The organism is Pontibacter roseus DSM 17521 (assembly GCF_000373265.1).
GTDB classification, from domain to species: domain Bacteria; phylum Bacteroidota; class Bacteroidia; order Cytophagales; family Hymenobacteraceae; genus Pontibacter; species Pontibacter roseus.
Genome location: NZ_KB890768.1, coordinates 171,803 through 229,473, shown reverse-complemented (window position 1 = coordinate 229,473; position 57,671 = coordinate 171,803). Strand labels below are relative to the sequence as shown.

Sequence of the window (57,671 nt, the reverse complement as noted above, 5' to 3'; positions counted from 1 at the left end):
TTTGGAGCTGCGGCGAGCTGCCATTTTGCCCGCTTTTCGCGCCTGTCGTTTCTCCTCTGCTATCTCCCTGGCTGATTTGTAGGTCTCCCCCCGCTTGCTAAAAGTCGGCTTGGAAGACTGGCAGGAAGCCATGATAAGGACCAGAAATATAAATAGGGCAGAAGTAGTATAAAGTGTTCTCAAAGCGTAAATTGGCAATAAGTGATACAAAAAAGAAGAGCTGGCTAAATTAAGCAGAAGCCGTCCTATTTAAAAATGGAATTTAATATACTTACCCCCGAACTCACCCGAGCCCTTGCCGCCATAATAGGCGAGGAGTACGCGGTGCTGCCCACTGACGCAGAGGGGATGCAACACTATACCCACGATGAGACCGAGGACCTGCGCTACATGCCGGAACTGGTACTCAAACCTAAGAACGCAGCGGAAATCAGTCGTATTATGCGGCTGTGCCACGAAAATATCATTCCGGTAACACCCCGTGGGGCAGGCACGGGCCTGAGCGGCGGTGCGCTGGCGGTGCATGGTGGCGTGGTGTTGTCTACGGAGCGGCTCAATGCCATCATCCAGATAGATGAGCAGAACCTGCAGGCGACCGTTGAGCCCGGTGTGATTACGCAGGTGTTCCAGGAAGCGGTGATAGCCCGTGGGTTGTATTACCCACCAGACCCTTCCAGCCGGGGCAGCTGCTTTCTGGGCGGCAACCTGAGCGAGTCATCGGGCGGACCACGGGCAGTGAAGTATGGCGTCACCAAGGACTATGTGCTCAACATGGAGGTGGTGCTGCCCACCGGAGAGATAACCTGGACAGGGGCCAACGTGCTCAAGAATGCCACCGGGTATAACCTGACGCAGCTGCTCATCGGGAGCGAGGGTACTTTGGGCGTCATCACTAAAATCGTATTTAGGCTCATACCTTACCCGCCACAGAACCTGGTCATGCTGGTGCCGTTCCGAAAAGAGGAGGAGGCATGCGCGGCTGTGTCTAGAATCTTTATGGCAGGTATAGTGCCGTCGGCGCTGGAGTTCATGGAGCGGGATGCCATTGAGTGGACAAGTCGCTACTTGGGTTTAGGTATGGTCATGGCCGAGGATGAACGCGCGCACCTGCTCATTGAACTGGACGGCAACGACATGGACCTGCTCTACAAAGACGCGGAGCGGGTGTACGAAGTGCTGGAGACCTTTGACGTGGGCGAGATACTGGTGGCCGATACAGAGAAACAGAAAGAAGACCTGTGGCGCCTGCGCCGGAACGTAGGGCATGCTGTGAAGAGCAATTCCATCTACAAAGAAGAGGACACGGTGGTGCCGCGCGCCCAGTTGCCGGTGCTGCTGCGCGGCGTGAAGGAGATAGGTGAGCGGTACGCTTTCAAGTCGGTCTGTTACGGCCACGCTGGCGATGGCAACCTCCACATCAACATCGTGAAAGGCGACATGTCCGACGATGACTGGGATAACAAGCTGCCCGAAGGTATAAAAGAGATATTCCGGCTGTGCGTGTCATTGGGCGGTACTATATCCGGGGAACACGGCATTGGGTTGGTACAACGTCCTTACATAGGTATAGCCTTAAACGAGGTACAGCTATACCTGATGCGGGGCATCAAGCAGCTCTTTGACCCGCGGGGGATTCTCAACCCGGGCAAGATTTTCTGAGAAAACAGCGGGGGCAGCCACTTGGTGGCTGCCCCCGCTGTTTTTTATATATGGTGTCTTCGGTTATTTATCTGTTAGTTGATTTGCCTTCCGCTGCATTAGGTTTCTTTGCGGCGTCTTCGGGCTTTTTCTCGGACAAGTCTGCGTCGAGTTCACGTAGGGTATGCCAGGACTCCAGCAGGTTTCGGGGCGACTCATGCAATTCAGCCTGTGGTGAGTTAGTCTGGATGTCATGACTCTTGCCAGCGGCATTGCCCAGGTTGTGGAGCTGGTGCTGCTCCTGGTTTGCTTTCTCGGTGGACTGATGGCTACGGAACAAGGCCTCCTGTGATGCTTTATCTGGTTTCATAGTGAATGTTCAGTTTATAGTTCATTAATGGTGTTCTGCCTTCTCTTTCTTCTTCTCCTCTTCCCGGATGAAATTGTGCACATAGTTGGCGACCTCCTCAGCGTTCTCCTCCATCAGGAAATGGCCGCTGTCCTCAAAATGCAGCACATAGCACTCGTGAAAGAACTGCTTCCAGCGCTGGAGCGCCTCTATCTTTACTAATTTGTCGCGCTCACCCCAGAGGATGAGCGTCGGGATGTCCTGTATTTTCTTGCGCTCCTTCCAGAGTTCGTCATACCATTTGCTCACGCCCACCAGTTCACGGGCGCAGGCAAGGGACTTGACCGGCTCATCGGGGTCGCCAAGGGCCTTGGTATACTGCTCCTGGATTTTCTCCGGCATCTTGCTCTCGTTCCCGAACAGCTCGTGCACCAGCGTGTTGGTGGTGACGTTCAGCTTGGAATGAAGGAACTTGCCCAGCGGGCCCACCAGGTATTTGCTCGCTTTTGAGAAAACCTGGTGGTTCGACAAAGACCAGGTCCAGGTGTTGAGCATGACGATGTTGGTCACATTCTCCGGGTACTTTATGGCGTAGGCCAGACCGATGGGAGCACCGAAGTCGTGCACCACCAGCGTGAACTCCTTCAGTTGCAGGTGCTCCATGAGCTGCTCAAAGTTGGCCGCATGGGCCCGTGGCTTGTAGCTCCAGTCCTTCGGCTTGTCCGAAAGGCCGAAGCCAATCAGGTCCAGGGCCACGCATCTGTGCGTCTTGCTCAACTTTTTTATGAGATTGCGGTACACGAACGACCAAGAGGGCGTGCCATGGATAAACACAATCGGGTGGCCCTCTCCCTCGTCAATGTAGTGCATCTTGCCAGCTTCTAACTCCAGGAACTTGGATTCGAAAGGATATTCTTTGGTGTCCAGCCAATCTGGTTTCATAAGTGCATCAGGGTGTTTACTATCATCTATACTTGAGATACCTGTGTGGGTTGTTCGTTCAGGTAAAAAAGCTGTTGGGCACAGGACTTTCGGGGGCGGGTGTATGAAAACATCCGAATGCCGTTATTTACGCTTAAATAAGGACCAGAATGGGGAGAATTTCAGGTATATATGCTTTCACAGCCGCAGGTGCCGAGGTGCTGCAGCGCATGCGCTCTGGCCAGCAGCAGAGAGCAAAAGCGGAAGAACTATACCTGCTGGAGGATAAGTTAGGGTTGTCTTTCAGGCGAACGGAGTCTCCATCTGACCCAGTGTGCATACAGGACCAAAACGGCCGCTATACCTTGTTATACAGTGGCGAAGTATACAACCAGCTAGAGCTCAAAAGTAAACTTCAAGCCGCCGGCTATACCTTCCGAACTGACAAAGAGGCCGAGGTGGTCCTGCAACTGTACCGGCGGGAGGGGCAGGAGTTCCTGAAGAAACTGCGTGGGCGATTTGTACTCGCCCTCTACGACCACCGCGAGGACTCCCTTTTCATTGCCCGCGACAGGTATGGCGAAAAGCCGCTCCTCTACTACAAAGACGGCGATAAACTGCTTTTCAGCTCCAGCATGGCAGATTTGCTGGCGCTTGGTGTTCCACGTGAATTGGACTATACCTCTCTCTTCCAATACCTGCAGTTGGGCTACGTGCCTGCCCCGGCCTCCATGCTGAAAGGTGTGAAGAAACTGCTTCCGGGCAACTTCCTATACCTTAAAGGCGGCAAATTGCACCAGAAGATGTGGCATCGCCTTCCTTTTGAACCCGAAAAGGCCGCCAGCAATACACTTCCCTACAAACAGCAGCAAGCAAAACTGGAGAGGCTCCTGGAGCAGGCCGTCAGCTCCCGCCTGCCAGCCCATGCGCCGGTTGGGGCTTTCCTAGATGGTGGCCTCAACACGTCTGTGGTCGTGGCCCTGGCGGCCGGGCACGTGCCACATCTGAAGACTTTCTCTCTGGCAGTAAAGAGCCAACCCAATGCCGAGATGGCTCGCTTGTCCAGCTTAGTTGCAGATAAGTACAAGACAGACCATACTGTATGCGAACTGGCAACACAGGACATGCAGGCACTCATGATGGAGATGTTGGAAGGTATGGACGAACCGCTCGCCGCCCCCTCTGCGCTTATGACTTTCATATGGGCCAAAGCCGCGGGTGGGCAGGTGCGGCATGTGCTGTCCGGGGATGGGGCTGATGAGCTGTTTGCAGGTATTGCAAGGCATCAGGCTGAGTACCAGTTGTTAGCAAAGGGTGCTGGGATGGGCAAGGCGAGAGGTATGGCTTTTCTTTGGAATTTATTATCCCCGACCCGCAACACTTTCGCCGCTAACAAAGTAAGACAACTGCAGCGATTCGCAGAAGGGGCCGGTATGTCCCCCAAGGAACGGTACTGGAATTGGGCCAGCAGGGCCTCAGAAAGCGAAGCAAAGGCGATGCTGCATCCAAGGTTGGCTGCCACTGTCAGTAACAGGCTCTATGAGGCACGCAAGCAACGGCTGTTGACTTGCCTGGACGAGGGTAAATACAGCCTGAACCACATGCTCTGTGCCGATTGGCAGCTGATTCTTTCCAACGAGGTGCTACAGAGCCATGGATTGGTAGAATCAGGAGGCGGTCCAGAGATACGGAGTCCGTTCTTAGACCAGAAAATCGTTAAATTTGCCTTTTCGCTGCCTATTGCCTCCAAACTGGATGCTGCCACGCAAAAGAAAATACTGCAGGACACGTTCAAAAACAGGTTGCCTAAGGAGCTATACAACCGGCACGAAAAGAGGGCAGAGTTACAAATGTATGATTTATTACGGGGAGCAGCGCTACCTTTAGTGCAGAGATATCTGTCAGACGAGTTTATCCGGCAGCAGGATATTTACGACCTGGAGCAAGTCGGGCGGCTTAGAACCGGGTTGACCCAAGCTACACAGGCACAGGTATGGAGCTTAGTTGTTTTTCAGCATTGGTGGTCAAAATGGATGACCTGACCGATTTGAACGCAAAGCTTTGACTGGAAAAGTGATACTCAAAGTGAAATAGTATTATAAAAACCTTAATTTTGTAGTTCAATCAAAGACATTTACCTATGAGAATAGCAGTAGTTGGCACGGGGTACGTGGGCCTGGTTACGGGCACGTGCTTCGCCGAGGTGGGCATCGACGTGACGTGTATCGACATCGACGAACGGAAGATAGAAAACCTCAAGCGGGGCGTGCTGCCCATCTACGAGCCGGGGCTGGAGGAGATGGTGACGCGTAACGCTCAGAAGGAGCGACTCTCGTTCTCCACCGACTTAGGAGCCAGCATCCAGGGCTGCCAAGTAGCCTTCATTGCCGTGGGCACGCCCCCAGGAGAGGACGGCTCGGCTGACCTGAAGTACGTGCTGGCCGTGGCCCGGGCCATCGGACAGCATATGAGCGACTACCTGGTGGTGGTGACCAAGAGCACCGTGCCTGTGGGAACGGCGGCCAAGGTGCGCCGCGCCATTGCCGAGGAACTGGAGGCACGCGGTGCCGACATAGCCTTCGACGTGGCCTCCAACCCCGAGTTCCTCAAGGAAGGGGCGGCCATCGACGACTTCCTCAAGCCTGACCGCATCGTGGTGGGCGTGGATTCTGAGCGGGCCGAGAAGGTGATGAGCAAGCTTTACAAGCCTTTCCTGATGAACGGTCACCCGCTCATCTTCATGGACATCCCTTCGGCTGAAATGACCAAATATGCGGCCAACGCCATGCTTGCTACTAAAATATCGTTCATGAACGACATCGCCAACCTTTGCGAGATTATGGGCGCCGACGTGAACATGGTGCGCAAGGGAATCGGCTCTGACGCCCGCATCGGCAACAAGTTCATCTACCCAGGTATCGGCTACGGCGGAAGCTGCTTCCCTAAGGATGTGAAGGCGCTGATTCGCACGGCGGCCGAGAACGGCTACCAGATGGAGGTGCTCAAGTCGGTGGAGACGGTCAACGAGCGCCAGAAGTCGGTGCTCTTCGACAAAATCAGCCGCCACTTCAACGGCGAGTTGGCCGGAAAGACCTTTGCCGTATGGGGCCTGGCCTTCAAGCCCAAGACCGACGACATGCGCGAGGCCCCCTCGCTGGTGATTATAGAGCGGCTGCTGGCAGAGGGTGCCAAGGTGAAGGCCTACGACCCGGTGGCCATGCAGGAAGCCGCACACACGCTCGGCGAGCGCATCGAGTACGGCAAGGATGAGTACGAGGCGCTCATCGACGCTGACGCCCTGCTGCTGGTGACCGAGTGGCCTGAGTTCCGCTCTCCCAACTTCGCCGTGGTGAGCAAGCTGCTCAAAGAGAAGGTGGTATTCGACGGGCGCAACATCTACGACGCCAAGGAGCTCGAGGAGAAGGGCTTCGCCTACTACGGCATTGGCGTTAAGGAGCGCGTTCCGCAACTCAACCAAACCGTATAACACCCCGACATGGAAAGAAAGAGAGTATTGGTCACAGGCGGAGCCGGGTTTCTTGGCTCCCACCTGTGCGATAGATTGATAAAAGAAGGCTACCATGTGATGGCGATGGACAATCTCATCACAGGAAACCTGGAGAACATAGAGCACCTCTTTAAGCTGGAGCAGTTCGAGTTCTACCACCACGACGTGTCAAAGTTCGTGCACGTGCCGGGCAAGCTGGATTACATCCTGCACTTTGCCTCGCCTGCCAGCCCAATAGACTACCTCAAAATCCCGATTCAGACGCTGAAGGTAGGCTCTTTGGGCACGCACAATCTGCTGGGCTTGGCCATGGCCAAGGGAGCGCGCATGCTTATCGCCTCCACCTCAGAAGTATACGGCGACCCGCTGGTGCATCCGCAGACAGAAGACTACTGGGGTAACGTGAACCCGGTGGGTCCGCGTGGCTGCTATGATGAGGCCAAGCGCTTCCAAGAAGCCATGACGATGGCGTATCACATGCACCACGGCCTGGAGACGCGCATTGTACGCATCTTCAATACCTATGGTCCGCGCATGCGCCTGGACGATGGCCGTGTGCTGCCTGCCTTCCTGAGCCAGGCGCTCCGTGGCGAGCCGCTAAGCATCTTCGGGGACGGCTCTCAGACGCGCTCGTTCTGTTATGTGGATGATTTGGTGGAAGGCATCTACCGCTTGCTACTGAGCGACTACCACCTACCGGTGAACATCGGCAACCCGTCCGAGATTACCATCAAGGAGTTTGCCGAGGAAATCTGTAAGCTGACTGGCGTGGAACTCAACATTGAGTACCAGCCGCTGCCGACCGACGACCCGCAGAAGCGCCAACCGGACATTTCCTTAGCCAGAGAGGTGTTGGGATGGGAGCCACAGGTGGACCGTGCCGAGGGACTCAGAAGGACGTTGGAATATTTCAAAGAGAAGGTACAGGTGCCTGCTGAAAAAGCGAATGCATAAAATAGCGCACTGCTATACCTTATAAACAGAAAAGGCCCCAATGTTGGGGCCTTTTCTGTTTATAAGGAGGTTTTCCTAGATTCTTTTATTCGCCTTGATAAATGCTTTGGCTTCCTTGTTGGCAGCTGATTTCTTCTCCGTGGTCTCCTCCACAATGGAGTAGTATCGTTTTGCCGCCTTCAGGTCCTTTTCCTGCTTGGCAATGCGGGCTAAATTCAGGTAGGAGTTAGCGAAGTAGCCAGAGTCGCGCTCATTGCTCATCTCGGCAAACATGATGGCGTTCTGGTAATAGGCTTTCGCCTTCTGGTAATCCCGGTACTTGTTCTGGTTGATATAGGCCAAGATGTAGGAAGCATAGCGCCCACTCACGGCTTCGTAGCCGGGCATCTGCTGGTCCAGTTTGTTGAGGATGTCCAGGCTAACACGCTCAGCCAGGGTGAAGTGACCTTGCACAAACAACGAACGGGCATAGAAACGCTGGAAATAGGCATTGTTGGGATATTTTATAGCCAAGTCCTTGGCCAGCTCAAGAGCAGCCTCCATGTTACCTTCCTCGTTGGCATATATCTTCATCAAGAAGAACTTGGCTTCTGTGCCGGTGTAGAAACCACTGTTGGCCACGTGGCGCAGCTGCTTAATACCAAGCCGCTTGTCACCGTTCGGAAAGAAGGCCAGCACGGGGCGCAGCATTTTGTAATTTTCGTGTATCCAGACGGAGTAGTAGTTGAAGAGGGCCTCTCCGAAAAGGAACTCAGGGCTCAGCCCGTTTCCGGCTTTGGCTGCCTCTAAGTACTCCAAGGCACGCTTGCTGGCCACGGTGGCTTTGCGCCAGTTGCTGCGCTCTGAGTGCAGCCGGGCCGCGAAACCGTTGGCGGCGGAAAGGAAAAAAGCCGCCTCAAAGTTTTTCTCGTCGGCATCATACAGCTTCTCCGCCTTTTGAATGGTGGTATCCATGTAGGCGAAGAACAGGTCATCGTACTTCAGGGTTTGGATGTTGGTGGGCACAATCTTCCACCATTGGCTGAGGCCCATCAGGAAGTAGGGCAGTGGGTGCTGGGGATAACGGCGGCGAAGTGACTTGAACTGCTTCTCGGCGAGCGCGTACTTGAAGTTGTACATGTTGTCCACGGCACCCTCCAGTTCGTACTGTATGTCCATGTCCATCAGGAGCATGCCCTTTACGTTGCCGGCACTCGGAATCACCTCCACAGACTGTATTGTCATCTCTCGCATCACCGTGGTGTCGGGCTTCACCCTGTTAGCCTGTGCCGAAGCCAAGGCAGGTATGAGAACACCGAGGAGAACAAAAACAATCTGCTTCATAAGCTCAAATAGGTTTCCGGGACGCAAAGGTACTGCACCTGTACAATTCAGATGGGTACTAAATGTACAACAATTATATTAAATTTGAATTGATACAAAAGAAATAATATATGAAACTCCTGAAGCAACTCTGCAGCATACACGCCCCATCCGGCAACGAAGAAAAACTATCCCAGTTTTTGCTTAACTACATCGAAGAACATAAAGTTCAGTGGAAGCGGCAGCCTGTCATACTTCATGGGGAAGGGTTTCAGGATTGTATTTTGCTCATATTCGGCAAGCCCCGGGCAACCATTTTCGCACACATCGATTCCATTGGGTTCACCGTCCGGTATGGAAACCAGTTGGTCAAGATAGGTGGCCCTGACTTGCAAACAGGCTATACCTTGGTAGGAGAGGACTCCCAGGGTAAGATTGAATGCACGCTGGAAGTTGACGAGGAGGAACACGAGATACGGTACAATTTCGAGCGGGAGATTGAGCGCGGCACCGAGCTGGTGTTCAAGTGTGACTTCCGGGAGACTGAGGAGACGGTGCAGTCCTGCTACCTGGACAACCGGTTGGGGGTGTGGAGCGCCCTGAAGGTGGCGGAGACGCTGGAAAACGGCATTATCGCCTTCAGCAGTTGGGAAGAGCATGGGGGCGGTTCCGTAGCATACCTGGCCAAGTACATATCCGAGCGCTATGGCGTACACCAGGCGCTGGTGTCGGACATCACGTGGGTGACGGAGGGCGTGGAGCCTGGCAAAGGCGTGGTCATCAGCATGCGGGACAGCCTGATTCCACGAAGGTCCTATGTGCAAAAGATAATAGGTATAGCCAGGGAATCAGGTATACCGTTTCAGCTGGAGGTGGAAGGCTCCGGGGGCAGCGATGCCAAGGAATTGCAGCACGGCCCTTATCCCTGGGACTGGTGCTTTGTGGGCGCGCCTGAGGACAATGTGCACACCCCGAATGAGATTGTGAACAAGAAAGACATCGACAGCATGGTGGCACTGTACCGGGAGTTGATGGAGAAGCTGTAAGACAGAATTTACCTGCTACAGAGCCGAAGGCCGACTCGTCAGAGTTGGCCTTTTCTGTGCTCCATAAGGCCGACTAAGCTGGTCTTGGGAGGCTTTATGGCAGGTATAGACGGTTCGTTGTGCAAACATCTAAGCTATAGGGGAATAGCGGACCAGGCGCGGGTGAAGCTTTAGTACGCGATATTTGGAAAAGTCAAACCAATAGCTTTTCTTTAATAGCTATATAGCAATTCTGAAAAAATAACCCTTACAACACAACTAACCCTTATTGAATGGAAAATATTCTCTACGCAATTCCCGGATTTGGTCTGGCGGCCCTCCTGTATACCTTCATACGGTCGGCTTGGGTAACGAAGCAAGAGGCGGGTAACGAACGCATGACAGAGATTGCCCGTCACATCTCCGACGGCGCCATGGCCTTCCTGAAGGCGGAGTACAAAGTACTCTTTTACTTCGTGATTATTGCCAGCTTGTTCCTGGGCTACCTCGGCTATTCCGGCGAGAAGTCCCACTGGACCATTGTCATCGCCTTTATCATTGGTGCCCTTTTCTCAGCTATCGCAGGTTTCATAGGTATGCGCATCGCCACCAAGGCCAACGTGCGTACCGCAGAGGCGGCCCGTACCAGCCTCTCACGGGCGCTCACCGTGTCGTTTGCGGGCGGCTCCGTGATGGGTATGGGGGTGGCCGGTCTGGCGGTGCTGGGTCTGGGTTCGCTCTTCATCGTGCTGTACTACTACTTTGTGTATAGCGTGAACGGCGACGTGAACGGACACGAAATGGAAGTGGCCCTGGAAGTGCTCACCGGTTTCTCGCTGGGCGCTGAAAGTATCGCCTTGTTCGCGCGCGTGGGCGGCGGCATCTACACGAAAGCGGCCGATGTGGGCGCTGACCTGGTAGGCAAGGTGGAGGCAGGTATACCCGAGGATGACCCGCGCAACCCAGCCACCATCGCCGACAACGTAGGCGATAACGTAGGTGACGTAGCCGGTATGGGCGCTGACCTTTTTGGTTCTTATGTCGCTACCATCCTGGCCACGATGGTGCTCGGACGCGAGGTGATTTCTGAGGACAATTTCGGAGGTATGGCACCTATCATTCTGCCCATGCTGATAGCCGGTCTGGGTATCATCTTCTCCCTGATTGGTATGCTGTTCGTGCGGGTGAAGGAAGGTGGCAATGTGCAAGCGGCCCTGAACCTGGGCAACTGGATTTCAGTTATCCTCACCGCCGTAGGCGCCTATTTCGCCATCAACTGGATGATGCCGGAGAACCTGGTGCTGCGCAACTTCGAGTTCACTAACGATGGTGTCTTCTATGCCGTCATCATCGGTCTGGTGGTGGGTACGCTCATGAGCATCATCACGGAGTACTATACCGCTATGGGCAAAGGACCTGTGAATTCCATTGTGCAGCAGTCCTCCACCGGCCATGCCACCAATATCATTGCAGGTCTGGCGGTAGGTATGCAGTCCACGGTGCTACCCATGATTGTGCTGGCGGCCGGTATCGTGCTGTCGTATGCAGCGGCTGGCTTGTACGGCGTGGCCATTGCGGCGGCGGGTATGATGGCCACCACGGCCATGCAGCTGGCCATTGATGCCTTTGGCCCCATTGCCGACAACGCCGGAGGTATAGCCGAGATGAGCGAGCTGCCAAAAGAAGTGCGCGGACGCACCGATATACTGGATGCCGTGGGTAACACCACTGCTGCCACCGGCAAAGGCTTTGCCATCGCTTCGGCGGCCCTTACTTCCCTGGCTCTTTTTGCGGCCTTCGTAGGTATAGCCGGCATCTCCAGCATCGACCTCTATAAGGCGCCTGTGTTGGCAGGTCTGTTCATCGGGGCCATGATTCCGTTCATCTTCTCAGCACTCTGTATTGCGGCTGTGGGCCGTGCGGCCATGGCGATGGTGCATGAGGTGCGTCGTCAGTTCCGCGAGATTCCGGGCATCATGGAAGGCACTGGACAGCCGGAGTACGAAAAATGCGTAGCCATTTCGACCAAGGCGGCCATCCGAGAGATGATGTTGCCAGGTGCCATCGCTTTAATAGTGCCAATTGTAGTAGGTTTTGGCTTCCAAGGTGTTTTCCCTGATACGTCCTCTCCTGAAATATTAGGCGGTCTGCTGGCTGGTGTGACGGTGTCAGGCGTGCTGATGGCGATGTTCCAGTCCAACGCCGGAGGCGCCTGGGATAACGCCAAAAAGTCATTTGAGAAAGGTGTGGAGATAAACGGCAAGATGGAGTACAAAGGCTCTGAGCCACACAAAGCGTCTGTGACCGGCGATACGGTGGGTGACCCTTTCAAGGATACATCCGGCCCGTCCATGAACATCCTCATCAAACTGATGTCCATCGTATCGCTGGTGATTGCGCCGCACATCGCCCTGGAGCAGGAGCCGCCATTGCCAGAGGCGCCGGTTGAGATAAACATGGAGGTGGCGCCGGTCACCCCTGAAACGGCCGATGCCGCCATCGATTCAGAAACCACTGTCGCTTTTGAGCGTTTCGTAGCGAAAAACTGAGTTTAGTTTGCTTTAGTTTGAATAAGCCCAGCCCTGCGTTGGGCTTATTTTTTATTATCCGTACCTTTGTTTTACAACAACCCCATTATACTCTATGGAGCCCCGTACCATTACGCTTCACGATTGTGAGTTCAGTACTTACATGTACGAAGAAGAAATCATCGCGCGTATACACATGCTGGCAGAGCAGATTGAGCAGGACTATGCAGGCAAAAACCCACTGTTTCTGGCGGTTTTGAACGGTTCTTTCATGTTTACAGCCGATTTGATGAAGCGAATCGACGTTCCTTGTGAGATATCCTTCATCCGCATGTCCTCTTACCAGGACATGCACAGCACCGGGCAGGTGAAGGAAGTATTGGGCCTGACGGAGAACATAGAGGGGCGCGATGTGGTGGTGATTGAGGACATCGTGGACACAGGCCATACCGTGAATGCACTGTTGCAGCAACTCAAAGCCAAAGGACCGGCATCCGTAGAGATTGTCACCCTGCTCATGAAGCCAGAGTGCCTCCAGCACCAGTTGGAGGTGAAATATGTGGCCAAGTCTATACCTAACGACTTCGTGGTGGGCTATGGCCTGGACTACAACGGCCTGGGCCGTAACCTGCGCGACATCTATAAGATAGTGAATTAGTGCTGCTTATACCTGTTGTTTTTTGCTGCATACCTGGGCAAAGGCCGCAGGCGAGCCAAAAAAATTGAACAGTACATCGATTTTATACTTAGTTTTGTTTTTATTATAAATCAAAGATATGCTCAACATCGTTTTGTTTGGCCCTCCTGGTGCTGGTAAAGGAACTCAAAGCCAAAAGCTGATAGACAAGTATAACCTCATTCACCTGTCCACGGGTGATTTGTTACGCTCAGAGATTGCCGCCGGCACTGAACTGGGGTTGAAAGCCAAATCCTTGATGGACAACGGCCTGCTGGTGCCAGACGAAGTCGTGATTGGGATGATTGAGAACAAAGTGAGGGAGAACAGCCATGCTGGCGGGTTTATCTTTGATGGCTTCCCTCGTACCGTGCCACAGGCGCAGGGGCTGGACAAGCTGCTGCTCGACCTGGGCACAGAAATTTCCTGCATGCTGGCCCTGAAAGTGGACGATGAGGAGCTGACAAAGCGCCTGTTGCTGCGTGGCCAGACTTCAGGTCGTCCGGACGACCAGAATGAAGAGCTGATTCGCAAACGCATACAGGAGTACAACACCAAGACTACTCCAGTGGCTGACTACTATGCGGGCCAGGGCAAATTCTGTGCTGTGGATGGCATCGGTGAGATAGACGAAATCTTCGCTGACCTGTGCAAGCAGATTGACTCCCTGAAAGAGAAGCAGCAGAAGTAAGAGCTGCAGCGCGCTTTCTACATACATGATTACAACAGGCAAAAGCAACCTGCCCCCAGCGGACAGGTTGCTTTTGCACTGAAACTTATACCTATTAGCATTACCTGATTTGGCCCAATCCAACTTCATCGATTACGTAAAAATCTGTTCCCGCTCAGGGCACGGAGGCGCTGGCTCAGCGCACCTGCACCGCGACAAAAGGACTGCCATGGGCGGCCCTGATGGAGGAGACGGGGGCAGGGGAGGCCATGTTATCCTGCGCGGCAACTCGCAGCTCTGGACATTGCTGCACCTTCAATTCCGCAAACATGTTATTGCTGAGAATGGGCAGGGCGGTGGCCCGAGCCACTCTTCGGGCGCCCAGGGCAAGGACGAAGTGCTGGAAGTGCCACTCGGTACCATTGCCCGCAACGCCGAGACAGGCGAGTTCATGTGCGAGATAACCGAGGATGGGCAGGAAATCATCCTGACACCCGGCGGACGCGGCGGATTGGGCAATGCGCACTTTAAGTCGCCCACCAACCAGACGCCGCGCTATGCACAGCCAGGCGAGGAAGGTATAGACGAGTGGGTGGTACTGGAACTTAAACTGCTTGCCGACGTGGGACTGGTGGGCTTCCCGAACGCCGGAAAGTCCACTTTGCTTTCGGTGGTGTCAGCGGCTAAGCCCAAGATTGCTAACTACGCCTTCACCACCCTGGAGCCTAACCTGGGCGTGGTGGCCTACCGTGACTACAAATCCTTTGTGATGGCTGATATACCGGGTATCATTGAGGGCGCTTCGGAGGGCAAGGGGCTTGGGCTGCGCTTCCTGCGACACATCGAACGGAACTCCATGCTGCTGTTTATGGTTTCATGCGAGAGCCCCGACATTGCGGAGGAGTACAACATCCTGATAAAGGAGCTGGAGACATACAACCCGGAGCTGCTGGACAAGAAACGCATCCTGGCTATCACCAAAACCGATATGATTGACGATGAGCTGGAAACCGAGATGCGCGAAACCCTGCCCAAAGATATACCGGCCGTGTTCATCTCCAGCATCACGCAGAAGAACATCACCAAACTGAAGGACATGATTTGGGAGGCGCTCACCAGTTAGTGTGTCAGCCAATCGTGTCTTCAAAATCGGTAGAGGCTGCAAGGCTTGCTACCGATTTTTTTATGACCTGTACCCGCCAGACAAGTGCCAGAATGGCACAATAGCAGGTTTGGCAAGACAATTGAAAAGACAAAATAGACCTATCAACCTATAATTCTTCAGGCATTATGTCAGATAAAGATATCAAGAAAGAGCAGGAAAAAGCAGAAGTACAAGATAACACGGCCAACACAGAGGAAACCAATGGCCAGGTGCAACCTGAGACCGACGAAGCAGCTGCTGAGGCAGGCTCGGAGAGCAAAGCGGAGGCCGAACTGGCCGAGATGAAGGACAAATACATCCGCCTGATGGCAGAGTTCGAGAACTTCAGACGCAGGACAAGCAAAGAGCGGGGCGAACTGCTGAAGACCGCGAACGAGGACCTGATGACTGAACTGCTGCCTGTGCTGGATGATATGGAGCGCGCGCGCCAGTCCATGGAATCGACCAAAGAGCTGGATGCCATGCTGCAGGGCCTGGAACTGGTGTTCCACAAACTGAAGCACGTGACGCAGCTCAAGGGACTGAAGCCCATTCAAATTGAGACAGGCGACGACTTCGACAGCGATTTCCACGAGGCGGTCACACAAATCCCGGCTCCGTCAGAGGAACTGAAAGGCAAAATAGTAGACGTAATCGAGAAGGGCTATACCTTGAACGACAAGGTAATCCGTTTCGCGAAAGTTATCATAGGAGCTTAATTCAAATGGCCAAGAGAGATTATTACGAGGTTTTAGGTGTAAGCAAAGGGGCGAGCCAGGAAGAGATAAAGAAGGCTTACCGTAAGCTGGCCATCAAGTACCACCCTGACAAGAACCCGGACGACCACACGGCCGAAGAAAACTTCAAAGAGGCGGCAGAGGCCTACGAGGTGCTGAGCGACCAGCAGAAGCGCCAGCGCTACGACCAGTTCGGCCACCAGGGCATGAACGGCGGCTTCGGCGGCGGAGGCGGCATGAACATGGAGGACATCTTCTCCCAGTTCGGCGACATCTTCGGTGGCGGGGGCGGTTTTGAGAGCTTCTTCGGGGGAGCCGGACGTCAGGGAGGCGGCCGACGCACACGCAAAGGCAGCAACCTGCGCATCAAGCTGAAGCTGAACCTGGAAGAGGTAGCTAACGGCGTAGAGAAGAAAATCAAGGTGAAGCGCTATGTGGCGTGTGGCACCTGCGGCGGCAACGGCGCCAAGAACGGCACCGACATGCAGACCTGTAACTCCTGCCAGGGTTCCGGCCAGGTACGCAAGGTGGTGAACACCATGCTCGGTCAGATGGTCTCCACGGCCACTTGCCCTACCTGTAACGGTGAAGGCCGCATTGTGACCAAGAACTGCGAAGCCTGCCACGGAAGCGGCAGAGAGTTACAGGAAGAAGTCATCACCATCAACGTGCCGGCTGGCGTGATGGACGGTATGCAGCTGTCTATGAGCGGCAAAGGCAACGTGCCCGAGCGTGGCGGCGTGCCCGGCGACCTCCTCATCCAGATTGAAGAGGAGCCGCACCCAAGCCTGAAGCGCGACGGCAACAACGTGATATTTGACCAGTACATCAGCTTTGTGGATGCAGCGCTGGGTGCCGACATCGAGGTGCCGACCATTGGCGGGCGCGTGAAAATCACCATCAAGCCAGGCACGCAGAGCGGCGAGATTTTCAGGCTGCGTGGCAAAGGCGTAAAAGACATAAACGGGTATGGCAAAGGCGACCAGCTGATACATATCAACGTGTGGACGCCGAAGTCGCTGAGCAGTGAGGAGCGCGCCATGCTGGAGCGCCTGCGCGTGTCAGACAACTTCGCGCCGCACCCAGGCAAGAACGAAAAGGGCTTCTTTGAGAAGGTGAAAGACTACTTCCAGTAGCAGCCCACCTGTCACAGGTATAGGAGAGCCTGCCTTTCTGCATGAAAGGCAGGCTCTTTTTGCTTGGTCCTGCGGCTGCCGCGGTTGATGTGGCCCATGCTTCGGTTAGTCGATTAAGTATAGGCATCCACTGATATTATTTGTCACACATCCTGAAATAGGCTATTTTTGAATAAACCAAAAGGTGAACCGCATTGAGCATCCTTAGAATTGAAGGCGTAACCAAGCGTTATGCCAACCACACAGCCCTGGATAATGTCAGCTTTGTGATTCCGACCGGCTGTATTTTCGGGCTGCTGGGGCCAAACGGCGCCGGCAAGACCTCCCTCATACGCATCATCACCCAGATTACCGGTGCCGATTCCGGTGAGATATACTTCAAGGACCAGCGCCTGAAGCCCGACCACATCAAAGACATAGGCTACCTGCCAGAGGAGCGGGGCCTGTACAAGAAGATGAAGGTGGGCGAGCAGTTGCTATACCTAGCGCAGCTCAAGGGCCTGTCCAAAGACGAGGCCGTGGCCCGCATAAAGGAGTGGGTGGCGCGCTTCGAGATAAAGGAGTGGATGAACAAGCACATAGAGGACCTCTCCAAAGGTATGCAGCAGAAGGTGCAGTTCATGGCCACTGTCATGCACGAACCCTCGCTCATCATCCTGGATGAGCCCTTCTCTGGTTTCGATCCCATCAACGCCAACCTGATAAAGGACGAAATCCTGCGCCTGCGCGACAACGGGGCCACCATCATTTTCTCGACGCACCGCATGGAATCGGTGGAGGAGCTATGCGACAACATTGCGCTCATCAACCGCGCCCGCAAGGTGCTGGACGGGCCCGTACGCGAAATCAAGGACACCTACAAAACAGACACCTTCCAGGTCATAGGCAATGGGCGGCTGCTAATTACCTCACCGGATTTTGAGGTGCTGGAGCAGCACGAGAACCACGGCGTGTTCCGGGCCGCCATCAAGCTGCTGGAAGGTGCCACGCCCAACGACCTGTTGCGCTACCTGATTCAGCGGGTGGAGGTGCACTCCTTCGTGGAACTGGTGCCAAGCATCAACGACATTTTCATCCGAAAAGTAAAAGAGACACACCATGCATAAAATCTGGCTAATCATACAGCGCGAATATCTGACACGGGTGCGGAAGAAGAGCTTCATCATCATGACTTTCCTGACGCCGCTGCTGCTGGCCGCCTTCATGGTCATACCTGCCTGGCTCGCCACCATCTCCGACAGTGATGAAACCGTGATGGTGCTCGACGAGAGCGGCCTGTTCCTGGATAAGCTGGAGAGCAAGGAGGACCTTAAACTCATACCTGTCGCCGGCTCGCTGGACCAGGCCAAGACGGTATACCAGGAAACCGATTACACGGCCCTGCTGCACATCCCGAAACTGGATTTAGACAACCCGGAAGGTATACGCATCTACTCCAAGAAGAACACGAGCCTGCAGGTGAAGTTCAGGCTGGAGAACATGCTGGAGAACGAGATTGAAAACCAGCGCTTTGTGGCCTCAGGTATAGACCGCGACATGCTCAACAGCATGAAAGCGAACATTGATGTGACCACTGTCAACCTGAGTGAGCGTGGCGAACAGGACAGTAACGTATGGGTGACCTCCGGAGCGGGTATCATTGGGGCGGTTATCATTTACTTCTTCATCTTCTTGTATGGCGTGCAGATTATGCGTGGCGTGATAGAGGAGAAGACCAACCGCATTGTGGAGGTGATGATATCATCGGTGAAGCCGTTTCAGCTGATGATGGGCAAGATAGTAGGTATAGCCGGCGTGGGCCTGACGCAGTTTCTGCTTTGGGTGGTGCTGTCTACCATTGTGGTGGGCGGTGTGCAGGCGGCTTTCGGCATAAAACCTGCGCCTACGCCCATAGAGCAACTGCAGGCCGGACGAGCCGCCGCTGCCGGTGAGGAAGAGCAAACCGAAGAGGCCGCCTCCAACAGCGAGACACTGGCAGAAGTGAGCGGTGCCATCGCTAACCTTAACTTCCCGCTGATTATCGGTTGTTTCCTGTTCTACTTCCTGGGCGGATACCTGCTGTACGGTTCGCTGTTCGGGGCCATAGGCGCCGCCGTGGACAACGAGACGGATACGCAGCAGTTTATGTTCCCGATTACCATCCCGCTCATCATCTCGTTCATCATGTCGTACACGGTGGTGATTAAGAACCCGGATGGGCCGGTGGCGTTCTGGATGTCGATTATTCCATTCACGTCGCCTATCGTGATGATGGTGCGCGTGCCGTTTGGAGTTCCTGCCAGTGAGTTGCTGCTCTCCATGGCGCTACTTGTGCTGGGTTTCATCTTCACCACCTGGATTGCCTCCCGCATCTACCGCGTAGGCATCCTGATGTATGGCAAGAAAATCAACTACAAAGAACTGTCGAAGTGGCTGTTTTACAGGGTATAGCCTGTCAGGTAAAGGTATAGATTTAGATAGCTGGCTCTTCGGGGCCGGCTATTTTTTTGTAACTTGATAGGGAAAGCTGCATATTTGATGATGAACCAGAGCATAGAAATACCGCTTAACAAAGCTAAAATAACCCTCTTCTTGGTGGGAGCCGTAGCATTCGTCTTTACAGGAGTTTTCTTTGCAATCGAGCCAGCCATCTTTATATCCCCAATATTAAGAAGTGAGGAGCTTATACGGATAGCTGGAGTTGCTGCAGTGCTGTTTTTTGGTTTAGGTGCAGTGTACATGCTTAGAAAATTGTTCGACAAAAAAGTGGGGCTGACGATTAGTGAAGAAGGAATCATAGATAACTCGAGTGCAGTAAGCGTCGGTTTAATTGAGTGGCAGGATATAACTGGCGTAGAAACTTTGGAGATAGCATCGAACAAGATACTGCTAGTGCATACGAACAACCCCGAGAAATACATGGAGCGCGCTACCAATATGTTTTCCAGAAAAGCGATTCAGGCAAATCACAGGATGTATGGAACACCCTTGTCCATTACAGCAAATTCGCTCCAGATTAAATATAAAGAGTTAGAGCGGCTGGTATGCGAAGAATTAGAAAACAGGAAAGTACTCTAATCCATTAAACCGAATAGATTTCCCGAACGAACGGCCTGTTAACGAGTAATAACGATACGATGACCAAACTTTCACTTCTCACACTCCTGCTGCTCATGTTCACCACAGGTATAGCCACCGCAAACAATAAAGACAAACCCGCCTACCAGCTTTTCACGGCGAAGGGCAAACAGGTCAAGTATGGCGACATGCTGGAGGAGTTGCAGCAGGCCGACGTGGTGCTTTTTGGGGAGCAGCACAATGACCCGATTGCACATTGGCTGCAACTGGAGGTAGCCAAAGACCTGCACCGGACGCACCAGAAGAGCTTCGCAATTGGTGCCGAGATGTTTGAGGCCGATGTGCAGCTGGTGCTGAACGAGTACCTGGCGGGGCAGGTGCCGGAGAATAATTTTGAGCAGGAGGCGAGGCCCTGGCCGAACTACAAGACAGACTACAAGCCTGTTGTCCGTTTCGCCAAAGAAGCAGCTATACCTTTCGTGGCCACCAACGTGCCGAGGCGCTATGCGGCCATGGTATCGGGTGGGAGCCTGAAGGCGCTGGAGCAGGTGTCGGAAGACGGAAGGAGTTTCATTGCGCCGCTGCCTGTGCGCGTGAACATGAGTCTGCCGGGGTATAAAAACATGCTTTCCATGTTCGGCAACAGCACCCACGGCAACACCAAGAGCGAGAACATTGTGCAGGCGCAGGCCCTCAAAGATGCCACCATGGCGCACTTCATCCTGCAGCAGGTGAACAGCGGCAAAAAGCTACTGCACCTCAACGGCGCCTACCACTCTGATAACTTCGAAGGAATTGGCTGGTACCTTAAACAAGGGAAGCCGCAGCTCAAGACCCTGACCATCACCACCGTGCTGCAGGAAGATTTGGAGAGTTTATTGGATGAGAACAAACAGAAAGCGGATTTTATCCTGGTGGTGCCGGCGAGTATGACGAGAACTTTTTGAGACTGATTAACTATTTTATTGTTGTTATACCCCTTAGGACCAGTAAAAAAATCAAAAAAGTAATCAAAATATAAACCGTACATATTTTGTATAAGTTTATAAAATAAACAACCTTTGTTAAGCAAATTAAAAAAAGCACACACCCTAAGGGCATGTGCTTTAAATTTAGAATACTTCTATAAGTTGTGCGTCAACACTTCATATAGAGCAGGAAATTTTAGGACCAGTTGTGAAGCCTGCGTCAACAGAATCACAACTTTAAGAAGTACATCTAACTTGCAACAGATGCACTTCGTTCCGGATAAAGGGTGTGTTTGCGTCACACCCTTTTTTTGTGAATTTTTCACTATATAAAGATAGGCATATGTTGTATAGGCAGAAACTGAATTTTTATATTAAGTAATATAAATTTGAAAGTTTATAATTTATATAACATAGCTTATATGTGAGCTGTTTCTCAAGCAGAATGCTCAAGCCAAAAACAAACAAAGCCCGGCCATAACAGCCGGGCTTTGCCTTTCTAAAGAGAAAGAAGGTATGCTTATGCAGAGAAGGAGCTTCCGCAACCGCAGGTGCTCTTGGCCTGTGGGTTGTTGAAGACGAAACCGCGCGCGTTCAGGCCGTCCTGGAAGTCAACTTCCATACCCAGCACATACATCGCGTGCTTCTTGTCCATAATCAGGTTCAGGCCGTCCAAGTTGTATACCTCGTCAGAGTCCTTCACTTTGTCGAAGCCCAACAGGTAGGACATGCCGGAACAGCCGCCGCCCTGCACGCCAACACGGAGTCCGTATTCGGCAGGTACGCTTTTCTCTTGCATTATATTTCTAACTTCAGCCAGCGCTCTTTCAGTAAGTGCTATCGGTGCAGTTTTTGTTTCAGTTGCCATAGTCTAAGTCAATTTGAAATGGAGCCGCAAGTTACGGAATTACTTGTTAAAAAGCTGCGGCTGCATTCTTGTACTACATAAACAGGTCTGTGCTCCAAATGATTCATGCTGACCTGAATTAATTTTTTACGATATTTAAGGCTCAATTACACGCAAACATGGAAGATACCGGCCAAATTATACTGGACATACTTAAAATTAGCATACCAGCCATACTGGTGGCTGCCGTGGCCTACTCCCTGGTGAAGAACCACCTGGAGCGCGACTACAAACTGCGCCTGCTGGAACTGCGCCAGAAAAATGCCGAGGTCGTGACGCCTATCCGGCTGCAGGCCTACGAGCGTATCACGCTGCTGCTGGAGCGCATCACGCCCAGCAACCTGCTGTTGCGCGTGAGCGGCTCGGGCCACAACGCCACCGACTATCACCGTCTGCTCCTCACCGAAATCCGCAACGAGTTCAATCACAACATGTCGCAGCAGGTATACATGACCGACCAGGCCTGGCAGCAGGTGAAGCGCGCGCGGGAAGAGGTGGTCAACCTCATCAACAAATCTTACCAGACGATGCCCGATAAATCGAAAGGCACCGACCTGGCTAAGCGCATCCTGGAGAACGTGCTCACAGAAGAGGTGGACCCCACCGCCCGCGCCCTCAGCTTTTTGAAGCAGGAGATAAGCCAAGTCTTTTAAATGTAGGAGTTAAAAAGTCTGAAGAGTAAGACTTATGAATTTCAACGCCCCTCTTTGCTAAACCAATTTTAGCGAAGAGGGGCGTTTTTGCTCTTGTGGGTTCAAAAGGCAGTCGCTCTCTCGTCTTGGCCAACTAACTCTCCAACTTTCAAACTTATTAATTTCTCAACTTTATAACTCTTCCAGTCTATTCACTAGCGCTTCTACTTGGCTGATGGAGTGTGCCGGGAAGTTGGCGATGCGCACCTGCGCTTCTTTGTGGCTGCCGTAGCCGCTGCCAATTGCCATGTCAAAGGGGGCCAACCGCTTGTTGATTTCTGAAGACGGGATTTCGGTGTTGGCCACAATGGTGGTGGGGGAGCGGAAAGTAGCATCCTGCACGGCTGGGGTAAAGTTCTCGCTGCTCTCCAGGAAGTCGTAAATGAGTCTGGCCTTTGTTTCGGTTTCCTGCCGGATGGTGGCTATACCTTTACTGTTCATATCGGCCACTACTTGGCCCAACAGGTATAGGTTGAGCACGTTGGGTGTTTCGGGCGTCTGATTGGCTTTGGCTTTTTCGAGTAGCGCAGGTATGGAATGGTAGGAGCCGAGGCTCATACCTTGTCGTTGCAGTGCATGCGCCTTCTCTATACAGCGCTCATTCAGCAGCCACACGCCCAAACCCGCAGGCAAACCAAAGCACTTCTGAACCGAGAAATATATTGAGTCAATTTGGCTGTAATCAAAAGCCGGATGTGGGAGCGACGACACGGCATCTACGAACAGCAAAGCATTGGGAGGTGCCACCTGGCGGAAGCGGCTAATGGCATCGGCAGGTATAGCGACGCCCGAGCTTGTCTCGTTGTGGATGAGCGCCACTAGTTCCGCCGCGTCAGGTATAGCCACTTGCTCTGGGGTATAACCCTCCCCAAATGGCACCTCATGCTTACTGGCTTTTCTGCCCAGTTCGCCCGCCACCTCATAGAAACGCTTCGAGAAGGCCCCGTTCACCAAATGGAAGCTCTCCTCCTTGACAAGGTTCTGAATAGCGCGTTCCCATACCTCGTTGGCCGAAGAGAGGAACAGCACCTCGTAGTTATCAGGCAGTTGCAGCAGCTGGCGCAGACCCGCCACGGCATGCGCATAAATCTCCTTGAACTGCTGGCTGCGGTGCGAGATGCTGCCAATCTTGTTTTCCATCGCAGATTGCATGTGCGCCGCAACGGTAGGGTATAGCTCTGATGGGCCAGGCGTGAAGAATATTTTGTTGGTCATGGTTTTGGGTGGTATGAGGATACTGCTCTAGGCTAATGAGATAAGTTTGACAGATTAGCTATAAGATGAAGATGACGTAGCTACCATATAGGTTTTGTTGACAGTTGTGATTTTCTCACTTTTAATTAATGGGCTCTAAAGCACTCCCATTTAAAGTTGCTATTTTTCTTAACTAAAGATGTTTTATGAATTTGAAGAGTTTCATTGTTCAGAGTATCTATTAATGATGCTTTGATGGTTAAGTCAAATTCATCACAGCCGTTCAGTGCGTACTGAGGTGAAATGGTATAGCTTAAATCCCTATATTTTGAGTTTAATGGGAGCTCAGAGTAGCTTTCTTCTATTCTTGTTTCATCAAAAAAGAATTCATCTACTTCAGGGTCATACTTAAACACTCTAATATAGAAGATTCTGTCAATGCTGCTTATGTTTGAAGTGCAGTCACATTCAACATCCAAATGTTGTATAATGTAGTTCTCACTACTATTGCTTTGTTTGAATTCTATTTCTAGTATTAATCGGTTGAGAACTTCAGGAATCAAGGATACTTTACCATCCAATGTTTGGGACTCTAAGAAAGTTATTTCTGATTTATTTGATTTTGCTTCAACAAAAACATCTTGAAAGGTCGGGAAGCCAACTATAAAACCAAATAGGATGAAGGACACTAAGCTCCCTATAAAGCTGAGAAACACAATTAGAAGCTTTTTCAATATTGGTGATGTTTAGTAATGCCAATTTGTAGCCAAACGGAAGTCATAATAAGCATGGGCTTTTAGCAAGAATAATGCTATACCTTATCCGGTTTGCTAAGTGCAAGGTATAGCATAGCGTAAAGCAATTTGAGCCTCAACGACTAATTAATACAGCACCCTGAACTTAATCGTGGCCGGCACGGTCCGCATCTCCTCAATCACCTTCTTGTCATAGAGCTTGTCGATGTCGGTAATCACGTAGCCAATCTGCTCGTTGGTCTTGAGGTACTGGCCCAGGATGTTGACTTGGTTGCCTGCCAGCACGCTGTTGATGTTGGCCAGCACGCCCGGCACGTTCTGGTGGATGTGGATGAGGCGGTGTGCGTTCTTGAGCTCCGGCAACTGGATGTTCGGGAAGTTGACGCTCTGGTAGCTGTTGCCTGTGTTGATATACTCCATGATGCGGCTGGGGACGTAGGTGCCGATGTTCTCCTGCGCCTCCGAGGTGCTTCCGCCAATGTGCGGCGTCAGGATGACGTTGGGCAGGCCCCGCAGCTCACTCACAAACTCCTCGTCGTTGGACGCTGGCTCGTAAGGGAACACGTCCACGGCGGCACCTCTGATTTTACCTGATTTGATGGCGGCTACCAGTGCTGGCAGCTCCACGATGTGGCCGCGGCTCAGGTTCAGGAAAATGGCACCGTCTTTCATGGCGGCAAACTCCGTTTCACCGAACATGGCTTTGTTGCTATCGCGGCCATCCACATGGAGCGTCACGATGTCGGATTTTTCGAGCAGCTCTTTTAGGGTGGCGCACTTGCGGACATTGCCCAACTGCAGGCGTTCAATCACATCGTAGTAGTATACCTCCATACCCAAGGCCTCTGCCAGAACGGAGAGCTGTGCCCCAATGCTGCCGTAGCCCACGATACCTAGTTTTTTGTCGCGCACCTCCACACTGCCCTGTGCCGATTTGTCCCAGATACCCTGGTGCATCTTGTTGCTTTTATCCACCACGTTGCGGCACAGCATGATGATTTCGCCTATGGCCAGTTCCACCACGCTGCGGGTGTTGCTATAAGGAGCATTGAACACGGCCACACCGGCATCGAGGCAGCTGTTGAGGTCAATCTGATTGGTGCCGATGCAGAAGGCGCCGATGCACATGAGTCGGTTGGCATGCTCCAACACCCGCTTGGTCACTTGCGTTTTGGAGCGTATACCCAGCACCGACACATTTTTGATGCGCTCGCACAGTTCGTCCTCGCTCAGTGCCCCTGATACGGTCTCGACCTGGTAGCCCTCGCGCTTGAATAACTCTACGGCTCTGGGGTGAACATTCTCGAGCAGCAGCACCCGGATGCGGTTTTTGGGATAGGAGATGGCCATGGGCAGGTTGTTCTGGTACAGGAACTCGTCCAGGCTCGGTGCCACATTGTCGGCCTTGGCCACTACGGTGTCGCGCACCACGTTCTCGGTGAAAGCATAGAACTTGTTGGCTAGCCCGGCTTCCTTTATCTCATAGTCAGTGTAGCCGTCACCGAGTACGTACACATCTCCTTCCAGCGCGAGCTCTTCTAACAGCTTGATTTTTCCCTTGTCCAGGCACAGGAGGTTCTCCTCATCAAAACCAATGATGTTGCCCTGTTCATCGAACCGAAAGGTGTTGGCGTAGATGTTCTCCTCTTTGATGCCGTACTCCGTCACAATGGGTGTGATGAATTCCTTGAACCCGCTCGACACGATGAGGATGTGGTCGGCGTACTGCTGAAAGAAGTCCTTGTTGCGCCGGATGGATTCCGACACCTTGTGCTGGAGGCGCTGGATGAGCGGCTTGAGGTGCCGGCGGTTGGCCCGCAGCAAGGCCAGGCGTTTGGTAAGGCCCTCGGTAAAGGAGCTGTTTCCGTTCATGGCCCCATTGGTCAGGTCTCTGATTTGCTGCAGAATCTGTTCCTGGTTCTCGTCGCCTTCCAGGGATATCTCCCCCAGTTCGTCCAGCGCCTCCACCTGCGTGAAGGTGCTGTCGAAATCGATGATGTAGTATCTGTCTTTTGCCATGGCAGTGGGTTCTCGGGTTTCTTCTGTGCGGGATAGGTATAGTCCATGGGGTGCAGGCAGCGCGCTGCAAAGCGACTAACCCTGCACAGCTGGCCTACCCTGGTTGAAGTTTAAACATACGCGAAATATAGGGCATAAAAAAATCCGGCCGCAGGTATAGCAGCCGGATTTTCAGTATCGAATCATCTGAGCTAGAGCGGGTTTCCTGTCTCGGCCAGCTGCGCGTCAATGGTGCGTTGGTAAAACTGCTCGTACAGCGGCACAATCTTCTCGATATCAAAGTCGTGGGCGCGGGCCAGCGCATTGGCTTTGAAGGTAGGCAGGTTGGCATCGTCGAGCACGTGCAGGGCGTTGCGCACCATGTCCTCCACATCGCCCACTTCGCTCACAAAGCCCGTGACGCCATGTAAGTTGAGCTCAGGTATACCGCCCGCGTTGGTAGAGATGACGGGCACCTCGCAGGCCATGGCTTCAAGCGCAGCCAATCCAAAGCTTTCTTTCTCGGATGGCATCAGGAACAGGTCGGCAACCGAAAGTACTTCCTCCACAGCCTCCAGTTTGCCTAAAAACCGCACGTCGTTATAAATCCCGAGGTCGCGGCATACCTTCTCCATTTTGGGGCGGTCTGGGCCGTCGCCTACCAGCAGCAGTTTGGAAGGCATGTGCTCACGCACTCTGGCAAATATCTGGATAACGTCTTCCACACGTTTGACTCCCCGGAAGTTGGAAGTATGCACCAGCAGCTTTTCGTTGTTGGGGCTGATGGCCATCCGAAAGTGGTCTTTCTTCTGTCGCTTGAACTTCTCCAGGTTGATGAAGTTGGGGATGACCTCAATCTGTTTCTCAATCTGGAAGAATTCGTAGGTTTCGGTGCGAAGGCTCTCCGAGACCGCCGTCACACCATCCGATTGGTTGATGCTGAACGTCACGACCGGCTCAAACGAGGCGTCTTTTCCAACCAATGTGATGTCGGTGCCGTGCAGGGTTGTAATGACAGGTATGTAGATGCCCTTGGTGCGCAGAATCTGCTTGGCCATGTAGGCAGCCGAGGCATGCGGAATGGCATAATGCACGTGCAGCACGTCCAGCTTCTCAAACCGAGCGATGTCTACCATCTTACTTGCCAGTGCCAGCTCGTAAGGCGGGTACTGGAAGAGCGGATAGGAGGGTATGTATACCTCGTGGTAAAAGAGATTCTCGTTGAAGAAGTCGAGCCGGGCGGGTTGGCTGTAGGTGATGAAGTGCACCTGGTGGCCCTTGAGCGCCAGCTCTTTACCTAGTTCTGTGGCTACCACGCCGCTTCCCCCGAAGGTTGGGTAACAAACTATTCCGATTTTCATGGTTTTATGCTGTGGAAACAACAAGTGCAGCCCTACGCGGAGCTGCACTTGTTAAACTATCCGTTAAGGTTTAAGTTTTCGGTACGATTGATTTGTAGATGACATCGTGAATACGGGTGCGGATGTTGTACTTCACCAGTTTGGAGTTTCCGGCATCCGGGTATACCCTGTTGGACAGGAAGATGTAAATCAGTTTGTTTTCGGGGTCAACCCAGGCGCCGGTGCCGGTAAAGCCGGTGTGGCCGAAGGTAGAGGCGGAGGCCATGTTAGAGGTCGGGCCGTTTCCTTCCAGGTCTGGCTTATCCCAGCCCAGGCCACGGCGGCTGTTGCTGAACTGCTTCTTGGAGAACTCCACCACCACGTTGTTGTTAAAGTACTTGTGGCCGCCGTAGTTGCCGTTCTGCAGGTTCATCTGCATCAGGATGGCCAAGTCGTTGGCGTTGGAGAACAGGCCGGCATGTCCGCCTACGCCGCCCATCATGGCCGCGCCCTGGTCGTGTACGGTTCCCCAGATTAGGTTTTTGCGGAAGTAGTTGTCGTCTTCAGTCGGAGCGATGACTTCCCGCGGATGCTTGAGCAGGGGGTTATACGTCATGGTGCTCAGGCCAAGCGGTCCGTAGAAGTTCTGGTCCATGAACTCGTTCAGCGGCTGGTTGAGCAGCTTCTCTGACATGCGCTTGAGTATGTAGAAACCCAAATCGCTGTACTGGTACTCATAGGTCTTGGCGCCTTTGGAACGGGTCAGCAGCGGCGAGCGCACCGTCCAGGCCCACAGCGAGTCCTCCATGGATTTGATGGAGTAGATGCCCGGCACCACTTCATTGGGGAACACGTCATTCTGGGCACTGGCGTAGAAAGTCTGGTTCAACTGCAGCTTGTCCAACGTTTTCTGCCAGTGCGGTATACCTGCCCGTAAGCCTGATTGGTGTGTCAGCACATCCCGAATCACCAGATTGGCTTTGTTGGTGCCTTTCAACTCTGGGAGGTAGGTCGCCACTTTCTCATCCAGGTTTATCTTGCCCTGGTCTTTCAGGAACATCACGGCCTGCAGCGTGGCCGCCACTTTGGTGATGGATGCGATGTCGTATACCGTGTTGTTGGTGACAGGCTTGGCCTTGTCGTAGGTGTAGTGTCCGTAGGCCTTGTTGTAGATAACGGTACCGTTCTTGACCACCATCACCTGCGCACCTGGCGTAGCGGCATAGGCAATGGCCTCTCTGGCGATGTTGTCAATCTGGGCCAGTGTCTTGGAGTCCATACCTACGCTCTCAGGTGTGCCATATCTCAGGCGGCTCAGGGTAGGGGTCGTCACACCGGTTCCGGCCTTGAGCGCGGCAGACACCGTCACGGGCAGCTTGCCTTTGGCAGAACGGGCACCAAAGAGCACCTGCGGCACCAGCGACTGCGCCACCTCGTTGTCTTCGTAGCCGGCTACCAGCCAGCTGCTCTTGTCAAAGAACTTCAGGCTATAGGCGTTGCCCATCACAGCCACAATTACTTTCTTATCGGTGCGCTCCTGCAGGAACTGTATGAAGGCGCGGGTGCCCACACCAATGCCGAAGTCCCGGAACGGGGTATTGTTCATGCCATGGATGCTCACCACCACCACGTCATGGTCCTGCAGCTTGGTAAATAGCCTGGTGAAAGCGGTATCCGGGGCGAAACGGTCTTTGATATTAAATTTGGAGACAGGGGCATAATTGCCGAGCGTCTGCTGGAAAACGTTGTTGGGTCCGGCGCCGATGGCCACCGAGGCGATGCTGAGGGTATCGAGGTTGCGGAAAGGAATCAGGTTGCCCTTGTTGCGCGCTACCGTTACGGCATGCTCATACAGCTGCTCCTGCACTAGGTTGCTCAGCGGACGGTCCACTTCTTCCTGCAGGTTGGTGAGCACCACCGGCTTGTAGTTGTTCAGGCCGGCCCAGTATTTGGCATGCAGAATCTTGCGCACGCGCAGGTCAATCTCGTCGGTCTTGATTTGCTTGGCGGCTATCGCTTCCTTGATTTTGCGGACCGCGGTTGGCACATCCTCCGGGAACAGGAGCACGTCGTTGCCAGCCAGCAGGGCCTTCAAATCCACTTCACCTGGCTTGTAGTAGCTGCTCACACCCTTCATGTTGAGGGCATCGGTGAACACAAGGCCCTTGTATTTCATCTTCTCCTTCAGAAGGCCGGTCACCAGCGGTTTGGACAGCGTGGCGGCCTGGTTGCGGGTAGAGTCAATCTTGGGCATGTGCAGGTGCGCGACCATCACGCCCATCACGCCCGCCTCAAACGACTTGTAGAATGGGTATAGCTCCACCTCTGTGAGGCGCTTCATGTCGTGGTTGATGACCGGGAGGGCCAGGTGGGAATCAGTGTCGGTGTCGCCATGGCCGGGGAAGTGTTTGGCCACCGCGATTACGCCATGGTCCTGCAGGCCTTTGATGTAGGCCACCCCGCGGCGGGCGACTTCTTCCTTGGTCTCGCCAAAGGAGCGATTTCCAATAACGGGGTTATCCGGGTTCACGTTCACGTCCAGCACCGGGGAGAAGCTGACGTGCACACCCAGGCGCTTCATCTTCAGGGCTATCTCACGGCCCATCAGGTATACGTACTTATCGTCGGTGAGCGCGCCGAGCGTCATTTGCTTGGCGAAGTGCATGCTGCTGTCCAGGCGCATGTTCAGGCCCCACTCAGCGTCCAGCGCAATCAGCATCGGCACCTTGGCCTGGGACTGGAAACGGTTGGTCAGCCTGGCCTGGCGTACTGGCCCGCCTTGCATGAACATGATGCCACCCACACCGTATCGGCCCACCAGGGTGTCTATCTGCTGAAAATGTTTTTCGTTTTTGTTGGAATAGGCAGCCACCATGAACAGCTGGCCCAGGCGTTGGTCAGGAGTGAGGGAGTTGAAGACACTGTCTACCCAACTTTGCTCTTTAGAAGTTACCACAATGTTCTCTGACGGCGTCAAAGACATCAGAGGCCCCATTCCGAGAAAGATAAGTATAAGTAACCCTAAGCTAAAACTCTTCAACATCCTGTACTGGTATTATTATATTGGAACAAGTCGAAATTAAGCCTAATTTTGCAGAAGGTGCTTCTAAAACTGAGATTTAATTCTCATTAGCAGGCCCTCGGCAGACCTAAATAAGATGGTGGAAGACTTTAGTCCGCCTCGTCCGGCAGGTGGCACGGCAAGTGCCTTTTCCCATTCGTGACGCCTCGCAGTCTGTGATGAATACACGCTGTGTCGGCATAATTCGGGAGAGTGGCGTTGCAATCTTTTCCCGATTTTCGGCCCCTTTTCACTACCGGTCTGTAAATTAGTAATAAATTTAATTCTTAATAAGTTCTGTTTTTACAAAAATAGTGTATTCAAAAACCTGGCCGCATTTACCTGACGCTGGTTTTTGAGGTGAAAACCGAAAAATAGACTTTGACTGAGCGGATGTCCGACATTATACATTTATTACCTGATTACCTAGCCAACCAGATAGCCGCAGGGGAAGTGGTGCAGCGGCCTTCTTCTGTAGTGAAGGAACTGCTGGAAAACGCCATTGACGCCCGGGCCACCAGCGTGCAGCTGATTGTGAAAGAGGCCGGGAAGCAACTGGTGCAGGTAGTAGACAACGGCATAGGTATGTCTGAGACAGATGCCCGCATGTGCTTTGAGCGCCATGCCACCTCCAAAATAAAGTCCACGGAGGACCTGTTCCGCATCCGGACGATGGGGTTCAGGGGAGAGGCCATGGCCTCCATCGGGGCGGTAGCCCAGGTAGAGCTCAGAACGAAGCCCCACGGTGCCGAGATAGGAACGCAGCTGCTGGTAGAGGGGTCGACGGTGATGTCGCAAGCCCCGGCCGCGGTGCCCGCCGGTACCTCCATCGCCGTCAAGAACCTTTTCTTCAACGTGCCCGCCCGCCGCAATTTCCTCAAGACCAATGCAGTGGAGATGCGGCACATCCTCGACGAGTTCCAGCGGGTGGCGCTTGCCTATCCGGAAGTGGCCTTCACGCTGCACCACAACGAGACCGAGATATTCAGTCTGCCGGCCGGCAAGCTGAGCCAACGCATTGTGGGCGTGTTCGGCAACAACCACAAGGAGCAGATGGCGGGCTGCGAGGAAGAAACCCCGTTCATGAGTGTTCGCGGCTACATCGGGAAGCCTGAGTTTGCCAAGAAGACCCGTGGGGAGCAGTTCTTTTTCGTGAACAACCGCTTTATCAAGAGCGGCTACCTCAACCATGCCGTCATGATGGCCTACGAAGGCCTGCTGCCCAAGGACAGCTACCCGTTCTATGTGCTTTTCATCGACATCGAGCCGGAGCGGATTGACATCAACGTGCACCCCACCAAAACCGAAATCAAATTCGAGGACGAGAAGACGGTATACGCCATTGTGCACGCGGCCGTGAGAAAGTCGCTGGGAACGCACAGTATAGCGCCATCCCTTGATTTTCAGAGTGATGTGAATTTTGCGCCACTGCAGCCCATCCGGGTGCAGCCGGGCATGAACGAGTTTGAGCGGGAAGGTGCCTTCCCCGGCTTTAAAGTGCCGGCCTCTCCCAAGCGGGCGAGCGCCAACGGATGGGAGCAACTGTACGAGCCCCTGCGGAACGGGCAGCCGGAGCAGGAGGAGCGCATTACCTCGCCATCCGGTATGGGGCTGCTCGACGATGCCTTCGCCACGCCCACTACCACCTCCAGTAAGACCCTGCAGGTGCACCAGAAGTACCTGTTGGTGCAGGTGAAGTCCGGCGTGATGATTATTGACCAGCAGGCGGCGCAGGAGCGCATCCTGTATGAAAAGTACATGGCCTCGCTGCAGAAGAAGATGGTCACCTCACAGGCCCTGCTCTTCCCCCAGACCATAGAGCTCTCCACCGCCGATGCCGCGCTGGTGAAGGAGTTATCAGCGGAGTTTCTGGAGCTGGGTTTCCAGTTCGAAGATTTTGGAGGTAACACGATTATACTCAATGCTATACCTGCCGATGTGCAGGCAGCCAATGAAAAAGAGCTGCTGGAGGAGCTGATTGAACAGTACAAAAACAACCTGGCTACGTTGAAGCTGGATAAACGGGAGAACCTGGCCCGGGCGATGTCCAAGCGCCTGGCCTCCAAGTTGCAGCCCCGCATGTCAGACCTCGAGATGAACTCGCTCGTAGACAAGCTATTTGGCTGCGAAGTACCCAATTACACCCCGGGCGGACAGAAGACGCTCGTCATCCTGGAGCTGGGTCAGCTGCATGAGCTGTTCCTGAAGGGGTAACATTATAATTGTTGAATTGTTGATTGTTTAATCGGTGGTTTTGCCATACCTGGATTTGTTTCCAGGTATAGGTATGGTCTACAGGTATAGCAATCGATTCGATAAAAAGAAGATAAGATGTTCAATATAACCCATATGGTCAGGAACCTCCTGATCATCAACGTGGTGGTGTTCATACTGCAAGGCAATCTGTTCGATTACCGCCAGTTCGCCTTGTACCACTTCGCTTCAGATAATTTCCAGCCCATACAGCTGTTTACGCACATGTTCCTGCACGGCGGTTGGTCGCACCTGTTCAGCAACATGTTCAGCTTGTTTATCTTCGGGCCGTTGCTGGAGCGCTTCTGGGGTCCGCAGCGCTTTCTGGCTTTCTATCTGATAACCGGCTTAGGGGCCAGCCTGCTCTACTCAGGGGTACGGGCTTATGAGTTGCACAACCTGCAGGCCGATGCTGCCCAGTACATAGAAGAGCCGACACCTGGCAGGTTCTACAATTTCATGGAGTCGCATTACTCGGGGGGCTATGAGAAGCGGTTTGCCATTGAGTACCAGCGCAACCCGGACAGCGAGGCCTATATTACGGAGAGCAAGCGGGCCGTGCGGCAGGTGTTCAACCAGGTGTTCAACACCCCGATGCTGGGGGCGTCTGGCGCGGTGTTCGGTATCCTGATGGCTTTTGGCATGCTCTTCCCGAACCTGGAGCTCTTCCTGCTGTTTCTGCCCATACCTATAAAGGCGAAGTACTTCGTGCTGCTCTATGGGGCCTATGAGCTGTATGCCGGCTTCAACCGGGTGCCCGGTGACAACGTGGCGCACTTCGCTCACCTGGGGGGCATGCTGTTTGCGTACATACTTATAAAAATGTGGCAACGCAACGATTACCAGGATACGTAATACGTAATAGTTATCGCAGTGTAATTCAGATACCAAGGCAGAGGGGGCTCTCCCTGAGAGTTCTTCCGGAAAAGCACGCATCTGTATGGAAGCAACCTTCCTGGACCTTTGTTCCTGCCTCTTCAGCTAACAAGTACAATGAGTATTATCCAAGACATAAAAGACTCCTTCCGGCAGCCTAACAACACCCTGAAGCAGCTCATACTCATCAACGTCATTGTTTTCGTGGCGTTGATAGTGACGCGCACGGTGCTGTACCTGACCGGCAGCAGCTGGGTATACAGCGGCCTGATGCGCTTTATCGCGTTGCCCTCTGACCCGCTCGTTTTCCTCACCCGCCCCTGGACGATTGTCTCATACTTCTTCACTCACGAGGGTTTTCTGCACATCATCTTCAACATGCTCAACCTGTACTGGTTCGGGCAGCTGATACGCGAGTACCTGGGCGAGCGGAAGCTGCTGAGCTTGTACGTGCTGGGAGGTATAGCCGGTGGCCTGCTGTACATGCTGAGTTACAACCTGATACCTTATTTTGCAGACAGGGCGGCCTATGCCGTCATGATAGGCGCATCGGCCAGTGTGCTAGCCATTGTGGTGGCGGCGGCCACGCTTTTGCCCAACTATACCTTCAACCTGATTCTGATAGGGCCGGTACGCATCAAGTACATCGCTGCCTTTCTGGTGATTCTCTCCATCTCCGGGGCGGTAGGCGATAACGCTGGGGGCAATATCGCTCACTTAGGCGGCGCCTTGTTCGGCTGGCTGTTCATCAAGCAGCTGCAACGGGGCCGCGATATGGGACGGCCTTTGCACAGCACCATGGATTTCTTCAAGAACCTGTTCAAGCGCAGACCCAAATTGAAAGTGACGCATAGGCAGACAGCCACGGTGGGCAATGGCTCACCTTCTTCGGCGACCTACCACACCGGCTATGCCGGAAAGCCAAGCCAAATGGAGATAGACCGCATCCTGGATAAAATCTCGAGTTCCGGTTACGAGAGCCTTTCCAAAGAAGAAAAGCAGAAGCTGTTCCAGGCGAGTCAGAAGGATTAAGTAGGTATAGCAGTTGCTCTTGCGGTTTGCTCGCTGAGTTGTTGTATAGCTTGCCCTGGCCGGGCGGGCCTTACTTTTCTCCTTGATGAGAAAAGTAAGCAAAAGAATCAAGACGATTTGAACTCGCTGAACGCTCGAACAAAAAATCGTCATTGGTGCACCTGGGTGATGTCTTAGCTGCGTGGCTGCTGTTGTAAGTATGTCTGCTAAACCTGCCAAATCTGTTCTCTCCCGTCATTCCCATACACATTTTGTCATTCCGACAGAAGGAGGAATCTGTTACCCTACCTGCCGCCGGTGCGAGCGCAGCGGGAACAGGCGGTGAATGCTGCCGGCCGGTGTGAACCTGGTGTAACCTCAGCTCCTTCACTTGTTGCCCTCAAAAAAGCCGCACCTGCGCTGGCGTTGGATTCGCTGCCGGAAGAGTAATAGATTTCTCCTTTCGTCGGAATGACAGAAACTCTAAGAAATGACAATAGTGAGGGGAAGTCCCCCTTCGAAGGGGGCAGGGGGATGTCAATCGTCTGCAGGAATTCTCCTCCTGGGAGGGGCAGGGATGGGTAAAGCAAGCAGAAAAACATATCAATCCCGCAAGTCCCAATTCAAGCAAAACAAAAAAGCGCCACTCCTTTGCAGAAGCGGCGCTTTTCGTATCGATAAGTAAGGTATAGCAGCGATTAAGCTTTGGCAGCGTTGATGTTATCGAGCGCGTCCATTACCTCTTTCACGTGACCGCGTGACGTCTCCAGCAGTTGCTTCTCATCATCGTTCAGTTGCAGTTCGATGATTTTCTCGATACCATTCTTGCCCAGGATTACCGGAACGCCCAGGTATACGCCATCGATGCCGTACTCGCCTTCCAGCTTCACGCAAACAGGGAACACACGGCGCTGGTCGCGCACAATCGCCTCTACCATTTGGGCAGCAGCTGAACCCGGCGCGTACCAGGCAGAAGTACCCATCAGTTTCACCAGTTCACCACCACCGTTCTTGGTGCGGTCTACAATAGCGTTCAACGTTTCTTCGTCAATCAGCTCAGTTACAGGTATACCGCCTACTGTGGTGTAGCGTGGAAGTGGAACCATGGTGTCGCCGTGTCCACCCATCAATACTGCCTGTATGTCTTTTGGAGACACGTTCAGGGCCTCAGCCAGGAACGCTCTGTAGCGGGCAGTGTCCAGAATACCGGCCATACCCATTACGCGGGTGCGTGGCAGTTTGGAAGTGATGTGCGCTGCGTAAGTCATCACGTCAAGTGGGTTAGAAACCACGATGATGATGGCATTAGGCGAGTGCTTCACGATGTTTTCCGTCACCGACTGCACTATACCGGCGTTGGTAGAGATAAGGTCATCGCGCGTCATGCCTGGCTTGCGTGGCAGTCCAGAAGTAATCACCACCACATCAGAATCAGCTGTTCTGGTGTAGTCGTTCGTTACGCCGACAGTGCGCGTGTCGTACAGGTTGATGGGGGCCTTCTGCCAGATATCAAGCGCTTTGCCCTCAGCAAAACCTTCTTTAATATCCACTAAAACTACTTCGTTCGCGATTTCGCGGTAAGCCAGCACATCGGCGCATGTCGCACCCACGTTACCTGCTCCAACTACAGTTACTTTCATTATAGGATATACTTTAATTATGGTTTGAGATTCAATTCACATCCGTAAAAGTAGAAAAATCTGTTGTGAAAACCGTTGGTTTAGGACAAAAGACTATTTGAAAAAGGACAAAAGATTTTTCCTGTGCTGTGTAGTACTTTGTAACAGATTCCTTTGTCAGGAAGCCATAGGCCTAGGCTGCAGCGTAATCTCCAGCACCTGCTCCGTCTTCTCCGTCACCTTGAAACGGTTGTCGAGCCGCTGGCCCACAATCCAGGCGATGGACTGGTCTGATACCAATACCAGTGTTTTGGCCTTAAGGTTGGCCGGCACCTTCTTGTCTATCAGGAAATCGCTGATTTTCTTTTTGCCGTTCATGCCCAGCGGCACAAACCAGTCACCTTCCTGCCAGGGGCGCAGGCGAAGCGGGAACTTGAGCAGACCAGCATCCAGGGCGGCCACATGGGGTTTGGCGTTGAGCTTGTACTGGTCAGCCGGTACGTAGCGCAGGCTCAGGTATACGTGCTCCTCGCTCACCTCCGTCTGTCCTTCGGCTATGGTCAAACTCCCGAAGCGGCTCAGGTTGCGGGGCGTAATCACCAGCTGGTCGCGGTCCTTCACCAATGTATGGCTAGGCGAGTCGAACTGCTTGCCAGCTATACCTTCCAGCGCCTCCACCAACTCCAGTACCACGGTATAGCTGAAGTTGAAGGGGCGCAGCAGTTCGTGCAGCACCACCGGCAGACCCGTGGCCTGGCGCAGCGGCTCTAGCGCCAGGTATATGGCATCCTCCGCTTCCTTTATACTTTGCTGGCGTAGGTTATCGATGTAGGCCGCCACGATGGCCTCGGCCTGGCTCACCCGCTCGGCGGTGTGCTGCATGGTCTCCTCCAGGTTCGGGTTGATTTCCTTGAGCACCGGAATCACCTCGTGGCGGATTTTGTTGCGCTGATACTTGGTCGTCTCGTTGGAGGTGTCCTCGCGCCAGATGAGTCGTTGCTCGGTTACGAAATCGAAAATATCGTCTTTGGTGACTGGGAGCATGGGGCGGATGATATGGCCGTTCTTGGCAGGTATGCCATGCAGGCCGGCTATACCTGTGCCCTTGGTCAGGTGAAGCAATATGGTCTCTGTCAGGTCGTTGCTATGGTGGGCGGTGGCGATGTAGTCATACCCTTCCTGCTGGCGCACTTGCTCAAACCAGGTATAGCGGAGGGTGCGGGCGGCCATCTGAATCGAAAGTTTCTCTTGTGCGGCGAAGGCCCGTGTGTCAAAATTTTCGGTGAAGAACGGCACCTCGTACTTTTTGGCCAGCTTTTTGGCGAAGAGTTGGTCAGCCTCCGCGTCCTCGGCCCGCAGCCCGAAGTTGCAGTGCGCTATAGCGAAGGTATACTTCAGCTTGTGCAGCACCTCGCAGAGCACAGCCGAGTCGATGCCGCCGCTGACGGCCGCCAGAATTCTGCTTTCGGGTTGGCAGAGTTGGTGTGATTGGATAAAACCGGAAACTTTCTGTAGCATAGGGCAGCGGCTGGTATATTTTTTATAATTTTGAAATTAAGAATCGGCAAGAGCCGGCAGGTATGGCAATCGCTCCACGCAGGGGTAATCTGTCGCCAAGGCTTTTGACCATTGTCATAGAAGAATGAACATCGCAAAATTAGCCTATTCTATTGTCTTTACGCTATTGTCGCTGACAGTTTTGGCGCAGCAGCGGCCTCCGGTCTCGCGTCCGGTGCAGGCGCCGACCCAACAGGTGCCGCCACAGCCGCGCGCGAACCAGCCACAACAGCCTCGACAGCAGCAACCGCAACAACAAGACCGGGTGGAGCTGCAAAGTGCCGACTCGCTTGAGGGTGGCACATTCAATGGCCGCCGCATCAACAAGCTACTGGGCAACGTGGTGTTCAAGCAGAAGGAGACCTTCCTATACGCCGACTCCGTGTACAAGTATACCGACAGTGAAGTGCTGGAAGCCTTTGGCAACGTGCGCATCAACCAGGCCGACACCGTGACCATGACAGGCAGCCGTGCGACCTACGACGGCACCAAGCGTACCGCCAAGATGAGCGGCGGCGTGACCATGCAGGACCCCAGCATGACGCTCACCACCCCCAGCCTCGACTATAACCTAGATAGCCGCACGGCAGTCTATACCGAGGGCGGCACCATCGTACAGCCGGAAAATCGCCTACAAAGCCAACGCGGCACCTACGACACCCAGAACAAGACCTTCACCTTTCAGCAGAACGTGAAAGTTTTCTCCACCGACTACGAGATTTCGGCCCAGAACATGCGCTACAATACTGAGAGCAAGGTGGTATACTTTCAGGGGCCAACGTTTATAAAAGGACAGCAGGGCGACTTGTATGCGGAGCAGGGGACCTACAACACCATCACCAAGATTTCCCGATTCGGCAAGAATGCTTACATCCTGACGCCCGAGTACCGCCTGGGCGGCGATGACCTGTACTACGACGAGGGCAGAGGGTATGGCGAGGCCAAGGTGAACGTGACCATGCGCTCGCTCAAGGATGACGTGACCATACGCGGACAGGTGGGCCGCTACTGGCGCGACCAGGGTGTGGCCAAAGTGGCCGGCAGCCCCATCATGGAAACCATCATGGATGGCGACACGCTCTTCATGGCAGCTGACTCCCTCATCTCCCGCGAGCCGAAGGCCGAAGGGCAGCCCAGCATGCTGTACGCCTTCAACAACGTGAAAATCTACAAGAACGACCTGCAGGGTAAGTGCGACTCGCTGAGCTACAACCGCACTGATTCCATCATGTACATGAATGTGAACCCCGTGCTTTGGAATGAGCAAAGCCAGTTGGTGTCCGATACCATCCGCATCCACCTGCGCAACAAGACCATCGACAAGATGTACATGTTCAGCAACGCCTTTATCACCTCCGAGGATTCGCTCCAAAACTACAACCAGGTGAAGGGCCGTAACATGGTGGCGCATTTCCAGGAGGGACGTATGCGCAGGGTCAACGTGAATGGCAACGGCGAAAGCCTCTACTTCGCGCTGGAGGGCGATACGACGCTCACCGGTATGAACAAAGCCGTGTGCAGCGACATGGTCTTGAACTTCGCGGAAAATAAATTGAAGGGCATCTCGTTTCTTGTCAATCCGGATGCCAGTTTCATCCCGCCGCACGAGTTGAAGGAAGGAGACAGGAGACTGGAAGGGTTCAACTGGCAGGCGGAGCAACGGCCGAAGAAAGGGGAGGTGCTGGCCAGGCGACAACCGGTGCCACCTAGGGCGCAGCCATCCAAGGCCGCGCCGGCAAAAAAGAAAAAGGCCGCAAAGCCCGCCAAACGGACTCCGGCCCGCAAGTAAGCACTGCATTTTCACGCTTGTAAATCACAGGGATATTGTATAATTTTGCCCGTTCATGAACAGAGGAATTCTCCATACCGTCGCATTGTTCTGCCTGTTGGTCTTCACGGCCGGCTGCAGCAACTTCCAGAAGCTTTTGAAAAGCAACGACGTTGACCAGAAATACAAGGCGGCCCTTGAGTACTACGAGAAAGGCGACTACTACCGCGCCAACCAGTTGCTGGAGCAGGTGATGCCCCTGATGACGGGTAGGGAGGAAGCCGAGAAGGCCCGTTTCTACTTCGCCAACACCCACTACCAGCAGGGCGAGTACATGCTGAGCGCCTTCCAGTTCCGCACCTTCTACGAGACGTACCCCAGAAGCGAGTTGGCGGAGCAGGCCATGTTCCTGCAGGCGAAATCGCTCTACAACGATTCGCCTGACTTTGAGCAGGACCAGAGCAGCACCGTGACGGCCATGGAGTCCATTCAGGAGTTCCTGGTACGCTACCCGAATAGCGAGTACGCCGCAGAGGCCAACACCATGTTTGAAGCTTTGGGCAAGAAACTGGACCAGAAGGCATTTGAAAGTGCGCGCCTTTACTATAAACTGTACCGCTACCAATCTGCTGTGGTGGCATTTACCAATTTCCTGCGCGAAAACCCATCCTCGCCGTACAGCGAGCAGGCTTCCTATTTGCGCATAGACGCTCAATACCGTTTCGCGTTAGAGAGTGTGCCGAACAAGCAGGAAGAGCGCTTCATGGAGGCCGTGGACTTTTACCAGAGCTTCATTGACCAGTATCCCGAAAGCCGCTATGCGCGTAGTGCGGAGCAGGTGTATTCCAACGCCCTCGCCGAGCTAGAGAAAATAAAGAAAAACAACCCAAGCAATTCATAAATAAAGTATATATGGCAGTAGTTCCATCATCAATCGTTACCCGTAATATGGCCGACTTTGCAAAGCAGACCGGCAATATGTATATGTCTGTTTCGGTTATCTCCAAAAGAGCAAATCAGATTTCTGTGAAGCTGAAGGAAGAATTGAACTCGAAGCTGGCTGAGTTTGCCACGACCGTGGACAACCTGGAGGAGGTGTTCGAGAACCGTGAGCAGATTGAAATATCGAAATACTACGAGCGTTTGCCTAAGCCTACCAGCCTGGCCATCGAGGAGTTCCTGGAAGGGAAAGTATACGTTCGCACACCTGACGAGGAGACAGACGAAATAGCGCTGTAAGGCGTATGCTCCGGAATCGGAAAATAATACTGGGAGTCTGCGGAAGCATAGCTGCGTACAAGGCAGCCTTACTGGTCCGCTTGCTCATCAAAGCAGAAGCAGAAGTGCAGGTCATCCTGACCACTTCTGCTTCTGAGTTTATAACCCCTCTCACACTGGCAACGCTTTCCAAAAGGCCTGTGCTCACCGAGTTCGTGCTAAACGAGCAAGGGGTGTGGAACAACCACGTGGAGCTGGGATTGTGGGCCGACGCCCTGGTGGTAGCGCCTGCCAGCGCCAATACGGTGGCCAAGTTCGCCAACGGTTTCTGCGACAATCTTTTGTCCGCCACCTACCTGTCGGCGCGGTGCCCGGTGTTTGTGTCGCCGGCGATGGACCTGGATATGTACCGCCACCCGGCGGTGCAGACCAATTTTACGAAGCTGAGAGGGTATGGCAACCGCATCATCGAGGCGGGTTACGGAGAGCTGGCAAGTGGACTGGTAGGGCAGGGGCGTATGGCGGAGCCCGAGGAAATCATACAGGTACTAGAAAACCATTTCGCAGGCCTTGGAAAATTCGTTTAAAGGCAGAAAAGTACTCATCACGGCTGGCCCGACTTATGAGCACATCGACCCGGTCCGTTTCATCGGAAACCATTCGACCGGGAAGATGGGATTCGCCCTGGCTGAGTGTTTCGCGCAGCGGGGAGCTAAGGTACAGTTGGTGGCCGGGCCTACCCACATGAAGGCGCAGCACCCTTCGGTCAAGGTAACGGACGTGACTACGGCCGACGAAATGTATGAAGCGGTGAAGCAACTGGCCGCTAAATCAGACATTTGGGTGTTTGCGGCGGCCGTAGCCGACTACAAACCCAAGGTGGCGGCAGACCGGAAGATAAAGAAAGCCGGGGCGGAACTGACGCTGGAACTCGTGAAGAACGTGGACATAGCGGCCGCGCTGGGCAAGGAGAAGCGGGAAGACCAGTTCTCCGTGGGTTTTGCGCTGGAGACGGACAATGAGAGCAGCAACGCCCGCGAGAAACTGCTCAAGAAGAACCTCGACATGATTGTGCTGAACTCGCTCAACGACCCGGGCGCTGGTTTCAAGCACGATACGAATAAAATCACTATTATTGAGCGGGATACGACCACGGCGTTTGAGCTGAAGCAAAAGAGCGAAGTGGCGCAGGATATCGTCAACCTTATCGGGGAGAGACTCTATGCTTAGGAAACTGTTTGTTTTACTGTTTGTGATGGGTGTAGCGCTGGGTGCCAAGGCACAGGAGCTGCAGTGCGATGTGGTAGTCAACAGCGACCAGGTTGCCTATGCCGACCGGCAGCTGTTCACCGAGATGCAGAGCCGCATTTTCGAATTCATGAACAATCGCCGCTGGACCAACCAGTCGTACCGGGTGGAGGAGCGCATCAAGTGCCGCATCCTCATCAATCTGACGGAGATGCCCGAGATTGGCACGTTCCGCGCCAACGTGCAGGTGGTGTCGGTGCGGCCGGCCTACGGTACCGGGTATGAATCTACCCTTTTCTCATTCATTGACAAAGACTGGCTCTTCCAGTTCACGGAGGCGCAACCGCTTGACTTCACAGCGAACACCTTCTCCTCCAATCTGTCCTCCATGCTGGCTTATTACGCTTACATGATTATAGGTATGGACAACGACAGCTTCGGACGCTTGGGCGGCTCTCTTGCCTTTGATCAGGCGCGCAGCATCCTCAATCAGGCTGCTTCCCAGAACTCGATTTACCCCGGTTGGCGACCCTTCGAGGGGAACAGAAACCGCTACTGGATGATTGACAATATCCAGGACCCGGTGTTCGTGCCTTTCCGCGAGGGACTCTATACCATGCACCGCCAAGGGATAGACCTGCTGGTGCAGGACCCGGAGAAGGCGCGCAAGGCCACCTTGGCCGTGCTGCGGGACATCCAGAAGCTGTCCCAGCAGAAGCCAGGCGCCGCCGTTATCCGTTCCTTTTTTGAGGCCAAGTCCGATGAGCTTATCAACATCTTCAAGACGGCCGCACCGGCTGACAAGCAGGCCGCCTATACCTTGCTCACGCAGGTAGACCCCACCAACAACGCCAAATACGAGGTGTTGCTTCAGCGCTAGTCCCTTTTCCATATCTCACAGAAAGCGCGTATCTTCACGGTGCGGAGGCCTGTGCCGCCGCCTATACCTATGGGCAAACGCCAAATCAGGATTTTCAGGACAGACATACCCCAACGCCTGCCGGAGTTGCTGCTGCAGGGGGAGGTGCAGGTCATCTTGCGCAGCCGCGTAGTGGTGCAGGGCGTGCTGAAGGAGGCGAGTGCCGAAGAGCTGGAACTGCAGGATGGGCGCCGGAGTCGACATAGGATACCGCTGCAGGAGGTGGAGGAGGTGATTTACGACATCGAGGCGCCCTACTGAAGGTATACCTGCCTTGTAAAACAAAAAACCTGGAATTTAAAGCGCGATTTCGAACTAAGCCCGGGCTATAAATCTTATACATTGTGACTATTCGTCTTCATCATTTATATGCTGATTGATTTAAAAATAAAGAACTACGCACTGATAGAGAAGCTGGAGATGAATCCATCGCCGGTGCTGAACATCATCACGGGAGAGACCGGTGCCGGTAAGTCCATCATGCTGGGTGCCATCGGACTGCTGCTGGGCAACCGCGCCGATTCTAAGCTGCTGTTCAACCAGGAGCAGAAGTGCGTTATTGAAGGGGTGTTTGATATCTCGCAGTACAACCTGAAGGAGGTGTTCGCCGCCGAGGACCTGGACTTTGACGACCAGTGCATCCTGCGCCGCGAAATAAGCCCGAGCGGCAAGTCACGGGCCTTCGTCAACGACACGCCGGTGACGCTGGACGTGCTGCGCAAGATAGGGGAGAACCTGATGGACATCCACTCGCAGCACGACACGCTGCAGTTGGGCGATACCAGCTTTCAGCTCAACATCCTCGACATCTATGCCGGCAACACCTCGCTGGATATCTACGCGGGCAACCTGTCTTACCTCAAAGATTACAACGACACCTACCGCAGGTATAAGAAACTGGAAGGCGACTACAAGAAGCTGACCGACCAGCTGGCGCAGGCGCAGAAGGAGCTGGATTACAACACTTTTCTGCTTAACGAGCTGGAGGAAATAAGCCTGCAGCAAGACGAACAGGAGCAGCTGGAGACGGAACTGAAGGAACTGGAGAACGCCGAAGACATCAAGCTGAAGCTGACGCAGGCGGTGCAGTATCTTTCCGAGTCTGAGTTCAACATCACCTCCGCACTGAAAGACACGGCGCACCTGATTGGGCAACTGGCGGCATTCTCACCTAAATATGAGGAACTGCGCACCCGCACCGAGAGCTGCATGATTGAGCTCAACGACATTGCCGGAGAACTGGAAGACGCCGAACGCAGAACCGAGGCAGACCCATCCCGCACCACCGAGGTGCAGGAGCGCCTGAACGTCATCTATACCTTGCAGCGCAAGCACCAGGTACAGACCATTGCGGAACTGCTCGAGATACAGCGCGAGTTGGAAGGCAAAGTGGGCAGCGTGCTCAACCTTGACAACGCCATTGCGAGCACCGAGAAGGCCTTGAAAGAGGTTGAGAAGGAGATGCTGGAGAAAGCGGCTGTGCTGTCTGAGCGCCGCAAAGCCTCTTTTGGCAAGTTCGAGCAGGAGCTCTATACCTTGCTCGCCGAACTGGGTATGCCGAACGCCCGCATCGTGATACAGCACAAAAACGCGGCTCCGTCCGCCACGGGCACCGACGAAATCAGCATCCTGTTCAGCGCGAACAAAGGCTCTGCCCCGCAGACGCTGGTGAAGGCGGCCTCCGGAGGTGAGTTCTCCCGCCTGATGCTCAGCGTGAAGTACATGCTGGCCGACAAGACGGCCCTTCCTACCATTGTGTTTGACGAGATTGACACAGGTATATCCGGAGAGGTGGCTGTGAAGGTGGGCCGCATGATGCAGCAGATGGCGCAGAAGCACCAGATTATCGCCATTTCGCACTTGCCGCAGATAGCGGCGCAGGGCAATTCGCATTACTTTGTATACAAGCACGACACCGAAGACCGCACCATCAGTCGGGTGAAGAAGCTGAGCGAGAAAGAGCGTGTAGACGAAATCGCGCACATGATTGCAGGCGCTAACCCGAGTGCAAGCGCCTACAAGAGTGCAAAAGAGTTGCTTTCACTATAACGAGTTATTGCTATATTGCCGCACCGTTTGGTGCCTGCCTGTCGTGCAGGTATAGGCGGTCAGGAAATAGCCACAAAACAACATAACACATAGAAGACATGTCTTACAATCTGCTTAAAGGAAAGAAAGGAATCATCTTCGGGGCGCTGGACGAGAAATCCATTGCCTGGAAGGTAGCGATGCGTGCCAAAGAGGAGGGCGCTGAGTTTGTGCTGACGAATGCGCCGCTCGCCATGCGTATGGGCGAAATCAACAAGCTGGCCGAGGCCTGCAACGCGCAGGTTATACCTGCTGATGCAACTTCGGTGGAGGACCTGGAGAACCTTTTTTCCAAAGCGCAGGAAATTCTGGGCGGCAAACTCGACTTCGTGCTGCACTCCATCGGCATGAGCCCGAACATCCGCAAAGGCAAGACTTACGGTGACCTGAACTATGAGTGGTTCCAGAAGACGCTGGACATCTCCGCACTGTCTTTCCATAAGGTGATGCACGTGGCTGAGAAGCAGGATGCCATGAACGAGTGGGGATCTATTCTGGCGCTTTCCTACATCGCGGCTCAGCGCGTGTTCCCTGACTATACCGACATGTCGCAGGCGAAGGCGGTGCTCGAGTCCATTGCCCGCAACTACGGCTACCGCTATGGCAAGCTGAAGAACGTACGCGTGAACACCATTTCTCAGTCGCCTACTAAGACAACGGCTGGTACCGGCGTGGGTGGTTTCGATGCCTTCTATGAGTATGCCGATAAGATGTCGCCGCTTGGTAACGCATCGGCTGAGGCTTGCGCTGACTATTGCATTACGATGTTCTCTGACCTGACCCGCATGGTGACGATGCAGAACCTGATGCACGATGGTGGCTTCTCTACCATGGGAATCTCTGAGGATGTAGTCAACATGATCAGCAAGTAATCTGCCTAAAATTTGGAAATACAGGTATAGGAACCCCTATTTGATTCCTATACCTACAGATAGCAAGAGCCTCTGGTGCGTCAGCGCCAGAGGCTCTCTTCTTTTTATACCTGGATGTCTTTGGTTACTCCTCCTCCCGGTGCACCGAGTTGATGTCAAAGGCTGGCACGCACACGGACCAGTACTCCGTCTCTTCGGCGTAGGGATTGGAGTAGCGTATGCGAGCCCCAGCTTTAATCAGTATCGACTCCCCGGCTTCCACCACCACTTCTTCGCCATCAATCTCTATCATCTTGCGGCCCCGAAGCACGATGGTTATCTCATCGAACTCCGGTGTCTGAAGGGGCTCACTCCAATGCGGCGGGGCCACCATATGCGCTACGCTGAAGGCGTTTGTACGGGTGGAGGCAAGCCCAAAGTGCTCTTCAATCAGCTTTCCGTCGGTGGTGGGTACCCGGAAAGGCTTTGTCTGCTTCAGGTATCTTTTCTCAGTCATAGTTTGCTTAATATAAGGTATAGCTGATGGTGCCTCACTGCTTGTCGGGACAGGCTCCCTGGGTATAGGCGGTCACGCCGGCGCGGTTCGCCTCGCAGGCGTTGCCGTAGGTTTTGTTGTCGCAGCCGCACACCGGGTCGTACTGCATGGTGCACATCTGGTCCGGGTTGATTTTGGCTTGGTCAATGCAGGGCGTCTCCACTTCCGCATTTTTGCAGGAGTAAAATCCCATAACTACCAGAAGGGCAGTGGCAATGGCTGGTTTTTTCATAGTGTGTAAAAGTATAAAGTATGTGGTTATACGTGTTGGTTTCCCTCAAGTGCGGTAGGTCCATCCGCGAACGCTAAGCAACAGTGCGATACAGATTGCCAACCAACTGTCCCACTAGTCGTATGTAGGTTGGAATGTAAAATTAGCTAAATTTTGATACCAAGGCATTTTTCAGAATAGCCGTGGTCTTCGCAAAGGCGCTATACCTTCATCAAAACTAAACAATTGCAAAATGTTAGATAACATGAACGACGACAAAGGAAAAATCTTATTAGCCACATTAGCCGGCATTGGTGCCGGTGTTATTGCAGGTGTGCTACTGGCTCCGGGTAACGGCACTGCCACCCGCGACAGCCTTAGAAGAACCCTCTACAAAGTAGGCGACGACATACAGGGAACCGTGAAGAGCTTCATGGACAAACTTGAAAGAGAGAAAGTGACAGGCGCAGGCAGCAGCCTGACCATGCGCGGCTCCTGGGACGACGTGAAAGGACAGCTCAAGCAGAACTACGGTGACCTGACAGACGACGATTTGATGTACGTGGAAGGCCAGGAAGACGAACTTCTGGGCCGCCTGCAGCGCAAGCTGGGCAAGACCAAAAACGACATCGTACGTATGATTTCGGAGCTATAGTATTGACTATGCTACCAGAGAAAGCCTAGTAAGACGACTTGCTGGGCTTTTTATATTCTCATATAATAGAAATCTATAGTATAGTTATAACTTAATGCTGCCTCTAACCGTTATTAGGACAACAACCGTTTTAGAGGATAAAACAATCAGATAATTTATAAACAAAAGAACTATGAAAGATAATAGCGGAAAGGTAATGCTCGCCCTTCTGGCAGGTGCCAGCGCAGGCGTTATCGCTGGCTTATTGATGGCTCCTGACACAGGCGAACAAACTAGAACAGGTATCAAGAAATGGGCTAACAAGCTAAGCAAAGACCTGGAGAAGAATCTTCAGTCAGGCCTTGACGAAATCAAGAACATGAGCAGCGAAGCCATGAACAAAATGGGTGGCGCTGCTGGCGGCGGCTCTTCTGCTGGCAATACCGGTGGTGGAAGCAACACAGGCGGTGGCACCTCGGGTGGCAGCACTTCTGGTGGCGGTGGTACTTCAGGTACTGGCTCTGCTGGTGGCGGTTCTACTAGCGGTGGCTCTACCGGTGGTGGTTCTACTAGTGGTGGTGGCTCAACTTCAGGCGGCGGAAATACTGGCGGTGCTTCGGGTGGCGCTGGTGGTTCAACTTCAGGCAGAAACGCCTAGTTTCCAGGCCCATAAGCTGACCTACACTAACATTTAATTGACAAGGCTGCCGCCGAAAGTAGAGGCTTCCTCCGCTTTGTGAGGCGATAGCAACTTGTTGTAAGCCAAGGAGCCTGCTCGTTTACGAGCAGGCTCCTTCTTTTTTCCGAAGGTCAGGTTTGGGCATTTGGTGCTAACCTTAGCCGAGTCCTCGCGTTATTATTTTATAGCTATTCACGCGGATTTATTTTTTAACATAAAGCACATACACTATGAGAACGAAATTGGATTATAGAAGCATGGGAGAGTCAAAGGGGACATACAGCAACACTAGAGGAGCCTCTTCCTACAGTAGCAGTAGCAGCAGTACCAACTCTTCTGTGAGAAAGATGAAGGACAAACTCATGGGATCTTCGCCTATGCGCATGTCTGGCTCTACTGCCAGTGTAGCCATGGGTCTGTTGGCCGGAGCTGGTGTAGGTGTGCTGGCAGGTATACTGATGGCTCCTGATAAGGGAACTACCACCCGCAGAAGAGTGGCAGACTCAGCATCGTGGGTAGGCCGCGGCATCACCGAGGCTTTAGGCAGCAACAAGAAAAGAATGGGTTCCAGCCAGCAGGGTAGAAACACCCGCGGCCGAATGGACAACATGACGGACGGAAGCGAATTCTAAAAGTAGTATTCAGAAAATCTGTAAACCAGAAGGGCCCGCTACAGTGTAGCGGGCCCTTCTGGTTTATGAGGTATAGCTTTGGTGCTACTCGTCTTTCTTTTCCGGCTTCATCTGCGGGAAGAACAGCACATCCTGAATGGAGTGCGAGTTGGTCATAATCATGCTCAGGCGGTCGATGCCGATGCCTAGGCCGGCCGTAGGTGGCATGCCGTACTCTAGGGCGCGCAGGAAGTCCTCGTCCAGTACCATGGCTTCCACGTCGCCGCGCTTGCCCAGTTCCAGCTGCTCCTCGAAGCGGGCGCGCTGGTCAATTGGGTCGTTAAGCTCCGAAAAAGCGTTGCAGATTTCCTTGCCGTTGCAGATGGCCTCAAAGCGCTCTACCAGCCCCGGCTTGCTGCGGTGCTTCTTGGCCAGCGGGCTCATTTCTACCGGGTAATCGGTGATAAACGTCGGCTGAATCAGGTATGGCTCGCAGGTCTCCCCAAATATCTCATCGATGATTTTGCCTTTGCCCAGTTTCGGGTCCACTTTTATACCCAGCTTCTCCGCAGTCTGGCGCAGCTCCGGCTCTTCCATCTCCGAAATGTCAATCTTGGTGAAGTGTTCGATGGCCTCAAACATGGTGAAGCGTTTCCAAGGGCGCTGGAAATTGATGATGTTCTCTCCGACTTTCACCTCGGTCGTACCGTGCAGGTCCATGGCTACTTTCTCCACCATCTCTTCTACCAGGTCCATCATCCAGTTGTAGTCTTTGTAGGCTACGTATAGCTCCACCTGGGTGAACTCCGGGTTGTGGAAGCGGCTCATGCCTTCGTTACGGAAGTCCTTGGCAAACTCAAACACCCCGTCAAAACCGCCTACAATGAGACGCTTCAGGTATAGCTCGTTGGCAATGCGCAGGTATAGCGTCATGTCCAGCGTGTTGTGGTGCGTCTTGAACGGACGCGCCGCAGCACCGCCGTAAAGTGGCTGCAGGATAGGCGTCTCCACTTCCAGGTAACCTTTCTCCGTCAGGTACTGGCGCATGGAATTTACCAGTTGCGTACGCTTACGAAACGTCTCGCGCACATGCGGGTTCACAATCAGGTCCACGTAACGCTGGCGGTAGCGCAGTTCTGGGTCACTGAAGGCATCGTATACGTGCTCCACACCGTTCTCATCTACCTCACGCTTCACAATCGGCAGCGGCTTGAGCGATTTGGTTAGGATTTTCAGCTCGGTCACGTGCACGGATATCTCACCTACCTGTGTCACGAAAGCATAGCCCTTGATGCCGATGAAGTCACCGATGTCGAGCATCTTCTTGAACACGGTGTTGTACATGTCCTTGTTCTCACCCGGTGCGATGTCGTCGCGCGACACGTAAATCTGGATGCGGCCGGTGCTATCCATGAGTTCGGCAAACGAGGCCTTGCCCATCACACGGCGGCTCATCAGGCGGCCTGCCAGGGTCACTTCCTGGAAGTTGTTCTTGTCCTTATCGAAATTCTCCTTTATCTCTTTGGCCGTGGCAGTAACCTCAAAAGTCTCAGATGGATACGGGTTGATGCCCATTTTCTCCAGCTCTTCTCGCTCGTGGCGTCTGCGTAGTTCCTGTTCGCTCAGTTGCATGCGCTATATGTACTAAATGTGTCCGTTATGAATAAACCGTAAAATTGCTAAATAAACAGCAGCTTTTAAACATATAATCGGTGAATGTTCAGGAGGATGAGAGAATTGTGTTTGGTGAAGGTGGACTCTATGGGTTACTGCTGGTGTAGCTCTTTCTAGTTGCCATACCCTGTTTTGTCTTTTTGCATAGCTACTGCCGTTCCGGTGCCCTTATACCTACAGCAGCGTTGCTGCTGTTCGAGCCTTCAAGCCGCGGGTGCTTCGTTCTTAGTGAGTTTCCACTAGCTTCGCCCTTTGACCTTGAGTGGCATCAGCTACAGCGCCTATACTTCACCAGCAGCAACAGCAGGCTCCCCTCTTTGGACAAGGGGGGAACCGTACAGTGCCGGTTGCCCGTGCACGATTGACATCCCCCTGCCCCCTTCGAAGGGGAGTTTCGGCTATAGCTTCTCTCAGGTATAGTCGCTGTGGTACAGAACACCGGCAGGTTTAGCAAACTAACTTACAAGCTTTGCCACGGAGCAGCGGCACTGGCCAAGTAGGCATCACTTGACGCTCCACTGTCCGAGCGGTCAGCGAGTGGGGGGTCTTGATTCTTTTGCTTGCTTTGGGGGAAGGGGCCCTCAATCTCATCAAGGAAAAAGTGAGAGCCCGCCGCACATGCGAGGCTATGCAACAACGCAGCGAGCACATACAGTAACAGCAGCTACGCAGCCACAAACCAAGCAAGCATGGATGAGTCTGAAAGCAAAAGGCCCCTGCAGGCTATGCACTGCAGGGGCACCGATATATGAAGTAGATATTTTTACGATTAAGCAGCGGTACGCATCCTGTTGTCGCCGTCGTGGAGCAGTGGCTTCACCTTGTCCTGCAGCCTGGCCTCTACAAATGAGCCTTGCAGGTAGGCAGGTAGTTGCTCCACGAACTCATCGTAACGCTGCAGCCCCATGGCCTGTGCCACATAACATTCATGGATGCCATTCAGGTAGCTCACAATCTCGAGGAGCGACTGGTGGAATAGCTTAAAATCAATGTCAGCCTGCACGAAACGCTCAATCTCGCGGTGCGAGTTGGAGATGCGCAGCCTGGCCAGCAAATCAAACAATGTGGTATAGCCAATGCGCCAGGTCAGCTGCTGCCAGTGCTGTGGGCCGAACTTCTGTAGAATCTCACCATTGCGGCTGCTACGGATGGCAGTAGCTGGGTTGGCCTGCACTTGCTGACGCACAGCCTTCGCCTTCATCCGGCGCGTCGTGCGCAGGAACTGACCAATCTGGGCCTGGGCCTCCAGTTCTTTGTTGGCAATCTGCAGCCCTGGCTTGTAGTGCGCCAGCGGCAGACGGTTCACATTGAAATCGTCGTAGTGGCCAGACGCATAAAAACTCATAGCCTGCGGGTAGGCGTTCTTCACAACCAGCCTGCCGGCCTCCCGCATCACCAAGGCCTCACTGTTCGTCTTCACCTGCCGGGTGTGCAGGAAAGCCTGCAGACTGGCAAACACGGCATAGTAAGCCTGTGGGAAGGTCCAATGGAGGGCATTGCGTATGTAGCTGTCATCACCCAGTTCGGCAGTGGCACGAAGCGCATACTCCGTGCTCCAGCTGTTGAGCAGCAGCCGCTTCACCGCCTCCACATCCTGCTCACCCAACTCATCGGGCACTTCCCTGAAGTAGGCCAACTGGTGCAGACCCATTCCTTCGTAGTGGTTCAAATGGTAGTTTATCGCAAAGAAGTAGTTGAGAAACACCTGCGCCGGAATGGACTTATGCCACTCTTTGTCCAGCTGTTTCTGCTCCTCCGGATACAACGATATGATATTTTCTTCTTCTCTCTCTTTCATGTTTTTAAAACATCTCAGGAGCCGCAACAGTTGCAAAAACAGCATCTTTTTTAAGTTTTTTAATACATTTAACATGCTGCAAATCAATGCGTTATAAATTAACTTTGAGATTGAAAAAGTATTTTGAATCATCCTAAAAAATCCTGATTCATAACACATGCTGCGGGTTTAAAGGCAAGGTATAGCTGCGGGGTTTTGCCACTCTGACGCGACTACACGTATCAGGGAAAGAGAGTGAAAAAGCGTACGTAAACCAATGCGACATATGGACCTATCCTACATCCTGAACGAGCTAGGCGAAGACCGGGAACTGTACTTCCAAGCCGTGGCCCCGCCCATTATGCAAACGAGCAATTTTGCTTGCAAGACCGTAGAGGACATGCGGAAGATGCTGCGGAACGAGTCGGAGGCCTACTTCTATACCCGAGGCAACAATCCTACCGTCACGATGCTGGAGAAAAAGATGGCCGCTCTGGAGGGAGCAGAACACGGCATCGCCTTTGGCAGCGGTATAGCGGCGGTTTCGGCGGCGGTGCTCTCGCAGGTGAACGCGGGTGACCATGTGGTGTGCGTGAAGAAGCCCTACAGTTGGACCAACGCCCTTATGCAGCGCTTCCTGCCGCGCTTCGGAGTAGAGGTGACCATGGTGGACGGCACTGACCCGGACAACTACCGCAATGCCATCAAGCCCAACACGCGCCTGCTATACCTGGAAAGCCCCAACTCCTTCACTTTCGAGCTCACAGATATTGCCGCCATCACCGCGCTTGCCCGTGAGAACAACTGCAGTACCATCATCGACAACAGTTTTGCCACGCCCCTCTACCAAAATCCCATCCAGCTGGGTGTTGACCTGGTGGTGCACTCCTGCACCAAGTATATTGGCGGCCATTCCGATGCCATGGGTGGCGTCATCTGTGGCAAACGGGAAGTAATCAACCAGATATTCGAGCGGGAATACATGACGCTGGGCGCGGTGCTGTCGCCGCACGATGCCTGGTTGCTGCTGCGCGGGCTGCGCACTTTGCCTGTGCGTATGGAGCGGATAGCGGCAACCACCCGCCAAGTGGTGGCTTGGCTGGAACAGCAGCCTCAGGTGGAGCGGATACTGTACCCGTTCCTGCCGTCGCACCCGCAGCATGAACTGGCCCTGCGGCAGATGCGCAGCAACACCGGGCAGTTCAGCATAGCCCTCAAAACAGACGATCTTCACAAAGTGGACCGCTTCTGTGACAGCCTGCAGCACTTCCTGATGGCGGCCTCCTGGGGCGGGCACGAGTCGCTGATATACCCGGCGGCGGCTTCCTACAACTCCGGCAATTACAAATCTTCGCTCAACTTCAACCTGGTGCGCTTTTACATCGGTCTAGAGGATGCTGACTATTTGATTAAGGACATAGAGCAAGCCCTGGCCAAGCTCTGACGCAGAGGCCGTTCGTTTATGAATGATTCACAGGTATATTAAGAATTATTTATTTTTAATAATTCGGCAACATTAGATTAAAACCATATTGTTACATTTGTATGATGGTTTTACTCTACGCTTACTGTAGCCTCAAGCAAATGTGCATCAATACGTTGCATTTACCTTCCTCTGGAAAATCAATCTCAAATCTACCTTATACTTATGTTTAAACATTTACACAAGGTGTCTGCCTTTGTGCTGGTTTGTTGTGGCCTGATGGCCGGCAACGAGGCACTGGCGCAGACCAATCCGCAGCCACAAACGCTGCCTTACTCGCAGGACTTCTCCAGCCTGGAGCATGCCTCTACAGCATACCCCGACGGGTGGCAAGGCTGGTTGCTGTCTACTAGTCCTGGAGCGAACTTTAGAACGACTCCGGCTACTGCCGACAGAGCCATGTTGGCTAGCAGCACATCCACCACGACCAATGGTGCGATTCACAACTACAATGGCAAGATAGGTTTGCTGAACAGCGGTTCTGTGGACCTAAGCATAACCTTTGCCATCACTACCTTGCAGAAGACTGCTGTCAATGTGGCTTTTGATATGATGACGCTGCGCAACCCGTATGACGGCGGAAGCAACACCCGTATCAACGAGATCGTGCTGCAGTACCGCGTTGGAACAAGCGGCGATTTCATCAACATTGAAGGCACAGGATACCAGAACAACACGGAGAAGTGGGCTACCAGTGGTAATACAGAGCCTCAGAAGGTAGAATCTTTTACCGTAACCCTGCCAGAGGCGGCTGAAAACCAGGAAGTGGTGCAGTTACGCTGGGCTTCACGCCAAATCAGCGGCGGCGGTTCCAGACCGAGCTTTGCCGTGGACAACATTGAGGTGACCAGCCTGAGCGACAGCAAGAACCCTATTGTGTTGGCTCCTGCTACGCTTGCCTTTGGCGATGTGGTGTTGAACCAAGCCAACGTTTCTTCCTATACCCTGACAAGCGCCAACATCACGGGCAACGTGCAGTTGACCGCCACAGGAGGCTTCCAAGTTTCAAAGCTGGAGACAACTGGTTTCGCTACCAGCCTTTCCTTCTCAGCTGAGGAGATGGCCGCCAACCCTACTGTGTTTGTGCAGGTGTCGCCAACTACAGCAGGCGCTTTGTCTGGCTCGATTTCACATAGTGGCCAAGGTATAGCTACTGTCGTAACTGAGCTGACAGCCAATGCAGTTAGCCCATTTGCTCAGGACTTTAACAACTGCTCTACCACACTGCCAGGCGGCTGGAAAGCCTATAGCGTAACTGGCGACCAGGTATGGGGCTGTACGACTTTCGGAAGAGAGACTGCTGAAAACCCACGTAACAACGGTGTTCAAATTAACGGCTATGCCGGCGGCGCCCAAGACAACGAAGACTGGATGATTTCCCCTGCACTGGATTTGTCTGATTTCAACATTGCCGCCCTTTCTTTCTGGAGCCGTACCGCCTTTACAGGTCCTGGTCTGAAACTGATGGTATCGACTAACTACGATGGCAGCAGCGCACCTGCCACTGCCACCTGGACAGAACTCAATGGCGATTTTCCGGCTGCCGCTTCTGACGTGTGGAAGCAGTCGATTGTGAACCTCACTGCTTACAAAGGTGCTGCTGTGCATGTGGCATTCGTCTATACCTCTGGCGTTGACCTGAATGCCGCCCGCTGGACCCTGGACGATTTCGCTGTGGAGAACGTGGACCAACTGTTGGTTACCAATGAATTCAGCGTTGACTTCGGATTGGTGGAAGTGCCAAATGCCTCTGCTCCGTATACCTTCAATTTCTCTGCGCTGGGCTACCCAGAAGATATGACGCTGTCAGTAGGAACCGATTTCGAGCTTTCCAAAAACGGACAGACTTATGCTTCTTCACTCGTTTATACTGCTGCTGAAGCGAGTGCCTCAAACCAGGTATACGTACGCTATAAGCCAGGCAGCACTAAGCTGCGTTCTACTGGCCAACTGACGTACACAAGCGGCGATTTCGCTGTGGTGAAAGGAAGCCTGACCGGCACTTCTCTGCCGAAGAGCAGCACCCTAGACATCGTATCCTGGAACCTGGAGTGGTTTGGCGCTGACAAAGACGACAGAGGCGCAGAACTGGGTCCGGATAACGAGGAACTACAGTTTGCTAACGCCAAAAAGGCACTGCAGACACTGGACGCTGACATCGTTGCCTTCCAGGAGATTGCGAATGATGCCGCCATGGCCAGCCTGATGGCTGAGTTGCCAGCCTATGACTTCGTTCGCTCTGATGTGCATTCGTACTCCTGGGACCCAAGCCGCAACCTGGTGCCTCAAAAGCTTTATGTTGCCTATAAGAAGGACGTGGTAAAAGTGAAGAGCCAGAAAGTACTGCTCAACAAGCTGTATCAGGACGTGATTGCCGGTACAGCTACATTGCCAAACTATCCTGCTGCGCAGACGAGTTTTTGGGCAAGCGGCCGCCTACCCCTGATGGTGGAACTAGAAGCCACCGTAAACGGAGTAACCCAGCACATCTATGTGGTGAATCTCCACACCAGAGCCAACTCCGGTACCAACGTGACGCCATACAACCAGCGCAAGTACGACGTGCAGGTGCTGAAGGACAGCCTTGCGGCACAGTACCCGAACGTAAACTTGGTGATGCTGGGCGACATGAACGAAGATGTGGACGTATCGGTAGTAAACGACCTGCCTTCTTCCCTGAACCCATTTGTGCAGGATGCAAATTACAAAGCCTTGACCTACGACTTGAGCGTGGCAGGTGGCTATACCTACGCGAGTGGTTCATTCCAAAGCTTCCTGGACCACATCATCGTGTCGAAGTCTTTGGTGGATGAGTACATTGAGGAATCTGTTTCAATCGAGAACCAGCTGCTCAGTCTGATTCCAAACTACAGAAACACCACGTCTGACCACGTGCCGGTATCGGCCCGCTTCAGCTTCAGCGCTACGCCTGCGGTTAGCTTCGCAGAGGCCACCGTGACCAAGACAGAAGGCAACGCGCCTTTTGCCGTGAACCTGACACTGTCAACCGCACAGCCGAAGGAGCACACGGTATACCTGACGGTGAAGGATGGTGCCACTGCTTCAGCCGCAGACTATACTATTGCTCCGGCTGCCGCGAACAACGTGATTGCGGTAACCGTTCCGGCCAACGCCACATCCACTTCTTTTGACGTGAGCCTGCTGGACGACCAGCTGGTAGAGCCGACGGAGCAGATGACCTTCTACATCAACAACGTGACCACTGATTTAGCTATGGCTGCCGCGGCCCGCAGCTTCACGCTCGCCATCCGCGACAACGACTTCCCGGCAGGTATAGCCAATGGCCAGGACTTAGCCTTCCGTCTGTACCCTAACCCGACGCAGGGAGCTGTTGTGAACATCTCGTTGCCGGAAGAGGTATCGGTGATGGAGGAGATGACGCTGGTGTTGCGTAACGCAAACGGTGTGATGCTCTACGAACTGAGCGGCAACCTAGACAGCGTGCAGCAGCAGCTGAACGCGAAGGTGGCCGACCTGCGCAACGGCATGTACTATGTGCAGGTGCAGGTGCAGGTAGCAGGCAAGCTATACCAGACCAAGCTCGTTCGAAACTAAGCAGTCAGAAATGACATAATGGGAGCGGCCTTCTACAAAGTAGAAGGCCGCTTTTTTGTTGTCAGGTATAGCGGCAAAGCCTGGAAGAAGTGTTGGGCAGGTATAACCTGAGCCGGTGGCAAACAGTAAGCCTATAGAAAACAAGCCAAACGACTATGAAAGACAAACCACAGATTATAAACAATGTGCACGGGGCAACGCTGATAGGGGCGGGGCTAGCCAGTTACCTGCTCAACGAGAAGCGACCCACCACAGCCCTTATACCGGCGTTGGCCGGAGGCTCCCTGCTGTTGATGAGCAAGGGCATCGAGAAAGGCAACCAGAAGCTGGCGCACGTAGCAGTTGGCGTAACGGGGCTGCTGCTGGCGCAGACTTCGCGCATGTTTCTACAAGCCGCCATACCCGACACAGAGACAGAAGCCAAGTTTGACAGTGAAACCCTAAACCGCCGAAAGCTGATGTTCGGACTGATGAGCACGACAGGTATAGCCGCCATGGCTAC

General features: G+C 53.5%; 50 protein-coding genes (2 of these 50 running past the window's edge). 34 read left to right on the top strand and 16 right to left on the bottom strand.

The features are described from left to right. Positions 1-183, bottom strand: the start of a protein-coding gene (locus tag B051_RS0119185) for a C40 family peptidase (RefSeq protein ID WP_245539668.1). 459 nt of this gene lie to the left of the window's left edge; 183 of the gene's 642 nt are visible here — the first part of the coding sequence; the start codon lies at positions 181-183; its stop codon lies beyond the left edge, outside the window. 72 nt (positions 184-255) lie between these two features. On the opposite strand from B051_RS0119185, the gene B051_RS0119180 reads away from it, so the two are divergent. After that, the gene (locus B051_RS0119180; protein WP_018479854.1) at positions 256-1,659 is read left to right on the top strand and encodes an FAD-binding oxidoreductase; all 1,404 of its coding nucleotides are present in this window, start codon (positions 256-258) and stop codon (positions 1,657-1,659) included. A gap of 67 nt (positions 1,660-1,726) precedes the next feature. On the opposite strand, the gene B051_RS0119175 is transcribed toward B051_RS0119180, so the two are convergent. Continuing rightward, positions 1,727-2,008, bottom strand: a complete 282-nt coding sequence (locus tag B051_RS0119175; protein ID WP_018479853.1) for a hypothetical protein — start codon at positions 2,006-2,008, stop codon at positions 1,727-1,729. Positions 2,009-2,032: 24 nt separating this feature from the next. Next, positions 2,033-2,929, bottom strand: coding sequence for an alpha/beta fold hydrolase (locus B051_RS0119170; protein ID WP_018479852.1), 897 nt, complete (start codon positions 2,927-2,929; stop codon positions 2,033-2,035). 149 nt (positions 2,930-3,078) lie between these two features. Between B051_RS0119170 and asnB the strand changes: the two genes are divergently transcribed. The 3 genes from asnB (at position 3,079) to B051_RS0119155 (ending at position 7,370) form a co-directional block, all read left to right on the top strand. Further along, positions 3,079-4,950, top strand: coding sequence for an asparagine synthase (glutamine-hydrolyzing) (gene asnB / locus B051_RS0119165; RefSeq protein WP_018479851.1), 1,872 nt, complete (start codon positions 3,079-3,081; stop codon positions 4,948-4,950). 98 nt (positions 4,951-5,048) lie between these two features. Further along, the gene (locus B051_RS0119160; protein WP_018479850.1) at positions 5,049-6,395 is read left to right on the top strand and encodes a UDP-glucose dehydrogenase family protein; all 1,347 of its coding nucleotides are present in this window, start codon (positions 5,049-5,051) and stop codon (positions 6,393-6,395) included. 9 nt (positions 6,396-6,404) lie between these two features. After that, positions 6,405-7,370 carry a UDP-glucuronic acid decarboxylase family protein gene (locus B051_RS0119155; protein ID WP_026236537.1) on the top strand — a complete coding sequence of 322 codons (966 nt, stop codon included), beginning with the start codon at positions 6,405-6,407 and terminating at the stop codon, positions 7,368-7,370. A gap of 75 nt (positions 7,371-7,445) precedes the next feature. On the opposite strand, the gene B051_RS0119150 is transcribed toward B051_RS0119155, so the two are convergent. Then, a complete protein-coding gene (locus tag B051_RS0119150; protein WP_018479848.1) occupies positions 7,446-8,693 on the bottom strand; it encodes a tetratricopeptide repeat protein in 1,248 nt (415 codons plus the stop codon). Positions 8,694-8,803: 110 nt separating this feature from the next. Here B051_RS0119150 and B051_RS0119145 point away from each other — a divergent pair, with 110 nt between their 5' ends. The 11 genes from B051_RS0119145 to B051_RS0119090 all read left to right on the top strand — a co-directional run bounded on the left by B051_RS0119145 (position 8,804) and on the right by B051_RS0119090 (position 20,592). Beyond that, positions 8,804-9,718 carry a M20/M25/M40 family metallo-hydrolase gene (locus tag B051_RS0119145; RefSeq protein ID WP_018479847.1) on the top strand — a complete coding sequence of 305 codons (915 nt, stop codon included), beginning with the start codon at positions 8,804-8,806 and terminating at the stop codon, positions 9,716-9,718. Positions 9,719-9,990: 272 nt separating this feature from the next. Further along, entirely contained in the window at positions 9,991-12,246 is a 2,256-nt protein-coding gene (locus B051_RS0119140; protein ID WP_018479846.1) for a sodium-translocating pyrophosphatase, read from the top strand. A gap of 94 nt (positions 12,247-12,340) precedes the next feature. Next, positions 12,341-12,883, top strand: a complete 543-nt coding sequence (gene hpt / locus B051_RS0119135; RefSeq protein ID WP_018479845.1) for a hypoxanthine phosphoribosyltransferase — start codon at positions 12,341-12,343, stop codon at positions 12,881-12,883. Positions 12,884-13,001: 118 nt separating this feature from the next. Next, positions 13,002-13,592 carry an adenylate kinase gene (locus B051_RS0119125; RefSeq protein ID WP_026236536.1) on the top strand — a complete coding sequence of 197 codons (591 nt, stop codon included), beginning with the start codon at positions 13,002-13,004 and terminating at the stop codon, positions 13,590-13,592. Positions 13,593-13,701: 109 nt separating this feature from the next. Further along, the gene (gene obgE / locus B051_RS0119120; RefSeq protein WP_018479842.1) at positions 13,702-14,694 is read left to right on the top strand and encodes a GTPase ObgE; all 993 of its coding nucleotides are present in this window, start codon (positions 13,702-13,704) and stop codon (positions 14,692-14,694) included. 167 nt (positions 14,695-14,861) lie between these two features. Beyond that, positions 14,862-15,434 carry a nucleotide exchange factor GrpE gene (locus B051_RS0119115; RefSeq protein ID WP_018479841.1) on the top strand — a complete coding sequence of 191 codons (573 nt, stop codon included), beginning with the start codon at positions 14,862-14,864 and terminating at the stop codon, positions 15,432-15,434. Between the two features lie 5 nt (positions 15,435-15,439). Further along, complete coding sequence (dnaJ, locus tag B051_RS0119110) at positions 15,440-16,588, top strand: molecular chaperone DnaJ (protein ID WP_018479840.1); 1,149 nt, start codon at positions 15,440-15,442, stop codon at positions 16,586-16,588. Between the two features lie 194 nt (positions 16,589-16,782). Beyond that, on the top strand, positions 16,783-17,694 hold the full coding sequence (locus tag B051_RS0119105; protein ID WP_018479839.1) for an ABC transporter ATP-binding protein: 912 nt from the start codon (positions 16,783-16,785) through the stop codon (positions 17,692-17,694). Further along, a complete protein-coding gene (locus B051_RS0119100; protein WP_018479838.1) occupies positions 17,687-19,018 on the top strand; it encodes an ABC transporter permease in 1,332 nt (443 codons plus the stop codon). The genes B051_RS0119105 and B051_RS0119100 overlap by 8 nt, the downstream gene beginning before the upstream one ends. A gap of 63 nt (positions 19,019-19,081) precedes the next feature. Further along, a complete protein-coding gene (locus B051_RS0119095; protein WP_211214359.1) occupies positions 19,082-19,645 on the top strand; it encodes an OST5 family protein in 564 nt (187 codons plus the stop codon). Between the two features lie 59 nt (positions 19,646-19,704). Further along, a complete protein-coding gene (locus tag B051_RS0119090) occupies positions 19,705-20,592 on the top strand; it encodes a ChaN family lipoprotein (RefSeq protein ID WP_018479836.1) in 888 nt (295 codons plus the stop codon). A gap of 541 nt (positions 20,593-21,133) precedes the next feature. On the opposite strand, the gene B051_RS0119085 is transcribed toward B051_RS0119090, so the two are convergent. Continuing rightward, on the bottom strand, positions 21,134-21,481 hold the full coding sequence (locus B051_RS0119085) for a HesB/IscA family protein (RefSeq protein WP_026236535.1): 348 nt from the start codon (positions 21,479-21,481) through the stop codon (positions 21,134-21,136). A 158-nt stretch (positions 21,482-21,639) separates the two neighbouring features. Here B051_RS0119085 and B051_RS0119080 point away from each other — a divergent pair, with 158 nt between their 5' ends. Beyond that, positions 21,640-22,173 carry a DUF7935 family protein gene (locus B051_RS0119080; RefSeq protein ID WP_018479834.1) on the top strand — a complete coding sequence of 178 codons (534 nt, stop codon included), beginning with the start codon at positions 21,640-21,642 and terminating at the stop codon, positions 22,171-22,173. A 171-nt stretch (positions 22,174-22,344) separates the two neighbouring features. On the opposite strand, the gene B051_RS0119075 is transcribed toward B051_RS0119080, so the two are convergent. From B051_RS0119075 to B051_RS0119055, 5 genes are all read right to left on the bottom strand, one after another. Then, positions 22,345-23,427 (bottom strand): aminotransferase class V-fold PLP-dependent enzyme, encoded by a 1,083-nt coding sequence (locus tag B051_RS0119075; RefSeq protein ID WP_018479833.1) that lies wholly within the window; start codon positions 23,425-23,427, stop codon positions 22,345-22,347. Positions 23,428-23,552: 125 nt separating this feature from the next. Beyond that, positions 23,553-24,140, bottom strand: coding sequence for a hypothetical protein (locus B051_RS0119070; protein WP_018479832.1), 588 nt, complete (start codon positions 24,138-24,140; stop codon positions 23,553-23,555). Positions 24,141-24,287: 147 nt separating this feature from the next. Next, positions 24,288-26,180 carry a phosphoglycerate dehydrogenase gene (gene serA / locus B051_RS0119065; protein WP_018479831.1) on the bottom strand — a complete coding sequence of 631 codons (1,893 nt, stop codon included), beginning with the start codon at positions 26,178-26,180 and terminating at the stop codon, positions 24,288-24,290. Positions 26,181-26,371: 191 nt separating this feature from the next. Further along, positions 26,372-27,520, bottom strand: coding sequence for an N-acetyl-alpha-D-glucosaminyl L-malate synthase BshA (bshA, locus tag B051_RS0119060; RefSeq protein WP_211214358.1), 1,149 nt, complete (start codon positions 27,518-27,520; stop codon positions 26,372-26,374). 70 nt (positions 27,521-27,590) lie between these two features. Further along, complete coding sequence (locus B051_RS0119055) at positions 27,591-30,455, bottom strand: glycoside hydrolase family 3 N-terminal domain-containing protein (RefSeq protein WP_245539667.1); 2,865 nt, start codon at positions 30,453-30,455, stop codon at positions 27,591-27,593. 498 nt (positions 30,456-30,953) lie between these two features. Between B051_RS0119055 and mutL the strand changes: the two genes are divergently transcribed. The 3 genes from mutL (at position 30,954) to B051_RS0119040 (ending at position 34,721) form a co-directional block, all read left to right on the top strand. Further along, complete coding sequence (mutL, locus tag B051_RS0119050) at positions 30,954-32,774, top strand: DNA mismatch repair endonuclease MutL (RefSeq protein WP_018479828.1); 1,821 nt, start codon at positions 30,954-30,956, stop codon at positions 32,772-32,774. Positions 32,775-32,891: 117 nt separating this feature from the next. After that, the gene (locus B051_RS0119045; RefSeq protein ID WP_018479827.1) at positions 32,892-33,668 is read left to right on the top strand and encodes a rhomboid family intramembrane serine protease; all 777 of its coding nucleotides are present in this window, start codon (positions 32,892-32,894) and stop codon (positions 33,666-33,668) included. 138 nt (positions 33,669-33,806) lie between these two features. Next, a complete protein-coding gene (locus tag B051_RS0119040) occupies positions 33,807-34,721 on the top strand; it encodes a rhomboid family intramembrane serine protease (RefSeq protein WP_018479826.1) in 915 nt (304 codons plus the stop codon). A gap of 677 nt (positions 34,722-35,398) precedes the next feature. On the opposite strand, the gene mdh is transcribed toward B051_RS0119040, so the two are convergent. Next, entirely contained in the window at positions 35,399-36,340 is a 942-nt protein-coding gene (mdh, locus tag B051_RS0119035; protein ID WP_018479825.1) for a malate dehydrogenase, read from the bottom strand. A 156-nt stretch (positions 36,341-36,496) separates the two neighbouring features. Further along, positions 36,497-37,837 (bottom strand): tRNA lysidine(34) synthetase TilS, encoded by a 1,341-nt coding sequence (tilS, locus tag B051_RS0119030; RefSeq protein WP_018479824.1) that lies wholly within the window; start codon positions 37,835-37,837, stop codon positions 36,497-36,499. Positions 37,838-37,961: 124 nt separating this feature from the next. Here tilS and B051_RS0119025 point away from each other — a divergent pair, with 124 nt between their 5' ends. From B051_RS0119025 to B051_RS0118990, 9 genes are all read left to right on the top strand, one after another. Beyond that, complete coding sequence (locus tag B051_RS0119025; RefSeq protein WP_018479823.1) at positions 37,962-39,665, top strand: OstA-like protein; 1,704 nt, start codon at positions 37,962-37,964, stop codon at positions 39,663-39,665. Positions 39,666-39,720: 55 nt separating this feature from the next. After that, positions 39,721-40,545 carry an outer membrane protein assembly factor BamD gene (locus B051_RS0119020; protein WP_033317048.1) on the top strand — a complete coding sequence of 275 codons (825 nt, stop codon included), beginning with the start codon at positions 39,721-39,723 and terminating at the stop codon, positions 40,543-40,545. 11 nt (positions 40,546-40,556) lie between these two features. Beyond that, complete coding sequence (locus tag B051_RS0119015) at positions 40,557-40,883, top strand: DNA-directed RNA polymerase subunit omega (RefSeq protein ID WP_026236533.1); 327 nt, start codon at positions 40,557-40,559, stop codon at positions 40,881-40,883. 80 nt (positions 40,884-40,963) lie between these two features. Further along, positions 40,964-41,449 carry a flavoprotein gene (locus B051_RS23020; RefSeq protein ID WP_322786353.1) on the top strand — a complete coding sequence of 162 codons (486 nt, stop codon included), beginning with the start codon at positions 40,964-40,966 and terminating at the stop codon, positions 41,447-41,449. Then, entirely contained in the window at positions 41,433-42,092 is a 660-nt protein-coding gene (coaBC, locus tag B051_RS23015; RefSeq protein ID WP_018479819.1) for a bifunctional phosphopantothenoylcysteine decarboxylase/phosphopantothenate--cysteine ligase CoaBC, read from the top strand. Before B051_RS23020 ends, coaBC begins: the two co-directional genes overlap by 17 nt. Then, positions 42,085-42,990, top strand: coding sequence for a type IX secretion system protein PorD (gene porD / locus B051_RS0119005; protein ID WP_018479818.1), 906 nt, complete (start codon positions 42,085-42,087; stop codon positions 42,988-42,990). Before coaBC ends, porD begins: the two co-directional genes overlap by 8 nt. Before the next feature lie 69 nt (positions 42,991-43,059). Next, a complete protein-coding gene (locus B051_RS0119000; RefSeq protein ID WP_018479817.1) occupies positions 43,060-43,290 on the top strand; it encodes a hypothetical protein in 231 nt (76 codons plus the stop codon). Positions 43,291-43,398: 108 nt separating this feature from the next. Then, a complete protein-coding gene (recN, locus tag B051_RS0118995; protein ID WP_018479816.1) occupies positions 43,399-45,078 on the top strand; it encodes a DNA repair protein RecN in 1,680 nt (559 codons plus the stop codon). A gap of 98 nt (positions 45,079-45,176) precedes the next feature. After that, positions 45,177-45,989 carry an enoyl-ACP reductase FabI gene (locus B051_RS0118990; protein WP_018479815.1) on the top strand — a complete coding sequence of 271 codons (813 nt, stop codon included), beginning with the start codon at positions 45,177-45,179 and terminating at the stop codon, positions 45,987-45,989. A gap of 124 nt (positions 45,990-46,113) precedes the next feature. Here the strand turns inward: B051_RS0118990 and B051_RS0118985 are convergent, their stop codons facing one another. Together B051_RS0118985 and B051_RS0118980 are read right to left on the bottom strand one after the other, a co-directional pair. Beyond that, positions 46,114-46,485, bottom strand: coding sequence for a cupin domain-containing protein (locus tag B051_RS0118985; protein ID WP_018479814.1), 372 nt, complete (start codon positions 46,483-46,485; stop codon positions 46,114-46,116). Positions 46,486-46,519: 34 nt separating this feature from the next. Beyond that, complete coding sequence (locus tag B051_RS0118980; RefSeq protein WP_018479813.1) at positions 46,520-46,756, bottom strand: Kazal-type serine protease inhibitor family protein; 237 nt, start codon at positions 46,754-46,756, stop codon at positions 46,520-46,522. A 232-nt stretch (positions 46,757-46,988) separates the two neighbouring features. Here B051_RS0118980 and B051_RS23010 point away from each other — a divergent pair, with 232 nt between their 5' ends. The 3 genes from B051_RS23010 (at position 46,989) to B051_RS22775 (ending at position 48,680) form a co-directional block, all read left to right on the top strand. Continuing rightward, a complete protein-coding gene (locus B051_RS23010) occupies positions 46,989-47,390 on the top strand; it encodes a CsbD family protein (RefSeq protein WP_018479812.1) in 402 nt (133 codons plus the stop codon). A 172-nt stretch (positions 47,391-47,562) separates the two neighbouring features. Next, positions 47,563-48,027 carry a YtxH domain-containing protein gene (locus B051_RS0118970; protein WP_018479811.1) on the top strand — a complete coding sequence of 155 codons (465 nt, stop codon included), beginning with the start codon at positions 47,563-47,565 and terminating at the stop codon, positions 48,025-48,027. A 251-nt stretch (positions 48,028-48,278) separates the two neighbouring features. Further along, positions 48,279-48,680 carry a YtxH domain-containing protein gene (locus B051_RS22775; RefSeq protein ID WP_083919481.1) on the top strand — a complete coding sequence of 134 codons (402 nt, stop codon included), beginning with the start codon at positions 48,279-48,281 and terminating at the stop codon, positions 48,678-48,680. An 84-nt stretch (positions 48,681-48,764) separates the two neighbouring features. Here the strand turns inward: B051_RS22775 and lysS are convergent, their stop codons facing one another. Next, positions 48,765-50,291, bottom strand: coding sequence for a lysine--tRNA ligase (gene lysS / locus B051_RS0118960; RefSeq protein ID WP_018479808.1), 1,527 nt, complete (start codon positions 50,289-50,291; stop codon positions 48,765-48,767). 811 nt (positions 50,292-51,102) lie between these two features. Further along, a complete protein-coding gene (locus B051_RS0118955) occupies positions 51,103-52,131 on the bottom strand; it encodes a hypothetical protein (protein WP_051080688.1) in 1,029 nt (342 codons plus the stop codon). A 265-nt stretch (positions 52,132-52,396) separates the two neighbouring features. Here B051_RS0118955 and B051_RS0118950 point away from each other — a divergent pair, with 265 nt between their 5' ends. The 3 genes from B051_RS0118950 to B051_RS0118940 form a co-directional block, all read left to right on the top strand. Next, complete coding sequence (locus tag B051_RS0118950) at positions 52,397-53,554, top strand: trans-sulfuration enzyme family protein (RefSeq protein WP_018479806.1); 1,158 nt, start codon at positions 52,397-52,399, stop codon at positions 53,552-53,554. Between the two features lie 204 nt (positions 53,555-53,758). After that, positions 53,759-57,169: a T9SS-dependent choice-of-anchor J family protein gene (locus B051_RS0118945; RefSeq protein WP_018479805.1), complete on the top strand. Its 3,411-nt coding sequence runs from the start codon at positions 53,759-53,761 to the stop codon at positions 57,167-57,169. Between the two features lie 155 nt (positions 57,170-57,324). Continuing rightward, positions 57,325-57,671 carry the 5' portion of a hypothetical protein gene (locus B051_RS0118940; RefSeq protein WP_018479804.1) on the top strand. It continues 46 nt past the right edge of the window, so 347 of the gene's 393 nt are visible here — the first part of the coding sequence; it begins with the start codon at positions 57,325-57,327; its stop codon lies beyond the right edge, outside the window.

Bases quoted from the DNA above. Each gene is read 5' to 3' on its own strand.
- B051_RS0119180 (WP_018479854.1), top strand. From the start codon at position 256: ATGGAATTTAATATACTTACCCCCGAACTCACCCGAGCCCTTGCCGCC.
- B051_RS0119175 (WP_018479853.1), bottom strand. From the start codon at position 2,008: ATGAAACCAGATAAAGCATCACAGGAGGCCTTGTTCCGTAGCCATCAG.
- B051_RS0119170 (WP_018479852.1), bottom strand. From the start codon at position 2,929: ATGAAACCAGATTGGCTGGACACCAAAGAATATCCTTTCGAATCCAAG.
- asnB (WP_018479851.1), top strand. From the start codon at position 3,079: ATGGGGAGAATTTCAGGTATATATGCTTTCACAGCCGCAGGTGCCGAG.
- B051_RS0119160 (WP_018479850.1), top strand. From the start codon at position 5,049: ATGAGAATAGCAGTAGTTGGCACGGGGTACGTGGGCCTGGTTACGGGC.
- B051_RS0119155 (WP_026236537.1), top strand. From the start codon at position 6,405: ATGGAAAGAAAGAGAGTATTGGTCACAGGCGGAGCCGGGTTTCTTGGC.
- B051_RS0119150 (WP_018479848.1), bottom strand. From the start codon at position 8,693: ATGAAGCAGATTGTTTTTGTTCTCCTCGGTGTTCTCATACCTGCCTTG.
- B051_RS0119145 (WP_018479847.1), top strand. From the start codon at position 8,804: ATGAAACTCCTGAAGCAACTCTGCAGCATACACGCCCCATCCGGCAAC.
- B051_RS0119140 (WP_018479846.1), top strand. From the start codon at position 9,991: ATGGAAAATATTCTCTACGCAATTCCCGGATTTGGTCTGGCGGCCCTC.
- hpt (WP_018479845.1), top strand. From the start codon at position 12,341: ATGGAGCCCCGTACCATTACGCTTCACGATTGTGAGTTCAGTACTTAC.
- B051_RS0119125 (WP_026236536.1), top strand. From the start codon at position 13,002: ATGCTCAACATCGTTTTGTTTGGCCCTCCTGGTGCTGGTAAAGGAACT.
- B051_RS0119115 (WP_018479841.1), top strand. From the start codon at position 14,862: ATGTCAGATAAAGATATCAAGAAAGAGCAGGAAAAAGCAGAAGTACAA.
- dnaJ (WP_018479840.1), top strand. From the start codon at position 15,440: ATGGCCAAGAGAGATTATTACGAGGTTTTAGGTGTAAGCAAAGGGGCG.
- B051_RS0119100 (WP_018479838.1), top strand. From the start codon at position 17,687: ATGCATAAAATCTGGCTAATCATACAGCGCGAATATCTGACACGGGTG.
- B051_RS0119090 (WP_018479836.1), top strand. From the start codon at position 19,705: ATGACCAAACTTTCACTTCTCACACTCCTGCTGCTCATGTTCACCACA.
- B051_RS0119085 (WP_026236535.1), bottom strand. From the start codon at position 21,481: ATGGCAACTGAAACAAAAACTGCACCGATAGCACTTACTGAAAGAGCG.
- B051_RS0119080 (WP_018479834.1), top strand. From the start codon at position 21,640: ATGGAAGATACCGGCCAAATTATACTGGACATACTTAAAATTAGCATA.
- B051_RS0119075 (WP_018479833.1), bottom strand. From the start codon at position 23,427: ATGACCAACAAAATATTCTTCACGCCTGGCCCATCAGAGCTATACCCT.
- serA (WP_018479831.1), bottom strand. From the start codon at position 26,180: ATGGCAAAAGACAGATACTACATCATCGATTTCGACAGCACCTTCACG.
- bshA (WP_211214358.1), bottom strand. From the start codon at position 27,520: ATGAAAATCGGAATAGTTTGTTACCCAACCTTCGGGGGAAGCGGCGTG.
- mutL (WP_018479828.1), top strand. From the start codon at position 30,954: ATGTCCGACATTATACATTTATTACCTGATTACCTAGCCAACCAGATA.
- B051_RS0119045 (WP_018479827.1), top strand. From the start codon at position 32,892: ATGTTCAATATAACCCATATGGTCAGGAACCTCCTGATCATCAACGTG.
- B051_RS0119040 (WP_018479826.1), top strand. From the start codon at position 33,807: ATGAGTATTATCCAAGACATAAAAGACTCCTTCCGGCAGCCTAACAAC.
- mdh (WP_018479825.1), bottom strand. From the start codon at position 36,340: ATGAAAGTAACTGTAGTTGGAGCAGGTAACGTGGGTGCGACATGCGCC.
- tilS (WP_018479824.1), bottom strand. From the start codon at position 37,837: ATGCTACAGAAAGTTTCCGGTTTTATCCAATCACACCAACTCTGCCAA.
- B051_RS0119025 (WP_018479823.1), top strand. From the start codon at position 37,962: ATGAACATCGCAAAATTAGCCTATTCTATTGTCTTTACGCTATTGTCG.
- B051_RS0119020 (WP_033317048.1), top strand. From the start codon at position 39,721: ATGAACAGAGGAATTCTCCATACCGTCGCATTGTTCTGCCTGTTGGTC.
- B051_RS0119015 (WP_026236533.1), top strand. From the start codon at position 40,557: ATGGCAGTAGTTCCATCATCAATCGTTACCCGTAATATGGCCGACTTT.
- porD (WP_018479818.1), top strand. From the start codon at position 42,085: ATGCTTAGGAAACTGTTTGTTTTACTGTTTGTGATGGGTGTAGCGCTG.
- B051_RS0119000 (WP_018479817.1), top strand. From the start codon at position 43,060: ATGGGCAAACGCCAAATCAGGATTTTCAGGACAGACATACCCCAACGC.
- recN (WP_018479816.1), top strand. From the start codon at position 43,399: ATGCTGATTGATTTAAAAATAAAGAACTACGCACTGATAGAGAAGCTG.
- B051_RS0118990 (WP_018479815.1), top strand. From the start codon at position 45,177: ATGTCTTACAATCTGCTTAAAGGAAAGAAAGGAATCATCTTCGGGGCG.
- B051_RS0118985 (WP_018479814.1), bottom strand. From the start codon at position 46,485: ATGACTGAGAAAAGATACCTGAAGCAGACAAAGCCTTTCCGGGTACCC.
- B051_RS0118980 (WP_018479813.1), bottom strand. From the start codon at position 46,756: ATGAAAAAACCAGCCATTGCCACTGCCCTTCTGGTAGTTATGGGATTT.
- B051_RS23010 (WP_018479812.1), top strand. From the start codon at position 46,989: ATGTTAGATAACATGAACGACGACAAAGGAAAAATCTTATTAGCCACA.
- B051_RS0118970 (WP_018479811.1), top strand. From the start codon at position 47,563: ATGAAAGATAATAGCGGAAAGGTAATGCTCGCCCTTCTGGCAGGTGCC.
- B051_RS22775 (WP_083919481.1), top strand. From the start codon at position 48,279: ATGAGAACGAAATTGGATTATAGAAGCATGGGAGAGTCAAAGGGGACA.
- lysS (WP_018479808.1), bottom strand. From the start codon at position 50,291: ATGCAACTGAGCGAACAGGAACTACGCAGACGCCACGAGCGAGAAGAG.
- B051_RS0118955 (WP_051080688.1), bottom strand. From the start codon at position 52,131: ATGAAAGAGAGAGAAGAAGAAAATATCATATCGTTGTATCCGGAGGAG.
- B051_RS0118950 (WP_018479806.1), top strand. From the start codon at position 52,397: ATGGACCTATCCTACATCCTGAACGAGCTAGGCGAAGACCGGGAACTG.
- B051_RS0118945 (WP_018479805.1), top strand. From the start codon at position 53,759: ATGTTTAAACATTTACACAAGGTGTCTGCCTTTGTGCTGGTTTGTTGT.